The 57671-nt window shown below is 60.3% G+C and carries 54 protein-coding genes and 3 pseudogenes; 34 read left to right on the forward strand and 23 right to left on the reverse strand.

Features of this window, described 5'->3' with window-relative positions:
- Positions 1-12: 12 nt before the first annotated feature.
- Complete coding sequence (locus tag AC628_RS15270) at positions 13-216, forward strand: cold-shock protein (protein ID WP_074127666.1); 204 nt, start codon at positions 13-15, stop codon at positions 214-216.
- Positions 217-1408: 1192 nt separating this feature from the next.
- On the opposite strand, the gene AC628_RS15275 is transcribed toward AC628_RS15270, so the two are convergent.
- Positions 1409-1630 (reverse strand): hypothetical protein, encoded by a 222-nt coding sequence (locus AC628_RS15275; RefSeq protein ID WP_074127616.1) that lies wholly within the window; start codon positions 1628-1630, stop codon positions 1409-1411.
- 198 nt (positions 1631-1828) lie between these two features.
- Entirely contained in the window at positions 1829-2161 is a 333-nt protein-coding gene (locus AC628_RS42105) for a hypothetical protein (protein WP_210190212.1), read from the reverse strand.
- 536 nt (positions 2162-2697) lie between these two features.
- On the opposite strand from AC628_RS42105, the gene AC628_RS15280 reads away from it, so the two are divergent.
- The 3 genes from AC628_RS15280 (at position 2698) to AC628_RS15290 (ending at position 6005) form a co-directional block, all read left to right on the forward strand.
- Positions 2698-4107: a DUF2130 domain-containing protein gene (locus AC628_RS15280; RefSeq protein WP_074127617.1), complete on the forward strand. Its 1410-nt coding sequence runs from the start codon at positions 2698-2700 to the stop codon at positions 4105-4107.
- A gap of 285 nt (positions 4108-4392) precedes the next feature.
- Entirely contained in the window at positions 4393-4581 is a 189-nt protein-coding gene (locus AC628_RS15285; protein ID WP_074127618.1) for a hypothetical protein, read from the forward strand.
- Positions 4582-5360: 779 nt separating this feature from the next.
- Complete coding sequence (locus AC628_RS15290; RefSeq protein WP_245321182.1) at positions 5361-6005, forward strand: Crp/Fnr family transcriptional regulator; 645 nt, start codon at positions 5361-5363, stop codon at positions 6003-6005.
- 1264 nt (positions 6006-7269) lie between these two features.
- Here the strand turns inward: AC628_RS15290 and AC628_RS15300 are convergent.
- From AC628_RS15300 to AC628_RS15310, 3 genes are read right to left on the reverse strand one after another with little or no spacing between them, the layout of a single operon-like run.
- Complete coding sequence (locus AC628_RS15300; protein ID WP_074127620.1) at positions 7270-8076, reverse strand: ABC transporter permease; 807 nt, start codon at positions 8074-8076, stop codon at positions 7270-7272.
- Positions 8073-8669, reverse strand: coding sequence for an ABC transporter ATP-binding protein (locus AC628_RS15305; protein ID WP_074127621.1), 597 nt, complete (start codon positions 8667-8669; stop codon positions 8073-8075). Before AC628_RS15305 ends, AC628_RS15300 begins: the two co-directional genes overlap by 4 nt.
- 3 nt (positions 8670-8672) lie before the next feature.
- A complete protein-coding gene (locus tag AC628_RS15310) occupies positions 8673-9701 on the reverse strand; it encodes a Cj0069 family protein (protein ID WP_074127622.1) in 1029 nt (342 codons plus the stop codon).
- A 365-nt stretch (positions 9702-10066) separates the two neighbouring features.
- Here AC628_RS15310 and AC628_RS15315 point away from each other — a divergent pair.
- From AC628_RS15315 to AC628_RS15355, 9 genes and pseudogenes are all read left to right on the forward strand, one after another.
- Positions 10067-10884: pseudogene (locus AC628_RS15315) on the forward strand (chromate resistance protein ChrB domain-containing protein).
- Positions 10885-10932: 48 nt separating this feature from the next.
- On the forward strand, positions 10933-11166 hold the full coding sequence (locus AC628_RS15320; RefSeq protein WP_074127623.1) for a PepSY domain-containing protein: 234 nt from the start codon (positions 10933-10935) through the stop codon (positions 11164-11166).
- Between the two features lie 88 nt (positions 11167-11254).
- Positions 11255-11512: a hypothetical protein gene (locus tag AC628_RS15325; protein ID WP_245321183.1), complete on the forward strand. Its 258-nt coding sequence runs from the start codon at positions 11255-11257 to the stop codon at positions 11510-11512.
- Between the two features lie 70 nt (positions 11513-11582).
- On the forward strand, positions 11583-12527 hold the full coding sequence (locus AC628_RS15330; protein WP_074127625.1) for a DUF1259 domain-containing protein: 945 nt from the start codon (positions 11583-11585) through the stop codon (positions 12525-12527).
- A gap of 22 nt (positions 12528-12549) precedes the next feature.
- A complete protein-coding gene (locus AC628_RS15335) occupies positions 12550-12729 on the forward strand; it encodes a hypothetical protein (RefSeq protein ID WP_074127626.1) in 180 nt (59 codons plus the stop codon).
- Entirely contained in the window at positions 12705-13115 is a 411-nt protein-coding gene (locus tag AC628_RS15340; RefSeq protein WP_143201615.1) for a hypothetical protein, read from the forward strand. The genes AC628_RS15335 and AC628_RS15340 overlap by 25 nt, the downstream gene beginning before the upstream one ends.
- Before the next feature lie 45 nt (positions 13116-13160).
- Positions 13161-14309, forward strand: coding sequence for a chromate efflux transporter (chrA, locus tag AC628_RS15345; protein ID WP_074127628.1), 1149 nt, complete (start codon positions 13161-13163; stop codon positions 14307-14309).
- Positions 14310-14385: 76 nt separating this feature from the next.
- Entirely contained in the window at positions 14386-15738 is a 1353-nt protein-coding gene (locus AC628_RS15350) for an arsenate reductase/protein-tyrosine-phosphatase family protein (protein ID WP_245321184.1), read from the forward strand.
- A 175-nt stretch (positions 15739-15913) separates the two neighbouring features.
- Positions 15914-16576, forward strand: a complete 663-nt coding sequence (locus AC628_RS15355; protein WP_245321185.1) for a hypothetical protein — start codon at positions 15914-15916, stop codon at positions 16574-16576.
- A 492-nt stretch (positions 16577-17068) separates the two neighbouring features.
- Here AC628_RS15355 and AC628_RS43995 read toward each other — a convergent pair whose 3' ends face one another.
- On the reverse strand, positions 17069-17245 hold the full coding sequence (locus tag AC628_RS43995) for a hypothetical protein (protein WP_168193381.1): 177 nt from the start codon (positions 17243-17245) through the stop codon (positions 17069-17071).
- A 77-nt stretch (positions 17246-17322) separates the two neighbouring features.
- On the opposite strand from AC628_RS43995, the gene AC628_RS46145 reads away from it, so the two are divergent.
- A complete protein-coding gene (locus AC628_RS46145) occupies positions 17323-17541 on the forward strand; it encodes a hypothetical protein (RefSeq protein ID WP_502689735.1) in 219 nt (72 codons plus the stop codon).
- 396 nt (positions 17542-17937) lie between these two features.
- Here AC628_RS46145 and AC628_RS15370 read toward each other — a convergent pair whose 3' ends face one another.
- The gene (locus tag AC628_RS15370; RefSeq protein ID WP_245321186.1) at positions 17938-19446 is read right to left on the reverse strand and encodes an OpgC domain-containing protein; all 1509 of its coding nucleotides are present in this window, start codon (positions 19444-19446) and stop codon (positions 17938-17940) included.
- 368 nt (positions 19447-19814) lie between these two features.
- Between AC628_RS15370 and AC628_RS15375 the strand changes: the two genes are divergently transcribed.
- The gene (locus AC628_RS15375) at positions 19815-20492 is read left to right on the forward strand and encodes a response regulator (RefSeq protein WP_245321187.1); all 678 of its coding nucleotides are present in this window, start codon (positions 19815-19817) and stop codon (positions 20490-20492) included.
- On the opposite strand, the gene AC628_RS15380 is transcribed toward AC628_RS15375, so the two are convergent.
- A complete protein-coding gene (locus tag AC628_RS15380; RefSeq protein ID WP_083632927.1) occupies positions 20487-22607 on the reverse strand; it encodes an MASE1 domain-containing protein in 2121 nt (706 codons plus the stop codon). The two genes, AC628_RS15375 and AC628_RS15380, sit on opposite strands and share 6 nt — an antisense overlap.
- 523 nt (positions 22608-23130) lie before the next feature.
- Between AC628_RS15380 and AC628_RS15385 the strand changes: the two genes are divergently transcribed.
- Complete coding sequence (locus AC628_RS15385) at positions 23131-23292, forward strand: DUF2934 domain-containing protein (RefSeq protein ID WP_074127631.1); 162 nt, start codon at positions 23131-23133, stop codon at positions 23290-23292.
- 1287 nt (positions 23293-24579) lie between these two features.
- Here the strand turns inward: AC628_RS15385 and AC628_RS15390 are convergent.
- Positions 24580-25428: a hypothetical protein gene (locus tag AC628_RS15390; protein WP_074127632.1), complete on the reverse strand. Its 849-nt coding sequence runs from the start codon at positions 25426-25428 to the stop codon at positions 24580-24582.
- Positions 25429-26375: 947 nt separating this feature from the next.
- Between AC628_RS15390 and AC628_RS15395 the strand changes: the two genes are divergently transcribed.
- From AC628_RS15395 to AC628_RS15420, 6 genes are all read left to right on the forward strand, one after another.
- A complete protein-coding gene (locus tag AC628_RS15395) occupies positions 26376-27230 on the forward strand; it encodes an N-acyl homoserine lactonase family protein (RefSeq protein ID WP_074127633.1) in 855 nt (284 codons plus the stop codon).
- 118 nt (positions 27231-27348) lie between these two features.
- Positions 27349-28101 carry an ABC transporter ATP-binding protein gene (locus AC628_RS15400; protein WP_074127634.1) on the forward strand — a complete coding sequence of 251 codons (753 nt, stop codon included), beginning with the start codon at positions 27349-27351 and terminating at the stop codon, positions 28099-28101.
- Positions 28098-28799, forward strand: coding sequence for an ABC transporter permease (locus AC628_RS15405; protein WP_074127635.1), 702 nt, complete (start codon positions 28098-28100; stop codon positions 28797-28799). Before AC628_RS15400 ends, AC628_RS15405 begins: the two co-directional genes overlap by 4 nt.
- On the forward strand, positions 28796-30289 hold the full coding sequence (locus tag AC628_RS15410; RefSeq protein ID WP_074127636.1) for a Gldg family protein: 1494 nt from the start codon (positions 28796-28798) through the stop codon (positions 30287-30289). The genes AC628_RS15405 and AC628_RS15410 overlap by 4 nt, the downstream gene beginning before the upstream one ends.
- Positions 30286-30807, forward strand: coding sequence for a hypothetical protein (locus AC628_RS15415; RefSeq protein WP_143201616.1), 522 nt, complete (start codon positions 30286-30288; stop codon positions 30805-30807). Before AC628_RS15410 ends, AC628_RS15415 begins: the two co-directional genes overlap by 4 nt.
- Positions 30804-31859: a HupE/UreJ family protein gene (locus AC628_RS15420; RefSeq protein ID WP_074127638.1), complete on the forward strand. Its 1056-nt coding sequence runs from the start codon at positions 30804-30806 to the stop codon at positions 31857-31859. Before AC628_RS15415 ends, AC628_RS15420 begins: the two co-directional genes overlap by 4 nt.
- Before the next feature lie 573 nt (positions 31860-32432).
- Here the strand turns inward: AC628_RS15420 and AC628_RS15425 are convergent.
- The 5 genes from AC628_RS15425 to AC628_RS15440 are packed head-to-tail and all read right to left on the reverse strand — an operon-like array spanning position 32433 to position 35823.
- On the reverse strand, positions 32433-33119 hold the full coding sequence (locus AC628_RS15425; RefSeq protein WP_074127639.1) for an MBL fold metallo-hydrolase: 687 nt from the start codon (positions 33117-33119) through the stop codon (positions 32433-32435).
- Positions 33120-33136: 17 nt separating this feature from the next.
- A complete protein-coding gene (locus tag AC628_RS45810) occupies positions 33137-33268 on the reverse strand; it encodes a hypothetical protein (protein ID WP_283806581.1) in 132 nt (43 codons plus the stop codon).
- Positions 33261-33878: a nuclear transport factor 2-like protein gene (locus AC628_RS15430; protein ID WP_143201617.1), complete on the reverse strand. Its 618-nt coding sequence runs from the start codon at positions 33876-33878 to the stop codon at positions 33261-33263. The genes AC628_RS45810 and AC628_RS15430 overlap by 8 nt, the downstream gene beginning before the upstream one ends.
- The gene (locus AC628_RS15435) at positions 33875-34939 is read right to left on the reverse strand and encodes a zinc-binding dehydrogenase (RefSeq protein WP_143201618.1); all 1065 of its coding nucleotides are present in this window, start codon (positions 34937-34939) and stop codon (positions 33875-33877) included. The genes AC628_RS15430 and AC628_RS15435 overlap by 4 nt, the downstream gene beginning before the upstream one ends.
- Complete coding sequence (locus AC628_RS15440) at positions 34936-35823, reverse strand: aldo/keto reductase family oxidoreductase (RefSeq protein ID WP_074127642.1); 888 nt, start codon at positions 35821-35823, stop codon at positions 34936-34938. The genes AC628_RS15435 and AC628_RS15440 overlap by 4 nt, the downstream gene beginning before the upstream one ends.
- A gap of 101 nt (positions 35824-35924) precedes the next feature.
- On the opposite strand from AC628_RS15440, the gene AC628_RS15445 reads away from it, so the two are divergent.
- Entirely contained in the window at positions 35925-36827 is a 903-nt protein-coding gene (locus tag AC628_RS15445; RefSeq protein ID WP_074127643.1) for a LysR family transcriptional regulator, read from the forward strand.
- Positions 36828-37848: 1021 nt separating this feature from the next.
- A complete protein-coding gene (locus AC628_RS45315) occupies positions 37849-38043 on the forward strand; it encodes a hypothetical protein (RefSeq protein ID WP_074127644.1) in 195 nt (64 codons plus the stop codon).
- A gap of 22 nt (positions 38044-38065) precedes the next feature.
- Here the strand turns inward: AC628_RS45315 and AC628_RS45320 are convergent, their stop codons facing one another.
- Positions 38066-38242: a hypothetical protein gene (locus tag AC628_RS45320; RefSeq protein ID WP_168193382.1), complete on the reverse strand. Its 177-nt coding sequence runs from the start codon at positions 38240-38242 to the stop codon at positions 38066-38068.
- 146 nt (positions 38243-38388) lie between these two features.
- Here AC628_RS45320 and AC628_RS15460 point away from each other — a divergent pair.
- A pseudogene (locus tag AC628_RS15460) lies at positions 38389-39500 on the forward strand (IS630 family transposase).
- Between the two features lie 10 nt (positions 39501-39510).
- On the opposite strand, the gene AC628_RS44785 reads toward AC628_RS15460, so the two are convergent.
- Entirely contained in the window at positions 39511-39927 is a 417-nt protein-coding gene (locus AC628_RS44785; RefSeq protein ID WP_210190213.1) for a hypothetical protein, read from the reverse strand.
- A gap of 758 nt (positions 39928-40685) precedes the next feature.
- Here AC628_RS44785 and AC628_RS15465 point away from each other — a divergent pair.
- The 3 genes from AC628_RS15465 to AC628_RS15475 all read left to right on the forward strand — a co-directional run bounded on the left by AC628_RS15465 (position 40686) and on the right by AC628_RS15475 (position 43629).
- Positions 40686-42398: a pyrroloquinoline quinone-dependent dehydrogenase gene (locus tag AC628_RS15465; protein ID WP_074127646.1), complete on the forward strand. Its 1713-nt coding sequence runs from the start codon at positions 40686-40688 to the stop codon at positions 42396-42398.
- Positions 42399-42490: 92 nt separating this feature from the next.
- Positions 42491-42826, forward strand: coding sequence for a c-type cytochrome (locus tag AC628_RS15470; RefSeq protein ID WP_083632928.1), 336 nt, complete (start codon positions 42491-42493; stop codon positions 42824-42826).
- Between the two features lie 35 nt (positions 42827-42861).
- Positions 42862-43629 (forward strand): substrate-binding periplasmic protein, encoded by a 768-nt coding sequence (locus AC628_RS15475; RefSeq protein WP_074127647.1) that lies wholly within the window; start codon positions 42862-42864, stop codon positions 43627-43629.
- Between the two features lie 163 nt (positions 43630-43792).
- On the opposite strand, the gene AC628_RS15480 is transcribed toward AC628_RS15475, so the two are convergent.
- Positions 43793-44908 (reverse strand): SMP-30/gluconolactonase/LRE family protein, encoded by a 1116-nt coding sequence (locus AC628_RS15480; protein ID WP_074127648.1) that lies wholly within the window; start codon positions 44906-44908, stop codon positions 43793-43795.
- A gap of 825 nt (positions 44909-45733) precedes the next feature.
- Here AC628_RS15480 and AC628_RS15490 point away from each other — a divergent pair.
- From AC628_RS15490 to AC628_RS15515, 4 genes are all read left to right on the forward strand, one after another.
- A complete protein-coding gene (locus tag AC628_RS15490) occupies positions 45734-46078 on the forward strand; it encodes a DUF1236 domain-containing protein (protein WP_074127650.1) in 345 nt (114 codons plus the stop codon).
- 1565 nt (positions 46079-47643) lie between these two features.
- Positions 47644-48738 (forward strand): glycosyltransferase family 4 protein, encoded by a 1095-nt coding sequence (locus AC628_RS15505; protein ID WP_074127652.1) that lies wholly within the window; start codon positions 47644-47646, stop codon positions 48736-48738.
- Between the two features lie 322 nt (positions 48739-49060).
- Complete coding sequence (locus tag AC628_RS15510) at positions 49061-49417, forward strand: PRC-barrel domain-containing protein (protein ID WP_074127673.1); 357 nt, start codon at positions 49061-49063, stop codon at positions 49415-49417.
- Between the two features lie 325 nt (positions 49418-49742).
- Positions 49743-50279: an inorganic diphosphatase gene (locus AC628_RS15515; protein WP_074127653.1), complete on the forward strand. Its 537-nt coding sequence runs from the start codon at positions 49743-49745 to the stop codon at positions 50277-50279.
- An 85-nt stretch (positions 50280-50364) separates the two neighbouring features.
- Here AC628_RS15515 and AC628_RS15520 read toward each other — a convergent pair whose 3' ends face one another.
- The 5 genes and pseudogenes from AC628_RS15520 to AC628_RS15540 form a co-directional block, all read right to left on the reverse strand.
- Complete coding sequence (locus tag AC628_RS15520; RefSeq protein ID WP_083632931.1) at positions 50365-51792, reverse strand: TAXI family TRAP transporter solute-binding subunit; 1428 nt, start codon at positions 51790-51792, stop codon at positions 50365-50367.
- 488 nt (positions 51793-52280) lie between these two features.
- Positions 52281-53019 (reverse strand): annotated as a pseudogene (locus AC628_RS15525) (PHP domain-containing protein); the annotation flags it as partial.
- 371 nt (positions 53020-53390) lie between these two features.
- Positions 53391-53753: a hypothetical protein gene (locus AC628_RS15535; protein WP_210190214.1), complete on the reverse strand. Its 363-nt coding sequence runs from the start codon at positions 53751-53753 to the stop codon at positions 53391-53393.
- 141 nt (positions 53754-53894) lie between these two features.
- Complete coding sequence (locus tag AC628_RS44005) at positions 53895-54071, reverse strand: hypothetical protein (protein WP_168193383.1); 177 nt, start codon at positions 54069-54071, stop codon at positions 53895-53897.
- 35 nt (positions 54072-54106) lie between these two features.
- Positions 54107-54586, reverse strand: coding sequence for a hypothetical protein (locus AC628_RS15540; RefSeq protein ID WP_245321188.1), 480 nt, complete (start codon positions 54584-54586; stop codon positions 54107-54109).
- Positions 54587-55093: 507 nt separating this feature from the next.
- On the opposite strand from AC628_RS15540, the gene AC628_RS15545 reads away from it, so the two are divergent.
- Positions 55094-56170: a flavodoxin family protein gene (locus AC628_RS15545; protein ID WP_074127677.1), complete on the forward strand. Its 1077-nt coding sequence runs from the start codon at positions 55094-55096 to the stop codon at positions 56168-56170.
- 66 nt (positions 56171-56236) lie between these two features.
- A complete protein-coding gene (locus tag AC628_RS15550; protein ID WP_074127654.1) occupies positions 56237-57199 on the forward strand; it encodes a cation diffusion facilitator family transporter in 963 nt (320 codons plus the stop codon).
- A 79-nt stretch (positions 57200-57278) separates the two neighbouring features.
- Here AC628_RS15550 and AC628_RS15555 read toward each other — a convergent pair whose 3' ends face one another.
- Positions 57279-57668: a PRC-barrel domain-containing protein gene (locus AC628_RS15555; protein WP_074127655.1), complete on the reverse strand. Its 390-nt coding sequence runs from the start codon at positions 57666-57668 to the stop codon at positions 57279-57281.
- Positions 57669-57671: the final 3 nt, after the last annotated feature.

Genomic DNA, 57671 nt, shown 5'->3' on the forward strand with positions numbered 1-57671 from the left:
GAGATTTGTTCTGTGGCTACAGGTACCGTGAAGTGGTTCAACCCGACCAAGGGTTATGGGTTCATCCAGCCCGACAACGGCGGCAAGGATGTTTTCGTACACATCTCGGCCGTCGAGAAAGCGGGTCTGAGCAGCCTCAACGAGGGTGGTAAGGTGAGCTACGAAGAAACGAACAACCGGGGCAAGACGTCCGCGGAAAACCTCAGAGTAGGCTGAGCTTCGCCTCTGGGAACAAGTGGCAACGCCAGGAGACGTCATTTGGCGTTAGGTTGCTCCCGACCGGGAGCTTAGTGGCGACGCCGGCGCCCCCAGCGCCGGGGTCGCTTTTCGTTTGTCAGGACATCCAGCCTATAGACAACCCGGCTTCAGCCGCATTGACCGCAAGAGATTATCCAGTCCATTTCCGTTGCAGTCGACAGTACGGATCGGCTTTTCGACGTTTGCGGCTTGATAGGGTTTGCTGCTGGCGAGGCGATTTCTCTTTTTCAGTTTCGGACCGGTCGCTTCATGCCGATGTCGAGCGACGACACGAGCGGCAGGAGGCTCCAGGATGGTTTTCGTTTGCGGGGCAGGTGCCGGCGGTACCGGTGCGATTGGTGCTGGCTGTATCGCGGGGCCGCTCGTTGTGGAGCCTATCGTCCCTTGCTCTGGGACGAGCGAAAGCCGATCGGCCTTCTTAGCGCGCTCCGCCACTGGATACTCGACGGACGGTGCCGGCGCCGGATCTCCCGCGAGCGCATTAACTGCACCCATACCGGCAAAGCCAATTATTCCCACCGCCAAAATCCGGACCCACATAATTGATCCCTGGCCAAACGCAGCGAACCTCGCATCCAACTAAGCTACGATGATCAGGTGATGTGAGCCAATAGCTTAGGTTAAGCGGGCCAGGCCATGCAACGAGATGCCTGCCCAGTCCCAGGCATTTGCTTTGGCACCGCGATACCCTAACCGGCGTCGGGCTCTTTGTGATTTGCCACGGCTTCATTGACCGTCCGACGGTCAAGCTGATCTTCTGGGGAAAGTCGGGAAACGGGACGCCAGATCTCTACGGGGATTGCCTGATGATTCTCAGGCGGCCTCTCAGTCCATTCCCACCATATAGCTGGTTTTCCAACGTAGCCCAGACCCTGGTCACTAGGCCAATGTTGCGAATAATAGCATCATGCTCGATCTGAAGACGCCGGAGCATTTCCTTTGTTTTGGGGTCTTCGCGATCCAATGACATGGCGTCATACCCTATGGACAAAGACAAGGAACTAGCGGGCACAAAGAGGCTAATCGATGCGCCAATTGATGCTCGCCGCTATCGCGCTACTGATCGGGACGCGCGAGATACCTGTGGTCGAGGTTTGGATGCCGACGTAGGCGACTTCATCTCTTCGCAGCGAGCTACATGCGTCATCCCCTAGCGGTCGATCAGACCTCGCAGGATAGCTTCCGCGCGCGCAGAGACAGCGGTGTAGTGCTGCGCGGCCTTGATGGACTTTCGCCGCTCCGGGTCATTTTTGGCAATGTCGGGATCAGCTAAGAGGCGTTTCAGCCGCGCCCTGCGCCACGCCTGCACGCGACGGAGGCGCCGCAGGATCACCGTCTCTATCCTATCGACGCGTACAACCTTGCTCGCCATTCTCGCCTCTCGCCCGGGTTGTGAGCCTAACGCAACTCGCCGCGCGGAGGGAAGAGGTTCCCGGCATCTTACGGACTAGTAGCCCAAACATTTGCCTGAGTGCTGAGCTGCGCCAGGCCGTCGACGCCATGCCGAAGACCAACCATGTGACCTTCCTGCGCACCGAGCGCGGCGGCTCGAATGCGCGGGCGTGCTCCATCAATCGGCAGGGGCGGGCCGCGTCAGCACCCCAGCAGCGCTGACTCGACTTATGCTGCGTTGGGACCCTGCTTGTGCTGCGCAATCGGTAAAACGCTTTTCAAGAGTAGCAATGGTTCCCTTGAGATTGTCGCGCCGTCCGTTCAGGGACTTTGCCAAAATCGAATACCTCGCGTCGGATTGGTCGAAAATCCCCGAGCGCCCTTCTTCGGCCGCGATGTCGGATTCGATCAGTTGGCAGGTGCGGACAAGATCGGCCAAAATCTTGCTGATGATTGTCAACTCTCGTAATGAGCTTTCGCGGGCCGTCTCAAAATGATGATGCATATTCATTTGCGTGCTCCGAATGTCTGAGTGCGCACATCGAGAACCGCTCTCGCCGAACAGTTCACACGCGCATCGCAAGTTGTCTGCCAACATGGGCCCGTGAGAATACGGACGAGGGAACCGCACGCGGGATTGCTGGCGAACGCATCATTGGTCGCAGCGGGAAAACGGCCCCAGCGCGGGGGTAGCGCTAAGGCCAAGCAACTCGGTTACTCGATCAATCCTAAACCCCGCCCGGCCGCCGTCATCTGCTCACACGGGGTACCGGAGTGTGCTTTCCGAACGCAAGCTCAGCGAACTCTTCATCCCGCGGCAGACCAGGCTCGGTTAGTACCCCAAGGCGTGGACTATCTCCCCGCCTAAGGGCGCTATTTATGGAAAACCCGGGGATTGACGGCCGAAAATGCGCAAAACCGCTGCTTCCGTCTTGACCCTCCAAAACTGCTTGTTCTAATTTTGTTCTTGTTGGTAGGCGGGGCCGATTCTGCCGGGCCGCAGCCCTCTTTAAATGACAACAGCAGCCGCCCACCCGGCCAGGAAACATGCACGAAATCATCTGTCCCCACTGTGACAAGGCCTTCAAGGTCGATGAATCCGGTTATGCGGAGATCCTGAAGCAGGTTCGTGACGCCGATTTCGTCAGGCAGCTGCACGAGCGGCTGGAATTGGCCGAGCGTGACAAGCAGAGCGCTGTTGAATTGGCCAAGGCCCAGGTGAGTAACGATGTGCAGAAGACCACGGCCGCCAAAGATGCCGAAATCCAGGAGTTGAAGGCCAGGCTTGAGGGGAGTGAGGTCGCCCAGAAGCTCGCCGTTAAAGAAGCGCTCAGTGCCGTGGAAAAGGACCGTGACAGGCTCGCCAACGCGCTTGCCGAGTCCGAGCGCGAAAAGAAAGCAGCCTCGGAGCTTGCTGAAGCGCTTCTGGCCAGTGAGCAGCACAAAATTTCCGCTGCTAAGGAAAAAGAAATCCAGGAGCTGAAGGCCAAGGTCCAGGCCGTCGAGGTTGAGAAGAAGCTCGCGGTCACCGAGGCGGTCGGTGCCATCGAAAAAGAGCGCGATGAGCTGAAGAACGGCATCAAGCAGGTGCAGCTTCAAAAGCAGCTCTCCGAGCAATCGCTCAAGGACAAGTACGAAACGCAGATCAAGGATCGCGATGACACGATCGAGCGTTTGAAGGACATGAAGGCCCGCCTCTCGACCAAGATGGTCGGCGAGACCCTCGAACAGCACTGCGAGACCGAGTTCAACCGGGTGCGGTCGATGGCCTTTCCGCGGGCGTACTTCGAGAAGGACAACGACGCGCGGACCGGCAGCAAGGGCGATTACATCTTCCGGGACTCGGACGATGCCGGCACCGAGGTCGTCTCGATCATGTTCGAGATGAAGAACGAAAGCGACAAAACCGCGACGAAAAGCAAGAACGAGGACTTCCTCAAGGAGCTCGACCGGGACCGGACCGAGAAGGGCTGCGAGTACGCTGTGCTGGTCTCACTGCTCGAGCCTGACAGTGAGCTCTACAACGCGGGAATCGTCGACGTCTTTCACCGTTATCGGAAGATGTACGTGATCCGGCCGCAGTTCTTCCTGCCCATGATCACGCTGCTGCGGAATGCGGCGATCAACTCGTTGAAGTACAAGACAGAGCTGGCGCTCGTCAGGGCCCAGAATATCGACATCACGCAGTTTGAAAGCCAGCTTGAGACGTTCAAGAACGGGTTCGCCAAGAACTACGATCTCGCCTCCAGGCACTTCCAGACGGCGATCAGCGAGATCGACAAGTCCATCGACCATCTGCAGAAGACAAAGGACGCCCTGATTGGCGCAGACCGCAATCTGCGCCTCGCGAATGACAAGGCGCAGGATGTGACGATCAAGAAGTTGACCCGGGGGAATCCCACCATGGCAGCCAAATTCGCGGAGCTAAAAAGCTCCCCTGCTGAAGCCGCAGAGTGAGCCAGCCGAAGGCCAGGCAGAACACATCGTGACGTAAAATCGTGCAACCACATCCAAGCCAATTTCGCGCACAAGCCATGCAAAGGCCATTCGGTAAGTGCAGGCTTTCCACGGAGGCAAACAACTGTGGATGATCGAGGAGGCTCGAAGGCTTGGCTTGCTGTTGTAGATGGCATGTTCCCAATCAGAGCGGGCATGGCGAACCAAACGTTTAGCACCAAAGGGTTTGTGTTCTTGCAATGAAGCTGTGATACAAGCCGCTCCTCATTTAAACGGAGCCATTTCATGGCGAAGAAGGCAACGAAGAAGCGCGTTAAGCGGCGCGAGTGGACTGCGGCAGATATCAGGGAATTGAAGGCCCATTCAAAGGCGCGGACTCCGGTCACCAAAATCTCAAAGCTGACCAAACGTACAGTCGGCGCGCTGCGCCAGAAGGCGTTGCATCTCGGAATCGGGCTAGGTCATCAACGATAGCGGTGGAGGAGGGAAAGGTACCCGCGAGGGTAAGATCGCGGGCGGCAGATGCTACGGTTACGATCCGCGCTACAGCCCGGCGTGCGGGTCGCCGCGCTCTCGCTGAGGATCGCTGCATGACGTTTGACGCGATCGAGTCCCGCGCAATTGCAGCCATCCGGAGCGCTGACCATTTCACCGCGTCCCTGTTTATCGGACGCGGTCAATACCTGATCGAAAGGCGCCACACGGTGCTCGCGGCGATGCAAGCCGCCCGCGAGATCGAAACCGATCCGCGCCTGCACCCGGCGCGCGCTCAATTATGCCGTTGCGGCCGACGGTCATGCGACTTTGCTGACTGCAGAGCTAATCGCCAAACATCTCGCGGCGGCGTACGTCGAGGCATGCACGCCTTGTCACAGCGACAAGCCCGACGTGAAGCGGCATCGCCCAGGGTTGCCGTAACGTTTGCCGCGCGCCGGAAATTGGAACTCATGCGGACGCAAAGCTCTGCATCTTACGCATGCGCGTTATGAAACTGAGGCTCGCGGTCTACTTGCAACTATTTCCCGATCATGCTGAAAGCAAAATCTGGCACTCGGCGGTCGCGAGCATTTGGAGTTTGATGCAAGTGATTAGGATGTTGGTGCGCGTAGCGAACCTCAGATGTTGAGACCTTTCCGCGCCGCTCGGTATCGAGAGGGCGGCGGATTCCTCACAGCGGGTTACCCGCAGTGACACGTCCTGGCGCAATAAGTAACCGTCTTCTAGCAGCCCTGCCGGCGGCGGACTTCGACCTCTTGGCGCCCGAGCTGGCGACGGTCGCGCTCGATCAAGACGCGGTCCTCGCGCAAGCGGGTGACCAGATCGAGCATGTCTTCTTCCCTTATAGCGGCGCTATCTCGCTGATGTTCGAGATGGCAAACGGAGAGACGGTCGCCAGCGCCGCGGTCGGGCGCGAGGGGGCGGTCGGCATTCTTTCCCTGCTCGGGCCATCACCTTCGGCCGTTACAGCGACAGCAGTCGTGCGCGCGACAGGCACCGCCGCCCGCATCCCCGCATCGCGATTTCACGCCGCTTTCACCCGGAGTCCCGCTATCCGGAACGCGGTCCAGATTCACCTCAGGGCGTTGTTGATGCAGTTTCAGATCGGCACGGCTTGCAATGCGCTGCATCCAGTCGAAGCCCGCCTGGCTCGCTGGCTGCTGCATTTTCGCGACCACATCGACCACGACATGCTCCCGATCACGCAGGAGGCGCTGTCGCAAATGCTCGGTGTGCGACGAACGACGGTGACGCTCCTGATGCGCAATCTGCGTGCGTCCGGAGGGATCAGAGCTGATCGACGCGGCCTGATCGAGATCGACCGATCGCGGCTGGCGGCGATGGCGTGCGAATGTCACAGCACGTTGCGCCTCGAACTCGAGGAGATCTTTCTCAAGTAGCACGGCCCGACCGCGTGTTTTGCCCGATGATGCAGTAGGTGATGCCATGTGAGCCGTCCTTTCCATACGGCCGCCTAGGAAAGGTCAAGCGCACGTCCCGATTATTTACGCCATCGCGCCCGACGGTCACGCCACGCTGCTGACCGCCGCGCTCATTGCAAAACTGCTTTCCCTCAAATCGTAAGGAGTCCGAACGGGCTTGCCTATCGACGCAGCGAACTCGATTGGGTCAACGGCGATCAGAAGGGCGTTGTTTTCTTGCGACATCGCGACAAACGAAAGAAGTCCGATCCTAACCCGGCGTCTTTTGACTAAGTCTGTTGTATTCGCGCAACCCTCCTTCCGCTCCGCAGCGATACTCTTTCCTCACCTCACAGGGTGACCCATGTTCGACGTATATCTGAATAACAAACGTGATCTGCTGGTCGTAAGAGAGGGTTTCCCAATACATCTCACAGGTACGTCAGGCCGATGGAGGAGGAAGCGGAAGGCTTCCAGCGTCAGTGACGAGATTAGGTCGGCTGTGGAGAGTCAAGGCTACTACATGCGGAAGCTGTGCGAGTTGAAGGCGAATTAGCGACCTAGTCTGCGGTGAGCGCGGCATGCGCAATCTCTATTCGGATCGCGAAAGCGGCCAAGGTGCCTGAGCTGTTCGCTCGAAAACGATCGCCGCAAGGAGGCCGCTGACTCTACCGTCAGCGCCCCCGGCCCAGGCTCAAATTTCTTCGAGATGAAAGCTCTGCCACCTGGGTCGGCCCGCATCGAGCGCCGCCACCGCAGCTTTGTGGAGTCCAAGGAGCTGGGTGTATCGTTACGACAACGATCGGACGTCGGCGACTAGTAGTGGTGCGCTCACTTCTGGCGCTCCTTGACGCCAACATGTCGAACTAATGGACGTGCGACTTGGGAGCAACCCCACGTTCAACGCGCTTTTCTTCAGGCACTCATTTTGATTATACGACCGTGCTCCCTTCCCGTGGGATCGACCGCGAGATCAAGTCACCTCTTCGAGCGAGATGATTCCGTCCCGTCGTGGCGACCGCACTGCTCCCCTCCGTTGGCTTCGTGCCGATGAGGTTGGCCACGGGGTGGGGGCCGAGATGCAAAAGTCGCTTGCCACCGTGATCACAGGCTGATGATCGCGACGCTGTTGACGGCTGTAGTGTTGCCGGCGCTCTATTCGAGGTTCGCCAGACCGCTAGGAGTCAAGCGAGCCAATGAACGAATCGGCATGCAACGGGCGGCCGAATGGTCGGTAGCCCAGTCATTCTGACCGTTCTGCTGCAATTCGATCGAGGCGTAGCCGATGTCGATGATCGGTCAGCAGGTGTGCGCCACCCAGGACGGCGGCCAGCGTTCCCAACCCGGTCCCGCCGGCAATCAGGAACATGATTAGCAATTGATATTTTACGGCATCGACCGGCTCGACGCCCGCGAGAATCTGGCCAGTCATCATCCCTGGCAATGATACGAGGCCGATCGCCGCCATGCTGTTCATGATCGGCATGAAGCCGCTTCTCAAGGCGTCCCGTATGATCGGCAGCAGGGCTTGGTGTCGGGTGCCGCCGAGTGCAAGGCAAGCTTCTACGGCGGCTCGTTCGCGCACCAGGCTATTTGTCAGCACGTCCAAGCCCAGGCTTATTCCAGTCATGGTGTTGCCCAGGATCATGCCCAGCAAAGGCAGCGCGTAGCGCGGATGATACCAAGGATCGGGGCGTAGTTCCGTCAGAAGGGCGAACATCGTGACGGTACCGGCGGCGAGCAGCGTGCATCCGGCGCCCAGGCCATATTTCCAAACGCCCGGAAGGCGCCGCTTGTGCCTCGCGACGATTTCCCGAGATGCGAAGAGAACCATGATGACGGCTGCAAGGGCTGTCCAAAGGGGCGACACCGCGGCAAACGGGAACATCAGCACGTATCCAACGAGGACGAGCTGAACCACCATGCGCATTGTCGCGATGGCCAGTTGCTTCTCAAGCTTGAGGCGGAGAGCAAGCGAGAGAACGCCGTCCATGACGACGAGGAGCGCGGGGAGGGCCAGATCACCGTACGAAAGCTGGATGTAGGTCACGGCCGGTTTTCCTCGATGCAACCATCGGGGCCCATCACGAATATCCTCGACCCGACGCGGCGGGCTTGAGCGTTGTCGTGCGTGCTCCAGATGACGCTCGTTCCATTCGCAATGCGTTCGGCGATCAGGGATTCCACGGCCGCGGCGGATGCCGAGTCGAGCGCCGAGGTTGGCTCGTCCAGCAGAAGCACCCGCGATCGCAGCATGAGCGCCCGCACAAGCCCCAAACGTTGTCTCTCACCGGTCGAAAGCCTTTGGATCGGCCAAGGTCCGCAGCCGTCCGGAAGCCCCAGGCGCGTGACCAGCGGCAGGGCATCATCCCAGGTCGTGAAGTGCTCGTGCACAGTGTCGGACCACCAGCCGGGCTCGGCGGCGAGATAGGTCACTCGCTTTCGCCAGGCGGGACCGGACATCGCCTCTCTCAGCGTTCCGTCGAGCTTGACCGTTCCTTCGTTGGGATCGAGGTCCGCGATGGAGCGAAGCAGCAGAGTCTTCCCGACCCCAGAAGGCCCTTGCAGGGCGACGCATTCGCCGTCCTGCAAGTCGAAGGACACGGAGATGTGCAAGCGCTTGAGGCCGCTGACCGTCAGCATGCGTCAAAGCTGCAGCCGATCGGCAACGCGCCTGGCGATCTCCGCCGGCGCCTCGTCCGGGTAGGGATGCACCGAGCTGACGTTGATCTCGCCGAGCACGTAGCTGTCGCTCCCGTCGGCCTGGATGGGGCCGAGCAGGAAGTCGGCGTCCCAGATCGCGGGCAGGTCACCTCGCGCAATATCCAGCAGCGAGGTTAGCTGCGGCGTCCACTCATTTTCCATCAACCGACGCAGCCGCTGGAAGCGCGGGTCGGCATTGGACGTATAGAGCCGCGGCCCGGCCTCGGAACGTGCTGCCGGCGAGTCGACGAGAGCTTTGACTTTGTGATGGCCAAAGCCGGCGCAGCGATCGCCTGCCATATAGCAGCGCACGACGCCTTCGGTCAGGCGAGGCTGGAACGGTTGGTCGATCACACTGCCGTTTTCGAAATACTCGGCGCAGCGACGAAGGAAATCATCCAGCGTTAGTTCCTCTGGCGCGTCCTTGGTCGCGTCCAGCACCCTTATCATGGGGGAAGTCGGCAACCTCTCGACCTTCCAGACGCCTTGGCCTCCGTTACCCCGGTTGCGCTTGATCACGCGGGGACCTGTAGCGAGCCGCGGCGGCAACTCCGTGCGCATCGCCTCGGCGGTTTGATATAACGCCGTGTCGCTTCCCCATCCCATCGAGCGGGTACGATAGAGCACCTCCTTGGTGCCCATCTTGAGGATGACATCGGGATGGGCACTCACCCAGGCGCCCCGAGCGGCGACGTCGCGCAGCAGGGCGTCGAGACTGACGCGATTTCGGCCGTCCTGGATTGGATTGACCCAGACGAGGACGCCGTCGACCGCGAGCAATTGCCCGCGGACCTCCTCGGCAAAGCTTTCGTCGTAAATCGCCGGGCGGGCCTCTACGCCAGCCGCGGCAAGTGCTTCGAAGACGCGGACGAAGCGGCTGTTTTGTGGGGTCGTGTCCCGACGCACAGTTGCGTCGCCTCGCGAGAGGATAGCTATGGTGGGTCGGCGAGATGGTTGTCGTTCGGTGTCCATGCGCAAGCTCCACGTGTTGCGTGCTGCGCAGAGCTTGGACCGAAGTCTCACGGGGAGTCTGCTTAATCCCCTCCAAGACATTCTACGGTGATCGTTCTGACGGTTCAAGCTGGCGGCAAATGGTGCTCATTCAATGTCTGCTACCCGGTTCGGAGCGTGTCCCTGCGACCCGCGACCGCTTTCGGGATGGTTCCTAAGAAAGAATAAATTCTTTGTGACGTTCTTTGGATGAGGGCTTGATCGAGCCCGACAATGCCGCGGTTGACAGCCCTGCCGGCAGGGTTTTTATTCGAGTTTCGGGGATTTGCGATCTCCCCGCGAGGCGACATGCCCAAGAATCGCGTCCTGTTCACCAAGGGCGCAGCATGTCTTCTTACACCTCAATTTCGACCGAGAAACTCTCCCGTCTCGTCGGCACGGCCAGCGCGCCGGCGCTCATCGATGTTCGCATCGATGAAGACTTTTCGGCCGATCCACGACTGATACCGGGCGCGGTTCGTCGATCCCATCTCGATGTCCAAAACTGGGCCTCAAGCATGACCGGCCAGTCGGTCGTTGTCGTCTGCAACAGGGGCCAGAAGCTCAGTGAAGGCACGGCTGCCTGGCTCCGGTCCGCGAGCATTGCAGCTGAGGTCCTGGAGGGCGGTCACCGGGGCTGGGCGGCGGCAGAATTACCGACCGTCCCCGCCGATAGGATTCCGAAACGCGACGGTCGGGGCCGCACGGTCTGGGTGACGCGCTCGCGTCCCAAGCTCGATCGCATCGCGTGCCCGTGGCTGATCCGCCGCTTCATCGATCCCACTGCGGTGTTCCTCTATGTCACGGCCTCGGAAGTCCCGGATGTCGCCGAACGCTTCGGCGCCACGCCGTTCGACATCGAGAACGTGTACTGGAGCCATCGTGGTGAACTCTGCACCTTCGATGTGATGGTGAAGGAGTTGTGCCTCTCGACACCGGCGCTGGAGCGGCTGGCTACCATGGCGCGCGCCGCCGACACCGCACGGCCCCATCTCTCTCCGGAAGCGTCCGGCTTGCTCGCAGCCTCGCTCGGATTGTCGCGCATGTTCGACGACGATCTCGAACAGCTGAGTGCCGGCATGCTGCTGTACGACGCATTCTACCGCTGGTGCCGCGACGCGACCAAGGAGACCACAACTGGCCGACCAACAAGGTCAAGGCGTGACCTACGTCGGACACTTCACCTGGGGCAGGGACAACCAGGAGAACGATCATGCGGAAACACGCACTTTTGTCTGCAACGCTGTTGCTCGCCATCGCCAGCGGCAGCCCGCCAGCGCACGCACTCACCCAGGATGAGCTCATCGCCAAAATTCAGGCGGCCGGTTACTCGAAGGTCCGCGACGTCAAGTCGACTGCCGAGGGCACGACTGCAATGGCGGTCAAGGACGGCAAGCAAGTCCACCTCGTGATCGACAGCAGCGGCCAGATCAAGCAGCGGGATTGAGCTCACAATGACGAATCTGAGAACGATTGCCTGGCTGACGTGTCTGCTGCCAGGCGTAGCCCTGTCGGCACCAGCCAACGAAGCGGCCGTGCAGCAGGAGCCGATCGCAGCGCTGACCGTCGGCGCAGTCGCTCGACCGCCCGCGACCGAAACGTTGCGTGGTGTGGTCAATAGCGTCGACCAGAGCCAAAACATCATCGAGATTCGGCTATCCACGGACAGGGAGGAGGGTTTCAAGGTGCAGGACGGCCTGATCTTCGACGCTGTCCGCTTTGGCGATCCCGTCACGATTTCGGTGCAAACCATCTCAGGCGCACGAACCATCGTGCGCCTGTTGAAGGAATAGGAAGGCGGGGGCCTTTCGCCGCCGCGGCGATCGCGCCCCGGCTTCCGAACCACCTGCAAGGAGGAATTCAATGCGAAAAACAATCTCGGCTTTCATTGGCGCCGGCTGCTGCCTGCTTGCCTCGACCGCCATTGGGCAGACCTTCGACTGGAAAATCTTCAGCGAGCCATTCATCGCGTCGGCGCGAGCGCAGAGCGTCGACTGGCAGAAGACTGACGAAACCTTGGGCCGCAAGGCTGCCGTCTCGGACGACGTGCATCGCTATGGATTTGCGCGCACTGACCTCTCGGTGACCCTGGATGGCGTCACCATCAAGCCCGCCTTGGCGCTTGGCGGCTGGGTGGCGTTCAAGCCGGCGCATGGTGGCGTCATGGTGATGGGCGATCTGGTGCTGCTGGAGACCGAGATCAATCCGGTGATGGCCAAGATGATCGCGGGTGGACTCGAGATTACGGCCGTTCACAATCATCTGCTGCGCGCCAGTCCCGCAACCTTCTACATGCACGTCGCTGGCCACGGCGATCCCGCCAAAATCGCCGCGGCGATCCGTGACGGGCTCGCCGAAAGCAGGACACCGCTGACGAGTTCGCCTCCGGCAAGCCCGCCTCCCGCGATCGATCTGGACACGGCGCAGCTCGACCAGATCATCGGTGTTAAGGGGCAGGCCAATGGCGGTGTCTATCAGTTCGGCGTCAAACGGACTGACCCGATCAAGGAAGCCGGCGTGCTGCTCACCCCGGTCGGTCCAATGGGCGTCGCAACCGGGATCAACTTCCAGCCGACCGGCGGCGGCAAGGCCGCGATCACCGGCGACTTCGTGCTGACCGGCGAGGAGGTCAATCCCGTGATCACGGCGCTGCGCACGCATGGCATCGAGGTGACGGCGCTGCACAGCCACATGCTCGATGAGGAGCCGCGGCTGTTCTTCATGCACTTCTGGGCCAATGACGATGCCATCAAGCTCGCCAAGGGTCTGCGCGCTGCGCTGGACAAGACCGCAAGCGCCAAAGGGTGACGCGACAAAGGGGGATCAAGCGATGCGAACGGTCATGATCGTGTTCATGTTTGCAGCCGGATTTCTGGCGAGCATGGACGCTGCTATCGGCGAGTCCAGCTGCAAGGTCTGCGCCGATCAGCAGAAGGCCTGCATGAAGAATTACGCGGGACCGACCTGCAAATCCGAGTATCAGATGTGCATGAAGTCCTGCAAGAAATGACAGCAGCGGTCGCCCGCATCGGGATGCCTCCGATACTGGCCGTTCTTGCCGTGTTGGCCGGCGGTCTAGCGTCGGACTACGCGGCCGCAGCGGACGCGCGGAAGCTCTCTGGCGCACAGATCAAAGCCAGATTTGCGGGAATGCAGCTCACGGATGAGGTGCATTATCGCTTCGTCTACGAGCGGGACGGCACGCTGAGAAGCTATTCGATGGGAACGAAGAAGGTCGGAAAATGGTCCATCGAAAAGGACGAGCTGTACCTTTGGCTCGGCGAGAATGATGACGGCTGTTACGCGGTGACGCTCAGGGGCGAGCGTCTGGAATTGGTGCCATCAGGGCTCGGGGTTGCATTCGACGGAATCGTCGAACCCGCAGATCACAACTAACGGGGCAAGACTGTGACGACGACAACGACAACCGAACGCGGTGGAATGGGCGAACTCGTCCGCTATTTTCTGCGGCTGGGCTTTCTCGGCTTCGGCGGGCCTGTCGCGCTGGTCGGCCAGATGGAGCGCGAGCTGGTCGATGACAAGAAGTGGCTGACCAAGGAGCAGATGCGCGAGGCCATCGCTATCTGCCAGTCGCTCCCAGGGCCGCTCGCGATCCAGGTCGGCATCTTCATTGCGTATCTGCGCTGCGGCTTCTGGGGGGCGTGGGCTGGCGGCTGGGCCTTCATCCTGCCGAACTTCGTCATCGTCGCCGCGCTCGGCGCGCTCTACGTCTACCTGGGAGACCTACAGCCGGTCACCGCCGTCTTCTACGGCGTCAGCCCGGCGGTGATCGCGCTGATCCTGCATTCCTGCTACCGGCTCGCCAAGCTCGGTATGGAGGATTGGCTGCAATGGGCGATTGCCGCGGTTTGCCTGGCCGTGACCGTGATCCTGCAGGCCGAGGTCGCGCTGCTGTTCATCGGGGCCGGGATCGTCGGCATCATCTATTACGGCAACATCAAGCGTCCGCCGGTCGCCCTGCAACTCGCGGTGATTCCGGCCGCGGCGCCCGCGGCTGCCCCGGTTGTGACCGGTTCGACGCTGGGCAAGCTACTGCTGTTTTTCCTCAAGGCGGGCTCGCTCACCTTCGGCAGCGGCCTCGTCATCGTTCCCTTCCTCGAGCAGGGGCTCGTCCAGCAATATGGCTGGCTCAACGAGCGCGAATTCCTGGTGGCCGTTGCGATCGGCATGATGAGCCCCGGGCCGGTCGTGATCACCGCAACCTTTGTCGGCTATCTCGTCGCAGGATTTTGGGGCTCGCTGATCTCCACCATCGGCATCTTCCTGCCGTCCTTCCTGATCGTCCTGATCGTGGCGCCTCTGCTGGCGCGGCACCGGAAGAATCCGAACGTGCAGGGGTTTGTGAGAGGCGCCTATGCGGCGGCGATCGGAACGATTCTTGGCGCGTGCTTCCTTCTCGGCAAGGTCGCGATCGGCGACTGGCTGACCGCGTTCGTCGGAATCCTTTCGCTCGCGGTGTTGTTCCGTTGGAAGGTCAACAACCCCTTGCTCATCGTCGTCACGGCGATGGTCGGGCTAGTTGCCTATCCGATCCTGCAGCCGGCATGGGTGCTGACCGGGCTGAAATGAGGTCATGACGATGCGGACACTGGGAAGGGACGTCTTGATATGGTTGCGCCTTGCAGCCGTTTCCTGTGCGCTCCTGATGTCACTGGTTCCATCCGCGCGGGCGGACGAGGCGAACACGATAGTCTTCGTCTGCCAGCACGGCGTGGTGAACAGCCAGATGGCCGCGGCCTATTTCAACAAGGCGGCGCAGGAGCGCGGTCTGCCATTCAGGGCCGTCTCGCGCGGCATCGACCTCTATCGGTCGGTGCCGGTACGGGTTCAGGACGGCCTCGCGCTCGATGGCCTGGAGGTGGCCAATCCGCCGCAGCAAATGACCATGGACGACGCCGCCGCGGCGGGCCGGGTTGTGGCCTTTGATCAGGTCCCGGCGGAGCAGCGGGGGGAGGCCAACGTAACTTACTGGTCGGGCATTCCACTTGGCATCAACGATTATGAAGCAACCCGCGACCAGATCGTTCAGCGCATCGACGCGCTTATTCCGACACTGACGGCTGCAGCTCAACCGGCAGAAGACAAGGCGCCTCTCCAACTCGAGATAAAAATCTTGCTCGGAGAGGTGCGTGGCCGAATCGATCATTTGGCCGTCGACCTGAAGCGACAGCGATTGTTCGTGGCCGAGCTTGGCAATGACAGCATCGCTATCGTCGATCTCGCCGCCCACAGCCTGTTCCGAACGATTGCCGGTATGGATCAACCCCAGGGCGTCGGCTATGAGCCCTCGAGCGACACCCTGTATGTCGCCAATGCTCGCGACGGATCGGTACGGCTGTTCGAGGGCAACGACTACAAGGCGATCGGCCGGATAGAACTCGGCAGCGACGCGGATAACATCCGGATCGATACGGCGGCCAGGCGCGTGGTGGTCGGTTATGGCGATGGTGGCCTCGCCGTCCTCGATCCGTCGACCCGCGCCCACGTTCGTAACATGCCGCTGCGGGCGCATCCGGAGAGCTTCCAGATAGAGCCGGACAGTGGACGCATCTTTGTCAACCTGCCTGAGGTGCGTGCGGTCGCAGTGGTGGAAGGCGCCTCCGGGAAGCTGCTCGCCAGCTGGCCCTTGGACAAGGGCGGCAATTACGCGATGACCGTCGATCGCAGCCGTGGTCGTGTCCTTCTGGCATACCGCAGTCCCGCTGAATTGGCTGGCTTCTCGATGGACGGAAAACTGGTGGCGCATGCGGAAACATGCGGCGACGTCGACGATCTCTTCGTCGATGCAAAGCGGGAGCGCGTCTATGTGAGCTGCGGCGCCGGATACGTCGATGTCTTTGAAATCGATGGATCGGCCTATCGACGCGCCGCACGCTTGCCAACGGCAACGGGCGCGCGAACGTCGCTCTTCGTGCCGGAGATGGATCGCTTATTTGTGGCAGTCCGTACGGGCCCCGCTGGGCCGGCGGCGATCTGGGTGTTCAAGCCAATGCCTTGAAGTCGATTTCATGGGGAGACGGCGCATGTGCAGATGTGGCCAAAGCCCTGGCAGGTCCCCGGGATACCTTGCGCGGGGCAGCATTGTCGCGTTCGGCCTGCTCGTCCTGTCCGCCCCCGCAGCCGCCTATCGTCCTTTCGACGGGACCGATGCTGCTGTCGCAAAGAAAGGGGAGATGGAGATCGAACTGCAACCCTCGGGACGTTTGCGCGATCAGAGCGGGACTAGCCTGATCGCACCGGCCGCGGTCATCAACTACGGACTGACCGAGGATTGGGAGGCCGTCTTCGAAGGCCAGGAGCAAACGCCTCTCTCGCCGAGCGGTCCGACGACCCTGACGGCCGCCGGCGCATTTCTCAAGCATGTGGTCGTGCCGGGCAGCCTGCAGGACAAGACGGGTCCCAGCATCGCGACAGAATTTGGCGTTCTCCTTCCCGATAGCACCGGCAGCTCAGGTGTCGGCGCCAGCTTCGCCACGATCGTCTCGCAGCGCTGGGATTGGGGCACCGTCCACCTGAATGCCGAGACAGCCGTGACCCGCGACCATCATGGCGACGTCTTCCTGGGCGCGATCATTGAAGGCCCTTCAACGTGGACGGTCCGCCCGGTTGCCGAGCTCTTTTACGAGAACGAGTTTGGTAAGCAGGAGACGGTCTCCGGACTCGTCGGGCTTATCTATCGCGTGCGGGACGATCTCAGCTTCGACGTCGCATTCCGCCACGCGCTCACCGGCGGACACCCGGTGAATGAAGTTCGCGCGGGCCTAACCTTCGGTTTTCCGCTGTCCTTCTTCGAAGGTCATGCAGCGCGGCAGTCGTCGCCGATGCCGTCGAGATAGCTTACTGGCGATCCGGGGTCGTTGGATGGGCTCGCCAATCGCGGCCGAGAAGCGACATGGCTCTAGGGTATCCGCGCTAGATAACGGGCAACGGCTGAGACATTCGTCCAACTCAGATGGCAACTCCGGCCAGCAAGAAAGCGCCGCCAAGCGCGACCATCACAAGTCCAGGCCAATTCGATTTGATGCCGAAGCCGCTAGCCGGCCTTTCAGGCTCCAGCGTGCCACGCCCGGAGCGAAGCCACCTTCCACCGCTCAGTCGGCCTCGCCAGATTGGCTGATATGCCATCTGGAGCACGCCGCCGAAAACAAGGAGCACACCAAGCCATATGAGGGTCATGCTCGCCTCCTGCAGCTGTGAATGCCAACAGGTTGCTCCGCCGGGAACCGTGGTCCGTTCAACGTCTTTCGCCGCTCTCGGAATTAGAACGATCTTCAAAACCGTCGGACGCGCCAGCGGGCCGCACATAGGCTGGGGATCACGCATCCAGCTCAGTCGTCGTCTGGCTCGCGCACGACCGGCGATTCGTCGGTTCTGTTCTCGTCGTCGTCTTGCTCTTCGTCCTCTTCGTCGTCATCCGGATCTCGGGGTGGCATCGTATTGCCCATGATAGCGAAGACATGCCGCTCGATCCTGGTAGAAACTACCTCGGGGAGTTGTTGGGTCATGTTGTTGCTCCTCGGATGCGACCCCGGGGGCACTTTACCCCTTTTTCGGAGGGGCAAACACGGAATTGGCGACCGGGGTGGAAGAGGATCCCGGTCAGACGACCTTTGCTTTGGGGCGGCATACCAATCTGATACCCGCCGTGAACGGCGACTCTTTCGGCTCGGCGCCGCAGGGCGGGAGAGGCCTTCGCTGGAGAGCGGGGCCGCGGCGGGATCTGGAGGAGTATTTCGACGAGATCCAAGACGTCAAAGTCACCGAGGACATGCTCGATCTCGTCAAGTACATCGTCAACTAGAAGTCCGGGCGGTTCGAGCCCGAAAAGTTCGAGAACCAGTACCAAACCGCGCTGATCGACCTCATCAACCAGAAGCGAGCCGGCAAGCCGATCACCCCGAGCGAGCGGTCGCGCGGCGGAAACGTCGTCGATCTAATGGAGGCGCTACGCCGGAGCGTCGGCGCGCTGCGGCCGAGACCAAGCCTCCCAGGAAACCGGCCAAGAAGCGCACAAGGCGGCGGTCAGCCAGAAGGCAATGCTGATGCCCGATCGCGGGCAAGAAGTAGGCGAAGGAGGCAGAAGCCGGGGGCCAAGCCGCCGCGGAGGTTTGCGCAGCGCCTTCGCTCGCGAGCCAGGAACTCGGTGATCTGCGGACTGTTGCCGTGGCGAACGACAGGAGAATTCGCATGCGAACCGCTAAATGCCGATTGGGGCTGTCGCAGTTGCATTCCTGTCCGGTATGGCCGCAGGCTTCGGCGACACCGTGACGATATCCATCTTGAGTCGGACAAATTCGTTGGCGAGGCTCGGCAGGCGCGCGGATTGCCGGTCTGCAAACCGCCAATTGAGGAAGCGGTTCTGGCCGCCCCTCCAGCTGAACTTGCGCAGCTCTCGGTGAAAAGCCTCCAGGAGGCGCCTGCCAAAGTTGCTCCAGCCTTCCTGCTGGGCGCAGATCCCCACAGGCAGCGCAGCAGTCGGGTGCTGCCCGGGTTTGATCTTGATCAAGTTAAGCAGCGTCGCTGCCAAGATCATCGTCAGGACACCGCTAACGCTGAGCGCGATCTGCATCGCCAACCCATCCGAAATGTCGAGCAGCGCCAGAAAGCTGGCTAGCGTAAGCAGAACGCCAAGGCAGTATATTGGCAACGAGCTCTTGCCACACAGAATCGCGCCGCGCATTACTGCTGTCGTCAGTGCGCGCCGATTTGGAGGCACCAGCCGTACAACCAAAATCGCAAGAGCCAAAAAATGCAACAGTCGCAATGGATCGAGATTGGATTTGTCCATAGGGTACAGCAATTTCAGCAGCCCCTGCGGGACCTGTCCGTCCAGCGAGCTGATCCTCCAGCTCAATGCGATGATGAGACTGAACACCAGATAGAAGACGGCAGGTACAAGCGCCGCGCGTGACGTGACCCACGGCCGCACTCTCTCGCCCTCGATCATCCACCAGGCGCCAAGTACAGCAAGCAGCTGCCAAGCCAACGGATTGAACGCCCAGTGGCCGCTGGGCCATGCCGGCATAGTCCAGCCGAACACTTGCACGAAGGCATAAAGCGCTATCGAGACCCCAAGCGTGATGTTCGGCAGTCGCAGTAGTAGCCACAGCAAGGGCGCAAACAAGAGATGAAGAAGCACGAAGATCGGCAACACGTCGGTATTGACTGGACAGTATTGTAGGATCGCGGCGTGCACTAGCGTTGCGCCCGGCTGATCTAACAGAATGCGCGTATTGCTCTCGTCAGCAAGGCGGCCCCCGCCTGCCAGGTACACCAAGATGACGCAGGCGAGCGTGAGCAGCAAAAATGCGGCATAGATATCCCAGCTTCGCCGCAGCGTTCGGCTGATCACGCCGGTCCAGCCGTCGCGGTGTCGTATCTTGCCGTACGCCAGCGCGCAGGTCACACCGGAGACGAACATGAACACTTCCGCAGCATCGCTGAAGCCGTAATTCCGGAGCGTCAGCCAACTTCCGATGTTGTTGGGGACATGGTCCAGAAAGATGCACCAGAGCGCGATGCCGCGGCAGGCATCGATTCGCAGATCACGGCCTGAGGCTGCCAGCTCCGGCAGCGCGCTTGCCAATGGCTTCGGGGTAACAGTTCGATCATGCATCTGCTTGCCCCATCCGGCGTGCAAGCACGCTTCAAGAGGAACGAACAAGGAGGGACTGAAAATGACAAAATCGCCGCCAAACTGCCGCAACGTAACTGTGCCGCAGCAAAGGACTGTTCCGCGCCGAGCCCAGCCTAGCTATTGCGACATTGGCGGCGCCTGGTCAACTTTCTGACGGTGAAGCTGCCGGCGACGAAGCTCTTTCAACCGGCGCAGCATGTAAATCAGCCATAGGTCCACACCGAGAGGTTCGTTGGTCCTACGATCAAGGTATCCTGCATGTAGCGGTGATCTGAGGCGATTTGCAACCATAACACACGGTCGCGATTGGTCTCGACCTTGAGTGCATAACCGCGCATCGCGGGTGGATCAAGGCGAGAATGGCGGCTTCGGTCTCGCTTCTTTGTCGCCAAACACCCGGGGGCGGGTATATTATTTTTTAATTGGATCTCCGTGCGATGGATGACGGAGAGCTCTTTATGAAGGTTCTTATAGTTGACGATCATGCATTGATCCGCGAGGCGTTGCATTCCTTGCTGAAGGAGCTGAAACGAGAAGCCGTCATATTGGAGGCTTCGAATAGCCGTCAGGCAATGCACCTCCTTGAGGAACATGCGGACATCAGTCTCATCTTGCTTGATATCAGTCTGCCTGATCGAGATGGCTTCTCGGTTCTCCGCGAAGTGCGTGAGCGCGATGCGACTATTGCTATTATCATAATCTCGTCTTCAGATGATCAAGACACGGTCAAGCGCGCTTTCAAACTCGGTGCCCTGGGGTTCATCCCGAAAACGACGAAACGGGAGGTTATGCTCAACGCTATGAAGCTCGTCTTCTCCGGCGGTCTCTACATTCCCTCAGAAATCCTAGAGGAATGTCCACGGCCTACAAATAAGCCAGCGACACGCGGCTCTCTTAAAAACCTCGGCCTCACCGATCGGCAGATTGAAGTACTCGCGCTCCTCATGAAAGGAAAAAGCAACAAGGTGATTGCTAAGACGCTCAATATGGCGGTGCCGACGGTGAAGAACCACATCACGGTCGTTCTCAAGGCGCTGAGCGTAACTACCCGCACCGAGGCGATAATAAAGGTAGGAAAAATGGGCTGGGAATTGCCGCCAAGATCTGAACTATAAAGCTGACCCGGTCTCGCTCCTACTGTCGCGATCCCTGAAGAGCTCTTGCATCACAGCGCGGAGCCGCATTGGTTCGACAGGCTTGTGCAGCAAAACGTATCCTCTTTCCTTAGCGTCACGTAATGGTTCAGCTGTCGTATCGCCGCTGACGAGGATAGCTGGAATTGACGAGCCAAACACCGCATTAACCTCTTCGATCACTTGGGTCCCCGTTTTTCCGCCCGCAAGATGATAATCCGAGATTATAAGATCGGGGCGTTGTTGGCGCTCAGCAAGCCGGATCAATGCAGCCTCGTCGGATCCGACGGTAAGGACGCAGTACCCCCATTTGCCGAGCAACCCCCGCGTTCCCTCTTGCACTATTGGAGTATCGGCAATAACCAGTACCGCCTTATCCTTGACCGCAAAGGCTCCAGGGTGGGGTAAGTCAGCTGGCGCTGTAGTCGCGACGCATTCATCGACCATCGGAACCACGATCGCAAATCGTGAGCCTCGACCGAGAGTCGAAGCTAAGTCGATTTGATGATTGAGAAGTAGGCGAAGCCTGTCGACAATGGCAAGGCCAAGCCCCAGGCCACCCGACGGGTTCCGTTCTGGCCCAAGAACTTGAAAAAACTCGCCAAAGATATTCTGCTTCTGATCCTCAGGAATGCCGGGGCCGGTATCCCATATTTCGATACGCAACATCTCGCCACGCCGACGACATCCGACGATGATCCCGCCCCGCAACGTATAGCGCACAGCGTTGGACACCAGATTCAGAAGTATGCGTTCGAGCAGCATGGCGTCGCTCCGCACGCAAGCGTCGGTTCGCCTGACTCTTAGACGTAGGCCCTTCTCTCGTGTTGCCTGATTGAACGTCGTCTCAATTTTTTGTAACAGCCGCGCGATCGGGAATTCGGTAATTTTGGGGGTCAGCATCCCGGCATTGAGCTTGGACATGTCCAAGATCGAATTGAACATTTCATCCATTTCTTCGCGCGTTGCATCGATCTGTTCTATCGCCTTTGTCCTTTCCTCCGATTTAAGCGGCGTGCGCAGTTGTGCAACGAACAGCCCTAACGCATGTAGTGGCTGCCGCAAATCATGACTTGCCATGGCGAGAAAGCGCGATTTTGCTGCGTTGGCGATCTCCAGCTCGTGCGTGCGTTCTGCAACCTTCTGCTCGAGCTCGATGTGCGCGCGGCGCAGACTTTCCTCCACGTTCTTGCGCACCTCGACGTCGGCGCTCAATAGCAAGCTTGGAAGGGTAATGCTAATCAGGAACATCAACAGCAGCAGGAAAGAAGCATTGAGCGCCGCGCTCGTGAAGGGGCCGCCGCCCGTGAGCGTTCCCCAAATGGTTATGCCCGCAAGCACCAGCGCAACTGTTGCGGTGTCGCGTGGACCTCGTCGTAGAGCCGCCCACAACATTGGCAAGATCGCAAGGAAGCCCAGTGGATCGCGGCCTGGCGATTGCTCGATGAGGGGACTGAAAGCAATGAGTCCAACAATCGCCGCAGTCGCGAGAAGGGCGAAGGTCTCGATGAGGTCGTTGCGATTGAAAGCCCGATGGTGGCTTGACGCCCAAAGCACAATAACCGGGGTGATCACGAGCGCGCCGGTCACATCCCCCAGCCACCATGTGACCCAGGCGTCCGCGAAATTTGTCGGTTCGACGTACCCGGCCATCGCCAAGCTGATCAGTCCAATGCTGGCGCTGACCGGTGCCGCGATCACGACGCAAATCAGAGCAAATTGTGCTACGGAGTTTGGGGTTGAAAACGTGTCACATCCGTTCGACCATCGTTTAATGAGATAAGCGCCAACAAGCGCTTCAAGAGAATTGCCAGTTGCAATCGCAATTGCGGTGGCAAGCGAGCCGGCTGTCGTAGCATTAGCGATCATCGCGGCCACGAAAATTGCCGGCCATGTCCGATATCCCCACAACAGCACCGCCGCCAACGCGACGCCGGTCGGTGGCCAAATTGGCGTTGCGCTGGGATGAATAGAAGCGAGAGCAAGGCCGCCTTTTGCGAGGACGAAATAGATCGCTCCAATTACGACTAGACCACCGGCATAGCTGATGCCTCGATAGGACTTTACCTCCGGGGTTAGTGATCGCGGATCAGACATCGGCGACGCCTGGACTACGCAGATTTATTGTCCATCACGAGTAATTTTTTGGTTCCCTTGATAAGGATCAGAAATGATTTTTACAAAGCAGTTGATCCGGCACGAGCCGTGCGGCAATGCAAATACGCTCGGATCGAATTGGCTTCCGCAGTCTGTATGGCAAGCGTTTGCGATGGAGCATCAGGCAGACTTGCTGATCTCCAAGACCAGAATGTACGGCCGTTCGTCCTGCAGATCGCTGTCATTGGCATGGAACATGCCCGCCGTCTCGCGTTCACCCGAGTTTCGGGAGGCCGATCGTACGACGAAGACAAATTCTCGAAAAGGGCGGATTTGGTCTCCGGACCACTCGCGGTTGGCGCCAAACTCCTATCTCTCGTTGGGTTCTTCCTTCACAGACTCCCGAAGGTTGCTGGGGCCGTTTAGGCGGCTGGCGGCCTCCTCCAATTCACCGGCCCATAGCCTCCAAAACTCGGGGAACTATTTCCTGAGCGTGCGCTTGATTCCGCTTTAGAGGGTACACATGACAGAACCGACAGAAGAGCAGATCCGGGCCCGTGCCCATGAGCTCTGGGAAAAAGCTGGGCGACCTGAAGGCCGCGATAAGGAATTCTGGGAGTTGGCCGAACAAGAGATACGGAATGAAGACAAATCTTCTCCGCTCCGGACCCCCGATAACCTTTAAGTGGACAAGATTTTGATCGGTAGAGTCTAGACGGCTTTCACCGCGTCTTCGCCTCCATCACACGTCTCATCGCATGAGATCAAACAGTTCCTTCACTTCGCTCAGCCGCAGCTTGGTGCCGGCGGGCATGTGCTCAAGGAGCATGTGCCTGGTTCCGACTGCGATTAGCTGCGGCTGTGCGCCCCCTCGATTCACTGCCAGGTCCGAGGCCCGGCTAAAGAACCGTGCTCAGTTGGTCAGTGAGGCGGCATCAAATTCCAAAAGAATGCCTCATCTGGATCGCCATGCGCTGGACGGCATCGGTGACAAATTGCTGATCCGCTATGTAAAGAACCACAAGAACGGCTATCGCCGTCAACAATCCTTTCACCGAAACCTCAGCGAGGTGGTTGGGGAAAAGCACATCGCTCGAGACGACACTTTATGCCAAAGGAAATGCACACAACGCCGCCCGCTTAAAATGCGTGCGAGCGGTGCTGGCTCCAGTCAGACTAGGAAGGTCGTGCAAAATCCTAGCCTATATGATTGTGCACCAAAATCCTAAAGAGGTTCAGAACGTTTCGGCCCGTACAACTCCGGTAATCCGAAGGAGCAGAGGAACGTGTCGGGAGGAGGTCTAGGATTAAGAGACTAAGTTGCTCTGGCCTCAGCTTGTACCCCCCTCGCTGGGCCGTTTTTTTGTGCTCGAGCGATACGAGAGCGCATGGTTTGTGGCATCGGCGGACGGCGATGAAGAAGGCGGCCTCAGCACCTCAACACGCTGAGATAACCCGCATCCGGCGAGGTGAGCGCATCGATGCTCGATCCAACCGCAAAAGAGGATCAATATAGCTTTTAGGATTCGCCGCGAGCCAAAACGTTCCTGCGTCCTCAGCTCGATCCGGCACGCGCCGGATGAGCAGCTCGCGGAAAGGTAAAGAGCCGACGAAAGCTGCCCTTCGTCGTGCAGTTCTTGACGAAGAAGATGAGGACGTTCGTTTCGCTGACTGTTTCTCCTGGCGTTCGTGGGGCATCGTCGTAAGCTGCTCGACGCCATCAGCGTCTTGCGCGCTGATCCTCTTTTCGCGCTCTGGTTCTGCTTCTATTCGTGGTTTCACGAAGTTGTTCATCACCCCGGCAAATTTCTACCGGCCTTGATCGCGCTTTCGATGCTTGCGTATATTGGTTACGAATTTATCCGCGCCCCATCTTCGTCAGCGTCGACTGGCCGATGCCGAAGCGTCGGAACCGCCTGAGGACATAGTGTGAGTTCTCTTCGCCCGTTCTTCTGACGGCGACGTGAAGAGATTAGTCGGCGAAATTCAGATCGGAAATCCCCAGCTTATTAAGCCGGATCTTGGCAGGGTCGATCTGTGTCGGGTCATTCGGGAGATCAACCCATCCATCTTCGGACGGCTCAAGGCTGTAGGCAAAGGCGGTGTGGTGGTCCTTGTTGTCCTCGCCGGCTCGATAAATCACGCACCCGACCAAGTACAAAAGGGATTGGGTCCGCAATGTCTTTGGCCAATCCTCTTGATGAACGAAGGTGGGCGGAGACGTTTCGGAGGTCGAGTCGGGGAAGATTGTCGAGCCGACTGCGCCCTTACCTCTTGCGCAGGTGTTTTGTTGGTTCTCTTTCAACTGTTGCGTCTGGTCAGAGGCGTTCGGCACAATCGCGACGAGACCAAGAGCCACCGATTGCGCAGGGACACGACCGATGTTCTTGATCGTTCGGTCGACGTTCGTTGTGTAGTCGAACCGACCGGGATAAGGCGTGCCAACGAGCCGAAACGCAGAGACCTTATTGACGTCGATTGTCAACCAGGCCCGCTGAGCCTCCCTGGCGGCATTGACCTGGTCCCGAGCCGCCCTGAGTTGCTCCTTCGCGTCGAGCCAAGCTGCGAATGCGAAGATTGCCAATGCGAAAGTGAAAATCACGTTGAGCCATACGGGAATATCGACAGGCTCCTGCCTGCGCATGGCAGTTCTCATTCCGAAAGCAAGTACTGCCACACCAAGCACAACGGCGATAAGCGGTTGCCATTCCTTGAGCGTGTCGAGATTGATCGGTCTCCAAAAGCCGAGCCAGGCCGCCAAGATGGCGCAAACCACCAACGCGCCTATCGTCAGCAGTCCGGAAAGGCGAGGTACGGTCATATCCCAACTGTGGCGTGTGGGTTCGGTTTTGTCGAGTCCTCTGAGACTGCGGTGGCGGCGATAAGCACCATCGCACAGATGGCCTTCGTGCCTGAGATCAAGGTTGCAAAGAAAACATCTTACATGTGCGGTTCGGGAGGATCATGTCGTTGTGGCCCATTGCGGACAACCTAGGCCCGAAAATCCATTTCCGAGATTGAACCCTTAACGGACGTGGTTCTTGCTGCGAGGGAGATTACACCGTTCAAGTGGAGCGAGCCGCCTCACGAACGAAAAGAGCACGTATCTGGTGCGGTTTCTGGTGCGGTCGCCGTGCCAGAGGCAACGAGAACCGGGTAAGCTGTTGATCTCACTGGTGGGCCCGGCAGGACTCGAACCTGCAACCAGACCGTTATGAGCGGGAGGATAAAGGACGCGTTCGTTGAATTTGCTACATCTTCGTCCGGGATCAAGCGCATCCGCTGCGCTTTGATGCGGTCGTTCTGGTGCGAAACTGGTGCGGCGGACGGACAAGGTCTGAAGGGCCATGGATTCCCATGCCTGAACGCGTCGCAGGTCCCGGTGCCATTGCGCTGGGCTATCGCGGCCAGGCCGTGGCTGTGGACGGGAAAACAAAGACGGAAAGAACGTGGACTGACTTCTACCCGCATCCGAGATGCCACGAGTGCAGCGCAGCGTGTTGATACCGAGGCTGGCTAGGAAAAACATGGGCCCGCCCTTTGCCAGGGCGTTTTTGCGAACCGCCTGAACCGTATCGTTCTGTCAACTCTGGCCCCGTGGGGAAAAACTTTCCCGTTTTGGCCCGGTCGGCCAACTTGCTTTTGCAAGGGGCCAATCTATTCTCTCTGACTACCCGCCTCGGCCGCGCCAGGCCAGGTAGCCGTGGCTGCAAAGACAGCCAGTAAAACAAAAACAGCCCGTAAAGCGAAGGCTCAGGAGGAGCTGCCATGACGATCAAGCCGGTTGCATTGAGTCTGGCTATCGCGCTCGGCCTTGCGAGCGCTGCCGCCGCGCAGGAAGGCCCCAAGCTATACGTCTTCACGTCGGGTTCGTTGGGAGGCTTCCCGAAGGCAGCCCTGCAGATGGGCGGTCAAGGCAATATCGATTGGGCGCCCGTGAGCTTCTATGTGCTCAAGCATCCCAAGGGCAATGTCATCATCGATACCGGAAACAACGATAAGACGATTACCGATCCCGAAGGCTGGTGGGGACCGCTTGCCAAGGGGTTCGGTCTCAAGATGACAAAGGACGATGCCATTCCCGCACAGCTCGAGAAGATCGGACTGAAGACTGACGACATCAAATATGTCGTGGTCGGTCACCTGCATCTCGACCATGGCGGCAATGTCAGTCAGTTTCCGAATGCGACCCTCGTTGCCCAGAACGATGAACTGAAGGCCGCATGGTGGCCGGATGTCGGCTACTCGCTCTATTATATTCCAGGCGACTTCGCCGACACCAAGAAGATGAACATCATCCGCCTCGAGGGCGACCTCGATCTGTTCGATGACGGTTCGGTGCGCGTGATGCGGGCTCCCGGGCACACCCCCGGCAGCCAGTTCGTAACCGTCAAATTGCCCAAGACGGGTACGGTTATTCTGACCAGCGACGTGGTTTATCTGAAAGAAAACCTCGATAAGAACCTGATCCCGCCGATTCCGGGCACCTACAATCCGAGCGATGCCTATCGCAGCTACCAGCGCGTTCGGCTGGTTCGCGACGCCAACAATGCCCAGATCTTCTACGGGCATGATCCGGAGGTTTTCAAAGCCACCAAGCACGCGCCAGAGTTCTATGATTGAGCCTTAAGCCGGCGCGGGGCGCTCCCTTGAGAGGCCGCGCCGGACCTCAGGGCGAGTCCCGGAGCGGGGCGGTAGACTCACCTTTCCCGCGGACGCACTCGCCTGTTCGGGACGCTGCATGACCATCTCGGCAATCGACGCGGCGCCTAATGATGCGTTGGTCCAGACGGGTATCGCCCCAGCGATCTCTGCGTCCAATGTGAGCAAGCGCTACGGTCCGGTATTGGCGCTGGAGGGGCTCACGCTCGACATTCACGCCGGGGAAGTGTTCGGCTTGCTGGGTCCGAACGGCTCCGGCAAGACCACGTTCATGCGGCTGCTTGCGGGCTATCTCCTGCCATCGGCCGGCCGCTTGATGGTCGCAGGCCACGATGTCGTCGGCGATTCACTCGCGGTGCGGCGGCGCATCGGCTATGTGCCGGAAGCAGCGCCGCTGTACCGGCAGATGCGGGTGAGAGAATTCCTGGCCTTCATGGCACGGCTGCGCGGCGTGCCCGAGGGGAACGTGAAAGGCGCCGTCGAACGCATCGTCGATAGGCTCGTGCTGTCCACTGTCGCCGACAAGCCGACACGGGCCTTGTCCAGGGGCTATCGGCAGCGGACTGCGCTCGCCCAGGCGCTGGTCCACGATCCGGACATCCTTATCCTCGACGAGCCTAGCAATGGGCTTGATCCACGCCAGATCATTGAGATGCGGCAGCTGATCCGCTCGCTCGCCGGGCGCCACACGGTGCTGATAAGCTCCCACATTCTCAGCGAAGTCGAGAAGACCTGTGACCGGGTGGCGGTGCTGCTCAACGGGCGCCTCCTGGGCGTCCGTGCAATGGCAGATACTGCCGACCTCGAAGCCTGGTTCCTGTCGCTCACATGAGAACGCTGCGAATTCTCTTTGCCAAGGAGCTCAACGCGACGCTGACGTCGCCGATTGGCTACACAGTGGCCGCGGTTTTCCTACTCGTGCTCGGCTATACCTTCAGCCTGACGCTGTTTGCGACCAAGGTGGCCAACCTTCAGTACATCTTTCACCAGATGTATGTGCTCTCGATCGTGCTGGTGCCGGTGCTGACCATGCGCAGCTTTGCCGAGGAGCGGCGGTCGGAGACGCTCGAGCTGCTCCTCACTGCGCCGGTGCCGGAGCTTTCGATCGTGCTCGCCAAATATGCCGCCACGTTGACGCTCGTGCTCGGCATCTTTGCGCTCTCGCTCGTTTATGCGGTGATCCTCGATCGTTACGGCGAGCCTGACTGGGGACAAATCTACGCCGGGTATCTGGCGCTCGCGCTGCATGCCTCGCTCCTGGTTGCGGTCGGCCTGCTGATGTCGAGTATCACCGAAAATCAGGTCGTCGCGGCGGCGCTGTCGATCGGCATCTTCCTGATGCTCTGGTTCGCCGATTCCGTGTCCTATCTGTTATCGCCGCCCTTCGACAGCCTCGCCCTCAACCTGTCCCTGATCGGACATTTCAAGCCGATGGTGTCAGGCTCGGTGTTCGTCTCGGACATCGGCTATTTCATCACCTCGAGCATGCTCGCGCTGTTTCTGACCACCTGGGGGCTTGCGCAGCGATGATCCAGGCATCCGAGGCGATCAATCTCGTCTGGTTTTTGGGCGTGGTTGCCGCGCTTGCACTATTGTTTGCGGCGGGCTTGAGACTGCCGGTACGGCTCGGCTATGCCAGCCGTGCCGTCTCCGCTGCCCTAGTGGTCGCCGTCGCCGTCGCTGTCGTGGTCCTCGCCAACGCGGCGCTGTTCCGTCACGACGCGCATCTCGATTTCACGCGCGAGAAGGCCTTCACGCCCTCCGCCGAAGCAGGCGAGGTGGTGCGCAGGCTCGCCGAACCCATCGACGTTACCTATTTCTACCAGAAGCAGAACCCCGGCGCGGTCGCCCTTGGCGCTATGCTGCGGCAGCTCGAACGAGAGAACGGGAATTTTCGTGTCCGCCTGATCGACGCCGACCAGAACCCGGCGCTCGCCTCCAGTTTCGGCGTGCGCACCTACAATTCGGCCGTGCTGCGGTCGGGCGATCGCCGCATCGAAGTCGTGACGACGGACGATCGCGAGATCGCGCTCGGCGTGCTGCGTTTGTTGCGCAAGCGCGAGGTCGTGATCTGCTTTGCCGCCGGTAACGGCGAATACGACATCGACAATTTCGAATTCCATACGCATTTCGAAGGCGCTCACAGCCATAGCCACGACGCTTCGGGGCTGCCGGTCGTGCAGATGGAGCAACACGGGATCGGCCGGTTACGACGCGCGATCGAGAAGCTCGGCCTTGCCGCGCGCAAGATCTCCTTTGCGACCGGCCAGCCGATCCCGGACGATTGCGGCGCTGTCGTCGAAGCCAATCCGCGCACCCGCTATTCTCCCGGCCAGACCGAGCTGATGCGCCGCTATCTGGAGCGGGGCGGCTCGGCGATGTTCCTGATCGAGCCCGACTATGAGCTTGATGACGATCTTGCCGCGCTGCTCGCCTCTGCCGGCATCAAGGTTGGCAATGGCGTGATCGTCGATCCCAAGGAGCACTATTTCACCGACGAACAGATGATTGCCGTGTCACACTATGGTGTCCATCCGATCACGCGCGGCCTGACACTGTCGTTCTATCCGGGGGTACGCCCACTCGAAATAGTACCGACGGCCGGCCTCAAGCTGACGGCACTGGCGGCCAGCAGCTCCGAGGCTTACATCATCGCCGACCGCTTGGATAACGGTTCGACCGCGGCGTCCGCATCGCGCGCATCGAGGATTATCGCTGTCGCCGCCGAAGGCCGATTGAACGAAACGGCCCCCTCGATATTCCGCATGGTCGTGGCTGGTGACGCCGATTTCGTCTCCAACTCATTCTTCCCATACCTGGCCAACTCGGACGTCGTGCTCGCCGCACTCGCCTGGCTTACGCACGAGGAGCGAGCGCCGACCATGAAGCCGCCCGTGGAAGTGCTGCCGACCGTCTCGCTGACGGGCGAGCAGATGCGCGGCATCTTCATCGTCACCGTTCTTTTGATGCCGGGCCTGATCGCCTTTGCCGGCGGCGCGATGTGGTGGTTGCGGCGATGAACCGGTTGATCTGGAGCGCTGCAGCTCTGGGCGCCATCGTCTTTCTGGCGGCACTTGCGTTGACCGGTGGTCGCGGCGGTTCGGGGTTGCTGCCGTTTGTGCCGAAAGGCCTGATGACGATCCGGCTCCAGGATGTTCGCGAGGTCGAATTGGAAACACATGAGGGGCGCTGGCATTTTGTCCGCGCGGAGGATGGCTGGCATGCGGCGGCGGGGGCGACGACGGCAGGCTTCGCGGCGCGGCTTGACGGCGCGCTCAGATTGCTGCGCAATTCGGGACCGGAGCGTGTACTGAGCGCGACCGAGACTGCAGCCGTCGACCCCGCGCAATTCGGATTGGATCCGCCCCGGTTGCGCGTCGTAGTCAACGGCAGCGGCGCTTCGTCCTTCGTCATCTCCTTCGGCGCGACCAATGTGCTCGGACTGTCGCACTATGTCAGGCGCGAGGGGAGCAGTGAGATTGCGCTGCTGCCCGGCTTCGTCGCCGAGGAGTGGGAGCGGGTGGGGAAGATGCCGTGAGCGCGCGTCTCGCACGATGGATTGCATTCTGGCTTGCAATCGCCTGCTGCGCCGATGTCTCGGCCCATGTCACCACCACCGGATTGGTCCGCATCGAGTTGTCGGGCGACCGCCTCTCTTATGCGCTCTCTGTCGCGTTGCCTGAAATACCACAGGCGTCGGCTTCCATGCTGAACGCAGCCGCCAATGGCGATCGCTCGGCGGCAGAAGCGGTAGCGGAAGCGGCGCGCAGGAGCGTCACGGTCGATCTTGGCGGCGCGCGCTGCCGCGCGGGACGCGTGCGCATCGGTGGCGCCGGCGCAAACGAGACCCGTGCGACGATCGAGATCGGGCTTACTTGCGACCCTGGGCATGGCCGCCTCACGGTTACCGAAGACTGGGGCGGCTTTCTTGGCGAACATTATCAGAGCCTCGGCAACATCCGCACGTCGAGCGGCGAGCGGCAGGTGGTCTTCGGTGAGACATCACGAACGGCGGCCATCGACATTGACCGTCCCGTCGCGACCGGCTGGCTGGATTTTGTGAAGCTCGGCGTCGAGCACATTCTCACTGGCTACGACCATTTGCTCTTTCTTCTCGCGCTACTGGCTATCGCGCGCGGCTTCTGGTCGGTGGTGAAGATCGTAACCGCCTTCACGCTCGCCCACAGCGTGACGCTCACGCTGGCAACGCTGGGTTTTATCAGGGTCCCCGAACGCATCGTTGAGCCGCTTATAGCCGCGACCATCATCTGGGTTGCGCTGGAAAACCTGTTCGCGGCGGCGCCGGATCGGCGGCGGTGGATGTGGAGCTTTGGATTCGGCCTTGTGCACGGACTTGCGTTTGCGTCTGCCCTTGGCGAACTCGAACTGAAGGGCGCAGCTTTGCTCCGCGCATTGGTCGGATTTAACGCAGGTGTCGAGACCGGTCAGCTCATCTTCGTGGTGATCGCGCTTCCGTTGCTGACGCTGATGTCGCAAGGTCGGGCCGCGCAGCTGACCCCACGCCTCGCCTCCATCGCCGCCGCGGCGATCGGCACGTATTGGTTGCTCGAGCGAGTTCTTGTCGGCTGAAACTCGTGAGCCAATAAAGCATGATCCGGAAAAGTGTGGAGCGGTTTTCCGAAAAGATCATGCTCAAACAAAGACCTAAAGCGCGATGACGATTCATCCCAATCTCATCGCGCTTTAATATCCCTTGCAAAGGCCTATATAGCCTTGCTCAGTGTCGTGAGAGTTCGCGAGCTCGAAAAGCAAGAGCCGCACAACTAGACTCGTGCTCCCAAAACACAGGAACGGACACAGCACGTATCTGTGGCGATAACTGTGGCGGCGCTTCGTTGGTTCGCGATGTACTTGCTATAAGCCCTTGATCTCATTGGTGGGCCCGCCAGGACTCGAACCTGCAACCAGACCGTTATGAGCGGCAGGGAGAAGATTGCGATCAGGATCGTGGGTTCGACTTCCACTCTCGCGAGAGGGCTAACCTTTGATCTTGCTTGCCTTGGGACGTTTGGTTCGGAGTTTCTTCGCGCCTTGGCTTTCCCTCAGATCAGCAAACTCTTGCCTGAGCAGGTCGACGACGGTCCTGACCTTCGGGAGAAGCTGCGGGGCGCGTTTCTTACCTGCAGCGCAACGTTGAGGATCTCAATCCTGCGTCTTGCGCGACGGCTTGATGAGCGAACGAAGCACGCGAGGGATCGGCGAGGACAGCGTACGAACGACGTTATCGATGTCCGATTGCCACTCGGCTGCCGTCACCTCCTCGAATGGAACGTCGCCGACCGAAGCGCTTGAGAACACGACCGCTGGCCCGAGGTCCCGCAAGAGCATGAGGCTACTCTTAAGGTCGGATTTCGAGCCACCCGCGTATCCGGTGACGCGGGCCTCCCAGGCGCCGTTTTCCTGATAGATCGTGTCGCCCGTGAAGAGATAGGTCTTACCGTGTACCGAACGGACGACAAAGCACACGCTGCCATCGGTGTGGCCCGGTGTCGGTATGACCTCGATGCCGTTCACGACCTCACGCTTGTCGAATTGATTATCGACGCGCGCGAATTTACTAATGGATGGTTCTTCGAGGCGGTGGCACCAGAGCTTTGCGCTGAACTGTTCCTTGATCTCAGCGAGCGCGGGGCCCGCCTCGTCCCTATGGCTTAGATACTGGTGCGCGACACCGCCGAGCTCTTTGATGTGCTGGTACTCTTCACGCAAACCGGAGCTATAGAGAAGGATGTTGCCCGTATCGCGCACCAGAAGGTAAGCGTGCGAAGTCACGCCTGCGAACGGATGCTCCGCCCGCGTTTGCCAGAGATCCGGAAAAATCTGTTTCATTTATGCCTCCATCATAGCTACTCGGAACCATGCGGATTGTCGACGCGAGCCAGCGCTCGTCTGGCTGCGGCCAGAAACGATTCAATTTTTCCTGAATTGTGCTCCTCCTCGAAGTGAGGGTGAGCATCGTGAGGTTTGGTGTCAGCCATGTCCGTCTCCTACGGCAGCGTACACCTTTGCGATATCGAACATGTTGTGGACCGAGACGAACTTTCCCGAAGCCACGTCGATCGTGAAGATTGATGTCGCCGGCAGCGCGATGCGTTTGGCCGCCGCTCCTTGCCCGACCGCGAAGGTCGGAAGGGCGGTTGACACGACCGTCAGCGTCGCATCGGTTCGTGGGGCAGGTAGGTCTGCCGGAACGACATCTCCCATGAGGGGCCGGGACCAAATGTCGACCCGGGTGTGGCGGATGCACGCTACCGCCCCGGCAAAGCCGGTTGAGAACGCTCTTATGGCATCGACCGTGACGATCGGTTCGTCAGCGTTGAACTGCAGGGTCGTCTTAGGCGCGGGCAAATAGGTGCCGGCAATCCGATCCGCGTCGAGCGAATCGACGGAGTCGTAATAATTCTGGACGATGCGGACGACTTCCGCGTCCGTAAGTTTAGGATGGCTATCGATCATGATGGGCACCTGATTGGAAGACGGACGGGGTGAGCGATGCGTAGGCAGGCCACCGCTTATGCAGGTCAAAAGACGCGACCGGCCCAGGGAGGCCACCGCGTCATTGCGCGCAGCCTGCGCTGTATCGCTCATGGGGACACCAGGATCGTCGCACCGCGCCGCGGGCTCGCCTCCGCCGCGGCGATCGCCTCGACCACATCGGCTAGGGCGAACTCGCGATAGCCGGCGAAAAGATGCGGAGCGCGGCGCACCAGGTCGAACAGCGCAGCGAAATCCGCGGCACGCTGTTCCGGCGGCGTGCGCGTCGCCCAACCCATCGCAGAGCAGCCGCGAATGGTCAGCTCGAACGCGGTCACGAAACCAGAGTGGATCGGCGACGGCCGCCCATCGAGCGCCCCATAGGTGACCAGCGTGCCGCCGGGGGTCAGCAACCCGAGCAGCGCGGGCATCATCTCGCCACCGATCGCGTCGATCGCGACGACCGGCGGCTGCCCGGCCGCTGCTTTCACGGCATCGGGCCAGTTCGCGCGGTCGGTGCCAATCACGGGGACCTTGTCGAATTGTTCGGCGAGGCCGGCGGCATCGGCGTCGCGGCGCACCAGGCCGATCACCTCGTGGCCCTTCAAGCGCCCCAGCGCAATTATGCTGCGCGAAACGCCCGAACTGGCGGCCGTGACGAGCAAGGGCGCCTTTCTGCCTTCGGTCTCTTGCTCCGCTGCTCGCAGCAGCATCACGGCGGTGATACCGTTCGTCGCCAGTTGGGTTGCGACGGCATCGTCGATGTCGTCCGGCACGGGCATCAGCGAGGAGGCCGGCACCGCGACGCGCTCGGCCCAGGTCGCGTGGGCGTGATACACGATGACGCGCGTGCCGACCGAGATCTCGCTCGCGGGATCGACATCGGGTCCGATTGCCTCCACCACGCCCACGCCATCGATGCCCGGAATGCCGCCGGGCGCGAAGACATCCGCGGGAAGGAAGCCGCGGATTGTCTGGTAGTCCGCCGGATGGACGGCCCGTTTGCGGATATGGACGACAACGTTGCTGCCGTTCGGAGGCGGCAGTTTATCGATGTCGCTCAGCGTGAGGACGTCGCGCGGTTCGCCGCTGCCTTTCAACTTGACTGCTTTCATGATCGTAACCTTTCGATGGAGTAGTTGGTTTTGGGTTTCTGTAAGAATGCCTTTGCTCAAGGCTTCTTCGCGCCGATCGTGTCGAGATCCGCCACGGCGTCTCTCGGAAGAACCAGCGTCGCGGCTCCGAGATTCTCGCGCAGGTGCGCGACGGAAGAAGTGCCCGGAATGAGCAGGATGTTCGGCGAGCGTTGCAGCAACCAGGCGATCGCCACCTGCATCGGGGTAGCGCCGAGCCGTGCTGCCACGGCGGAAAGGCTCGATGACTGAAGCGGACTGAAGCCGCCCAGCGGGAAGAACGGGACATAGGCGATGTTGTCGGCCGCAAGGCTGTCGATCAGCGTGTCGTCGTTCCGGTGCGCGAGGTTGTATTCGTTCTGCACGCACACGACCGGCGCGATGCCGCGCGCTTCACGGACCTGCGCAGCGGTCGCGTCGCTGAGGCCAAGATGGCGGATCAGCCCTTCGCACTGCATCGTTGCGAGTGCCGCGAAGCTTTTTGCGATCGAGTGGTCGCCGCGCGCCTGGTCGTCGGGATGGATGCGCAAGTTGATGACTTCAAGCCGATCAAGACCGAGGTTGCGCAGATTGTCCTCGACTGCGGCGCGGAGCTGGTCCGGCTCTTGCGCCGGATTCCATGACCCATCCTCGCCACGCACCGCGCCGACTTTGGTGGCGACGACGAGGTCTTGCGGACAGGGCGACAGGGCCTCGCGGATCAGCTTGTTGACGACGTGCGGCCCGTAAAAATCGCTTGTGTCAATGTGGTCGACGCCGGCGGCCACCGCTTCGCGCAACACCGCCAGCGCGGCATCATGGTCGCGCGGCGGCCCAAAGACGCCGGGGCCAGCGAGCTGCATCGCCCCGTAGCCGAGCCGCTTCACCTGGCGGTCACCCAGCAAAAAGTTACCCGCCTTTTCCTTAGGCTGTTCAATGGCCTGCATGGAAAGCTCCGCATTTTTCGTCTTGTGGCCGCTAATCTAGGCGAGTAGGATTATGGTGTTTAGTGGACATTATCCGCACAGGCTGTACGGAAAGCCGAACAATGCGAGCTGATCTCGAAGACCTCAACGCTTTTGTCGCCGTCGCCCGCGCGCGCGGCTTCCGCGACGCCGCGCGGCATACCGATGTCAGCGCTTCCACGTTGAGCGAAGCGGTGCAGCGACTTGAAACGCGGTTGGGCGTCCGCCTGCTTCACCGCACGACGCGCAGCGTTACGCCGACCGAGGCGGGCGCGCTCCTGATGGCGCGTCTCGCGCCGGCGCTGAGCGAAGTCGAAGCCGCGCTCGAAGTGGTCGATGGGTTGCGCGACCGTCCATCGGGCACGCTGCGCCTGAACGTGCCCGTGAGCGCGGCACGGCTGACGCTGCCTTCGATCCTGCCCGGCTTCATGACCGCCTATCCCGATATCCGGGTGGAAATCGATGCTGAGGATCACCTCATCGATGTGTTGGCATCAGGAAACGATGCTGGCATCCGCTACGACGAGCGCCTGGAGCAGGACATGATCGCCGTGCCGATCGGGCCGCGCATCCAACGCTATGCGACCGCCGCCGCGCCGGCATATTTCGATCGGCATGGTCGCCCCGAGCATCCGCGCGACCTGCTCGGGCACGCCTGCATTCTGGGCCGTTTCGTCACCGGCGCATTGGCGAGTCCCTGGGAATTCGAGCGCAAGGGCGACGTGGTCCGCGTCGAACCGCAAAGCCGGCTGGTGGTGCGGGTTGGCGGCGCTTCCGACCTCGGCGTCGATGCCGCGCTCGCGGGCATCGGAATCATCCATCTCTTCGAGGATTGGCTTCGGCCGCACTTCGAGAGCGGCCGACTTGAGCCAGTGCTCGCCGAGTGGTGGCAGCCCTTTACAGGGCCTTTCCTTTATTATTCCGGAAGCCGCCTCGTTCCACCGGCGCTGCGCGCCTTCATCGACTACATCAAGGGGCTGCGTTAAAGCGCGATACGCTTAAGCCAATGCATGGCTGATGGCGAGGTCCGCGCACTGAACATTCCTTCCTAAGCTAGTGCTCTTGGTGTCTCCCCTCGGCGGCGAAAGCACGTTGATCAGCGATCCCGCCATGCTTGAAAAGAGAGAACAAATCTGCCCGTCCTTAAATAGTCTGTTTAGGGTCGGAATGCGATTTAGCGAGGATGGCAGCTCTTTGCGCAAAGCGGACAAAGGACTCGAAGCCAAAACTCCTTTTTCGGTCGTAGCTCAGACGGTGGGTTTTGGTCTAAGGAAGTCAAAAATGCTTGATCTTTCAACAAGGATTGACTGACACTCTCTCCGCCATTTGTGCGATTTTGTACGCCAAACTGCAATCTCGTGCGCTCTTGCTGTTGTGCTTGATGCGGGCCATTGACAAGGGCAACGGCAAGTTTGCCGCAGTCCGCTTTCGCCCCGAAAGCAATGCAGACACCCGCGGTTTAGGGCGCTCCGACTGTTCTTTGAAGATCAATCTGGAACGTAAAGGCAGGGAGCCGCTCCGAGGAGTGCGATGGCACGGATAGCAGCCTGCGCAGGCTCTCCCGGATGGAAGTCGGAAGATGGTCGGTAGGTTGGGATCCGCGTGACAATCCGCCCATCCGCGCGGCTGTGCTTCATATCGGCTTTCGGCGCAGCAGCTCATTCGACCAGCTAGGTCACGGCAGATGGAGCGTTATTGCTTGTCTCCCTTCAACCGGCGTCGAGACGGCGGCTCTTCCTCGGCGTCGCAGTGCTACTGGATCTACGGAGGAAGCGCCAAATGCCAACATGGCGGAGGTAATTCGCCCGTCCAGTTCGCCTGATGCGAGTAATGAGACGCGAAATCGCGGGTTCTAGGGGCGCCGTAAAACGTGAAGCGCGTGCGCGACCGCACTCGCAGATGTCGGAAGCGCAGCAAGACGCGCCGCACCCATCGCCAGCGCTGTGGTGAGCGCTGACCGGCCTGACCGACCCGGCAGCGCGGGCGGAGGCGCTGAATGGCGAGACAGTGAAAGCCTTCACTCGCCTCGCCATGAAGCTGCGGACCTACCTCGCCGGGCTTGCCGAGCGCGATGGCGGAGCCACGTACAATACGGCCGTGCTTGCCGGACCCGAGGGCCTGGTCGGGAGCTATTGCAAGATACATTTGAGCAATGCAGATGTCGGCCTGGGCGACGGCCGGCGACAAGTGGAAGGTCTTTGATCTCGCGTTGGGACGAGTTGGTCTAGCGATCGGGCACGATGCCTGCGATCCTCGACCAGGAGGAGGGCGCGACCGCAACCAGCGACGGCGCGAGATCATCGAGGAAGTACAACAATTGCGCCCGGAATCCTGGGCCGGTCCCGCCGGCGTGATTGAGCGGGATGATCACTTGCGCCGAGGCCTGCCACGTCACGGCCACGTAGGCGATGCCAGGATTTGCGGTCGCTGCCGTCTGTTGACCGCGAGGGCTGTCGAACCTGAATTCGACAGGCGGCACCCATTGGTTCAGGGGCTCCTCCTTCGGAGGTCCGCCATTGAACCGGCTCGCTAGAGAGGAGAGTGCCAGTGGCGAATGCAGGTGTGCGAGGCCGGCCGATCGCGCCGTTAGTGCTTAGCCCGCAGGAGCGGGCGTACTTGGAGAGGCAAGTTCGTCGTCATCGTGTAGCCCGATCGCTATCTGAGCGGTGCCGCGCGATCCTGCGATGTGCAGATGATCTGCCAAGCAAGTCTGTGGCTGCCGAACTTGGCATCCATGAACACATCGTTGGCAAGTGGCGCCGCCGAGTCTTGAAGGATCGCTGTGATGGCCTGCTTGACGAAGCCCGCGCTGGCCGCCCTCGAACCATCGGCGACGATCGGGTTGCTGAGGTAATCGAGCGGACATTGCGTACGACACCGCCCGACGCGACGCACTGGTCGATCCGCTCGATGGCTGCGGAAACTGGCTTTTCTCACACCACGATCCGCCGAATGTGGACGGCGTTCGGCTTGCAGCCGCACCGCAGCCAGACATTTAAACTGTCGAGCGATCCGCTATTCCTCGATAAGGTCCGCGATATTGTCGGGCTTTACCTGTCCCCACCGAACCGAGCCGTTGTCCTCAGCGTCGATGAGAAAAGCCAGATCCAGGCACTCGATCGCGAGCAGCCGGTCTTGCCGATGATGCCTGGGGTGCCGGAACGTCGTACGCACAGCTATGTGCGGCATGGGACGACCACGCTGTTTGCCGCGCTCGACATCGCTTCCGGCTTTGTCATTGGCAAATGCTACAAGCGGCATCGGGCGGTCGAGTTCTTGAAGTTCCTCAAAGAGATCGACGCTCAAATCCCTGAGGGGCTCGCTGTCCATATCGTCATGGACAACTACGCCACCCACAAGACACCCAAGATCAAAGCGTGGCTCGCTCGCCGGCCGCACTATCATGTTCACTTCACGCCGACTTCCGCGTCATGGATCAATCAGATCGAGCGCTGGTTCGCTGAACTCACCAGAAAGCAGATCCAGCGAGGTGTTCACACCTCCGTCAGGCAGCTCGAGGCCGACATCTCCGTACCTTCATCGAACTGCACAATAACAACCCGAAGCCCTTCAAATGGACCAAGTCTGCAGACCAGATCTTAGCTTCCGTCAAACGCTTCTGCCACAAAGCCCAGCAGACTTTATGTGGCGAACTTTAGATTCACCCGACTAGCAATCACCAGGCTTCTTTTCGGAGGGCGCGGGCTGAGCCGCACCCGCAGTCATCTTCTCTGATTGCTCGGAGGGCGCGGGCTGGGTTCGGTCGGGCGTGCCCGTCGTCATCTTCTGTGACTGCCCGGAGGGTGCGGGCTTGGTTTGCTGTAATTGCTCGGCAGCAGTCGGCTGGCCCTGCATCTGGTGTTGGGCATCTTCTGATGATGTTGCGGCACCTTCCGTTGCTTTGTTCATCGCGGTTGTGGGCGGATGCTCCTTCGAGGCTGCCGCTGTTGAACCCGTGGTCTGTTCAGTATAACCGGGTACGTTCCCAGAGCCGGCATCGCGGCTCGCAGTGTTACAGGGACCGCCAATGGCGGAGTTGCTGAAGGCGAGCACCGCGCCAAAAATCGTAAGTCTGGCAGCAATCATGGCCTTTTTCCTTGTGTTAGGCCCCTAGACGATTGAACAAAAGTACGGGGTCCTCTGTTCCGAAGACCGGCACCGGAATCGCGTTCGGGCGCGCAAATCTTATGTCGGGAATGTTTCCTGAGTACCCCGTCCGGCGATGCCTTCAACCGGCAAAACTGGACAACCGCATCTTCGGGATTGCGTCGCAACCGGACGCGCAGCTGCCGTAGTACGTTCATCGGGACAGTCCTCATGAGGACGGCGAATGGCCCGTCCCTTGCGAAGAATGTTCGACTGGTGGCTCATCTCGATTGTTCGCGCCATGCCGCTCTTGGGCCGCTCTCTGTCGAACACCGGACGCCCGGCTATCGACAGAACATCAACAATCTCACCGCAGCCGTTGTTTGCGCATAAACCGTTGGATTTGGTTGGAAGCCAGTCCGTGCGAACAACCAGGGCTTGCCTACACTTTCGCGAAACAGGGGTGGGCACGCCATGGTGCAGCGCGAGATCAGCGTAGGCACTGAGCACTGGGATCGCGACAGTTGTTCAAAGGAAAATCGTCAATGGTAAGCCGGGTTGACCTTCAGCATTAGCGTTGCGCGCACATTCCGTGATTGCACTCTGCGTGATCCGGCGTACTCTATTAGGCGCGAGATGAGCAGTAAACGTAGCTCCTTTGGCGAGTACGAACCGACGCGTACCGGTCAGCAAACACCCCCTCGCAGCGGCGTTTCAAAAAACGAAGTCAACACGCATAAAGGCGGGAGGAAAGGCACATGAAGCGGTGGTGCAATTCTGGTCTATCTCTTGTTTTTGGTGTGACACTCACGGTGTCGTCGGCTTTGGCTCAATCCGTGGATACTGCGCGCATCGAGGCCGCCGGTCAGAACGACTGGCTGACCTATCACGGCTCATACAAATCTTATCATTACAGCCCGCTCGCGCAGATCAACGCGAACAACGTTGCCAATCTGAGCGTTGCCTGGATCCACATTCCCGGACGGTCGACGCGCGGCCTGCAATCGATACCACTAGTGGCCGACGGCGTTCTCTATTACACTGGCTCATACAGTCGGGTGTTTGCGCTCAACGGCGCGACGGGCGAGGTGATCTGGTCCTATTTTCCCGAGCTGGACGAGGCGCTGATTTCTCGCCAGACCCATTCTCCTTATAATCGCGGCGCAGCGCTTGGTGAGGGCAAGGTCTTTGTCGGCACGATGGACGGCCGGCTCATCGCTCTCGAAATGAAGACCGGGAAGGTCGCCTGGGATACTAAGCTGATCGACTCACAGAAACTCACGGTCGGCTTCACCGGGGCGCCGCTTTACGCGAAGGGCACGGTGATCATCGGCGCGCAGGGTGGCGAGTGGCCGGGCCGTGGCCCCATATTCGCTGTCGATGCTGCCACGGGCAAAAAGAAATGGGAGTTTCTGACGGTCGCCGGCACCGATGAAGCCATGAAGACGTGGGGAAGTGATTCCTGGCGCACTGGCGGAGGCGGTGGCTGGATGCCTGGTACTTACGACTCCGAGACCAATACAATCCTGTGGGGCACCGCGAACCCGGCGCCGCTCTACGATTGGTCGGGCAGCGACTACAAGACGCAAGGCGCGCGTCCCGGAGACAATCTCTATACGAGTTCGGTGATCGGTCTCGACATCGATACCGGCAAGCTGAAATTCTATCATCAGGAGCTGCCCCACGACGCCTGGGACTTCGACAGCGCAGTCGGGGAATTCGTCATGCTCGATCGAGACGGTCAGAAGCTCGTGGTGCATCCAAACAAGAGCGGCTACATCTTCGTCTACGATCGCAATCTCGGTTTGAAGAATGTGTGGCGGATCACCGAGAACAGCAATTTCGTCAAGAACATCGACCCCAAGACCGGCGAACTGATCGGGCGGCGCGACTTCAAGGCGGGAAAGGTAGACGAGCCGCTGTGCCCGCATATCTCCGGCGGTGTCAGCTTCAATTCCGGCTCCTACAACCCGAAGACGGGCCTCTACTACAAGCTCGGCCAGGAATGGTGCATGACCCTCGAGGTCGTGAAGACGACACCGGTGACGACCCCGCAAGCACAGCTTAACATCGGGGCCGATTTCAAGATCGCTCCTCCTCCGAACGGAGAGATTTATGGTCATCTTGACGCGCGCGACCCGGTGACTGGCGCCAAGAAGTGGGAAGTCCGCTTCCCCGAGCCGCCGCTCGCGAGCGTCCTGTCGACCGCGGGGAATCTGGTGTTTGTACCTGACTCGCGCGGCACCATTCATGCCTACGATGCTGAAAGCGGGACCGAGCTGTGGAATCACTCGGATGGCACCGGCCATCAGGGCGGGATCATCAGCTACTCCGCCGGCGGCAAGCAGTATATCGCAGTGACCGCGGGCTTTGGCGGCATGGCGTCGGATGATTATGCGCCAACCTTCGGCGGCGTTTACAAGAGCATGCCGCGCGACGACGGCGCGCTGATTGTCTACAGCTTGAAATAGGTTCCAGATTGCCTGTCGGGGAGTGGGAACGCTCCCGCCCCCCGCGCATTTCAATGGGCTGACGCGGCCTTGCGAAAAGGGAGCTGTACCGGTTGAAATGGAATCTGGAAGGCTTAGCGCTGCTGGCTGCGTCGCTGACATGTGCCGCACCGGTCCATGCGCAATCTGCCACGCCCGCGCCGGGCAACGAGACAATCGACGTCGCACAGCTGTTCGCGACGACCTGTGGCTGGTGTCATTCCGATGGGGGGCGCGCGGCCGGCAAGGGGCCGCAGCTCATGAATACGACACGCGACGACGACTATCTTCGCGACCGCATCAAGCATGGCAAGTCTGGCGCGATGCCCGCATTCGGCGAGACCTTCAGCGATGCGCAGATCGACCAGATCATTAAGTATATCCGGCAATTGAAACCGCATGAGGGGTGAGGCGGCGAAATCCAGGCCTGGTCCGAGAACGCGGAATGAAGATAATCCTCCCGCTCATGGTTGGCGCAGTCATGGGGTTGTCGGGGCCGGCGCAGGCGCGAACCCTGGACGCGATCCGCTCGGCCGGCGTGATCGGGCTGTGCGCTCATCCCAACTCGCTTCCCTTCGCGAGCAAGGCCGGCGCCCCTCCCGGATTTCAGGTTGAATTGGGACAGGCGCTCGCACGAGAACTCGGCGTCTCGCTGAGGCTCGACTGGATCATCACCCAGTACCAGATGCGTAGCGCCGGCTGTGACATCCTTCTGGACGTCATTGCCGACCGCGAGGCGCAAGGCGAAACCCGCTTAAGGATCTCGAAGCCCTATTATCGCACTGGCGTCGCATTGGCCGTGCCGTCGTCCAGCACGCTCACGTCGTTCAAGAGCCTCAACGAGCATACCAAGGTGGGGGTACAGGTCGGGTCCGTCGCAGCCATGATCATTGGTCAACGGCACGTACCCACATCGACCTTCGGCTTCGAGAGCGACAGCCTCGAGGCCCTCTCAAACAATGAGATCGACGCCGCCGCGGTCACGCCCACTGTCGCGAGCTATTTCAATCTGACGCACCCGGAAAAGGCAGTCCGCGTCCTGGATCGTGACGAGAGCGAGGCGGACCTCAACTGGAATGTCGCCGTTGGTATGGTTCGTCCGGATAACAATTTGCGCGAAGCCATCGATGCAGCTTTGGAGCGGTTGGGAGCCGAAGGCACAGTCGATCGGATATACAAGCGCTACGGTGTTGTGCTGCAAGCACCGAAGTAGCTGCGCGAACGGGCGCGCTCCTGCGATCTTGCTCGTGCCGCGCTGGGCGCAGCTTCCGCACCGAGGCGGTGCAGGCGTTGGGCTACCCGACGCGTAGCCCATCGCCGCGTCAAGCGCGACCAAAGCCGCTAACTACTAGCTAGAAGATCCTCCTAGCAGCTGGTCAAGGCTTCATCGCACCCTGCACACTCGTGTAGACGGCATAGAGCGACGTCGAGCCACAGATGTAGAGTCTGTTTCGTTGCTGACCTCCGAAGCAGAGATTGGCGACAGTTTCCGGGATGTGGATCTTGCCTAGCAGATCGCCGCTTGATGTGTAGCAGCGCACGCCATCCTCGTTCGGATCACCCCAACCCACGGAGCACCAAACATTCCCGTCCCTGTCACAGCGCAACCCGTCGGTAATGCTGGGTTTGGGCATATCCGCAAAAACCTTGCTGTTCGACGCCTTTCCGGCCGCCACATCGAGGTCGAATACGCGGATATGCGATGGGTTATCGGGCCCGTCCGTGAAGCCGGTGTCGATGACATAGAGCTTCTTTTCGTCAGGCGAGAGCGCAATACCGTTGGGCTCCACGAAGTCGTCGACGACGACCTTGATGTCCCCGGATTTCGGATCAACCCGATAGACGTTGTGCTTCTCCTGCTCGGGCTCGGCCTTGATGCCCTCATAATAGCCCCCGATGCCGTAGACCGGATCGGTGAACCAGATCGCGCCGTCGGAAGTGACAACCGCATCGTTTGGGGAGTTCAGTCTCTTGCCATTGTACTTGTCGGCGATGATGGTGATCGAGCCGTCGAGTTCGGTGCGCGTTACGCGCCGGCCAGAATGTTCGCAAGTAATCAGGCGTCCTTCGCGATCGATGGTGTTGCCGTTCGAATTCATCGAGGGCTGGCGGTATACGCTTAGGTGACCGTCATCCTCCGAGAAGCGCATGATCCGGTTGTTGGGAATGTCGCTGAACAGCACGTAGCGCCCAGCCGGGAAGTAGACCGGACCCTCAGCCCAGCGGAAGCCGGTTGCGACGCGCTCAACTGCCATCGTGCCTGCGAACGCCGGGAACCCGGGGGGGCCGAACGATGGCGGACCCTTCTTGGCGGATTCCAGGTGGGAATCCGGATAGCGGCTGCCGGAAAGCGGCCCCAGGGGCAGCGGCGCGGTTGACCTCGTTGGAGCGCCCGATTGACCCAAGGGCGCTACGGACGCCGCCGAGGCCGCTTTCATAGTCGCGGCTGCCGCGGCAGCCGTCGTAGTCGCCAAGAATGTCCGTCTGTCCATTGTTACCTCCCTAGAAGTGACCAGGAATCCGGTAAACGCTGATCAGAATTCCGAACTCCCCACCAGCTCTGTATTCAAACGCCGGCTCAATATTGAAAACCGGAGTCTGTCATTCGGATGTTGGCAATCCTAGCACGAACAGAACTCGCTAAAGAGACCCTCACTCATTGTTGCGTTGCCGACGCTAGTGCTGCGATGCAACCCTGCATTGCTCTCGAAGTATTGTCGACGCTGGCCCGCGAAGTGATCGAATGACGAGGCGTGTGCATGAGTCCGGAGCTGGCCCCTGTCGGACCCGCCCGACCTCGCCGATGATGTCCGGCCATTGTGATGAAGCGGCACGCAGTACGAGCATTTGATGCTGCCGGTCCGCTGATCTCGCGATCTCTCGCTCCCCAGGTCCATCTGGGTTCTACGAGCGGCCCGGGGCTGATCCGGGGCCGCCAGGTATGGGCTTTCCTCCGGTATGATGTGCCGCGGCCTCGAATATTGACCCCTTTCGGCGTCCAGCCTTGACCCCCGCGCGGCGCTTCAATCTGGAATGGGTTTCGGCACTTACGGCGCATCAAGCGGGTCAACCTTGGACGCCGAATGGGGTCAAAGGCCACGCCGATCCACAGCGCAGTGCCGCGAGAATGTCGGCGAGCCGAATCGGATGATCCATACCCGGGATCTCGAGCAGGGAGGGACACGGTTCGACCGCGAACATATGCCGCCGTCCGGTCCACGACACCAAACCATCCTCTTCGGAAAGGAGCGTAACAAGGAACATTCCTATTCGTTCATTGTTCTCGAAAGTCCGCATGGAGCGGTTAGGAGGACATTATGAAGAAGCTAGCAATGATTTCCGTTGCGACCCTATTGGCATCGACGGGAGCATTCGCCCAGACGACGGTGGTCGGTACAACTGGCGCCGGGCATAATGCTGCGGTTCAGATCGAGCCGGAGTATCGCACCCGAATCCACAGTTACGTGACCGAGCACAAGATTCGTCCCGTCGAAACGCGGGAAAAAATCGTTGTCGGCTCCCCAGTGCCGCGCGACGTCGAGCTTGAAGCCGTGCCGGCCGATTGGGGACCGTCGCTCACGCGGTATCGTTATGTTTACTCGGGCGAGCGGGTGATGTTGGTTGATCCCGAGACCCGGACTGTCGTCCAGGAAGTCGACTGACAAACGCTTTCCGATCGACCTCATGCAATGGGGAGGCGGCCAGTTCGGCGGTCTCCCCCTGACGCCACGGCCATTACCGCGATTAGTGTGATGAAGGTTTTCCTAAGCATCGCACTCTCCCAGCTTTTAGAAAGTCGCCCGATTTGAAAACCTCCCCAGTGTTCGCTTTAGCTGCTGGCTAACGCAACGACAGAACCGTCCCGGCGCTCTCAGCCACGGCCTTAGTCTTGCGGGTACGGTATCTCGACCTTGTCCCGATAGACGCAATTGAGGAGGTCGTCCGAGGAAGGTCTCAAGCCTCCATCGACCCCCCTGGGCTGGCCATCGGCGCCTGGCGCCGACCGTGGCCGGTCCCGTCAACGAGCCAGCGCTCATGGTCCCCCCGGTCGGCCCCGCTCCGGCGTCGGCAGCCGCGTAGGAACCAGCCCTCCAGAGGCCAGTTGCTCCGCTGCGACCATGGGAGGACTGGCATGGATATGAGGGAAGCCTCCGCGATGACCGAGGCCTCCGGCCTCGTGGACGAACTGGAGACCAGGCGCGCTTCCGCGACGACGCCGGGCCGAGAGGCGCAGGTGGATGCTCTCTCGTTGCCCTCGCCTTTGCGACGTTTTTCGGAGCATCTGCGAGAGATAACCCTAAAGGCTCCACTGCAGTCGCTGTTCGTCGCGTTCCTCCTAGGAGTCTGGGTAGCTCGCCGGCGCTAGAAGCGCTACGAACCGCACAAGCTTGTTGCCGGGGAAGCTAGCCGGGCCTCTTGATCTTGCCTATCTCTCCTCCCTCGATGAAGGCGGCTCTGGAGGCATCGTGCGCCGGCAGCGATCTCTGCCCTCAGGGCCGCCGAGTAAACCGACGACCCCATGGCGACGCATAGCGGCAGGATCGAACAAGGCGCAGGCGGTCCTCGACGAGGCCAGACGCGAGTATCAGATGAAAGATGAGTCGAGTCTGGGCGCGCCGCGTTCGACGATCGCAGCGGAGGAGACCCGCAGAAGGCACCAGAAAGGGCGCGACGCAAGGCTCGGGAGCAAATCAGTGAGGGTCGACTGAGCCCAGGTATCGCGATCTCGATCGAAGGCGATGCCGCTGTCATCGCGATATCGAACGTTGCCGAAACGGCGTGCGTTATTCGACCTTCGGGGTACCCGGGAAGAAGTAGCAACTTTCGCCGACGGATCGAGTTGCCACTGCATGATATTTTGCTCATCGGAGCAGAAGATGGTCGATAAGAGCCCGATACGAAAAGCAGTAGATACTGCGTGGTCTATTTATCTGGCTACCCACGCCGGAGTCGATTCTGCGGACGACCGCCGATGCCTGCTCGAGCGCCACCTCCATGAGAAACGGGAAGCGCGTGAAGGCGATGCTGAGGAGCTCGCATGTCTTGGATTGGCTTATCTCGAGCGGCTCCCCGACGACGTATGCTGAGACGAGTTGAAGATCTTGTCCAGCAGGTAACGGCCAGTAGTGCAGGGCCGAACCGGACATTGCTCGCCATTTCGTATCTAATATCCGCAGCGATTGTGCTTGTCCTGCGATCAATTTGCGGGGCCTAGGGATCGGCACCCATGCGCATCGCCCAGCTGGCTCCCTTGGCAGAGAGCGTCCCTCCAAAGCTTTACGGTGGCACCGAGCGTGTGGTCGCGTGGTTGGTGGACGAGCTGGTCGACCTGGGACATGATGTTACGCTGTTTGCGAGCGGTGATTCCCGGACGCGCGGCACACTTCATCCCGTGTGGCCGCATGCACTGCGTCTTGGCCGGAAGGGTGCCGACCCGAGCGCCGCCTGCACCCTGCTGCTGGAAGCGATCGCGAGACGGGCGAGTGACTTCGATGTGATCCACTCTCACATCGACTGGCTGCCACTCCCGCTGCTAAGTCGGCTCGGCGTACCATTTCTGACCACCGTGCATGGCCGGCTCGACCTGCCGGGACTGCACCACGTCATCCGACATTTTCCGAATGCCAGTTTCGTGTCGATTTCCCAACATCAGCGCCGGCCGCTTGCTGACGCGAACTGGAGCGGTACCATCCAGCACGGTCTGCCGGTGAATCTGCTCCGGCCGTCATATGAAGAAGGCTCGTACCTGGCGTTTCTCGGACGCCTTTCAGCGGAGAAGGGTCCAGAAGATGCGATCCGCATCGCACACGCTGCCGGAAGGCCGCTGCGCATCGCGGCCAAGATACCGCGCGCCGAGACTGCATACTACAAGAAGCAACTTCAGCCCCACATCGACGGCGAGAACGTTCGGCTCGTCGGCGAGGTCGATGATGCAAAGAAGCAGCCATTCCTTGCCGGCGCCGCGGCCCTATTGTTTCCGATTGACTGGCCTGAGCCCTTCGGTCTCGTGATGATCGAGGCGATGGCTTGCGCCACGCCCGTCATCGCCTATCGCTCCGGATCAGTGCCGGAGGTTATCGATGATGGCGTCACCGGGTTCATCGTCGACAGCGAGGAGCAGGCTATCAGCGCGGTGAACAAGCTGGGGCGGCTGGACAGACGAAAGGTGCGCGCCCGGTTTGAGGAACGTTTCTTGGCGAGCCGGATGGGGCGCGATTATGAGGGGCAGTACCGCAAGCTGATCGCCGCTGCCCGGGCCAGCAAAGCTGCACTGCAACCATCGGCAACGCGAGAACAGGACCTCGGCCAGAACGCGACCTAGCCTAGGTCGTCCCGTTGCCAACGCGCACGATGAAGTTGATTCTGCAACGACCTGCTTTCCTCGCGACTGCCGCTGGGATCGGCCGGTGACTTGCTTTCAGCTGACGTCGGGCCATGCCTCGTTTGCTTGCTTTCAGGCTTCGTATGGGAGCGTCATCTAGTCGAGCCAACCCGACCGGATCACTGCGGATCACCCGTGGCCATCGCGTTCATGTGCACGGGTGATCGCCGAGATCTTTGTTCGGTGATGCAGGCTTTCTAGACATTAGGAACATTCGGGCAGCCGACCCTGTTTGGCATTGGTCTAACTAATGGAGGATGACATGGCAGCAGAACAACGAGAGACCGGCACGCTGATCGGCAGCGACAAGGTTGAGGGCACCGCCGTTTACGGCGCCGACAACCAGAAGATCGGCTCGATTGAACGGGTGATGATTGACAAGGTAAGCGGCAAGGTTTCTTACGCGGTGCTAGGCTTCGGCGGCTTTCTCGGCATCGGCGACGATCATTATCCTCTGCCGTGGCGGACTCTGAAGTACGATGTCAATTTGGAAGGCTATCGCACCAACGTGACCGAGCAACAGCTCAAGGGCGCGCCGAAGTACGCGAATGAGACCAGCTGGAATTGGGGGGATTCGGCCCGCACCAAGACCGTGAACGACTACTACGCCGGATACTGACCAGCCGGCTTGACGACCAAAGTGCGGCTCGGGGAGACAAGCCTGGTCTGCCTTGGCTAGATGGGCGGACGAGCCGGCTTCAGATGGGCGCGCTATCATGGGTCGTCCGTGCGGCCCAGCAATGTGGAGAATCCAAGCGTGCGGCGACGCCGAGAGCGGGGCGACCAGAACGCACAACCGGCCTAAACGCTACCGGCTGAATGTTCGCCCGAGCGCGACGCAACGCAAGCGCACTCGGGTTTGGTTCGCTAAAAATTCTTGGAGAATTCTTGGAGCTCGCAAGCCATCTTTTTCGGTACTCTGCTTATTAAGAGAGAAGGCCGCCATGCCGAATTTCTTCAACATGCCACCCTTTACGGAAGACGGGGACGTCCATGTGGTTGTAGAAACACCTCGCGGCAGCCGCGCGAAATTCGCCTATGACCCCAAGCTTGAAAGCTTCGCGCTCAGCAAATCGTTGCTGACGGGGCTGACCTATCCCCATGACTGGGGATTTGTGCCCTCTACCAAAGCAGACGACGGTGACCCGCTCGACATCATGGTGATTCATGACGCCGCGACCTTTCCGGGGCTTGTCGTTACGTGTCGCGCTATTGGCGTCCTCCAGATCGAACAGAAGAGCAAAAAGAAATCCGAGCGCAACGACCGTCTCTTTGCTGTGCCGTTGAACTCACACTCGGAGCGGGCTTTGCACGACATTGCTGATCTGACAAAGCCAATCCGGGAGGAGCTGGAGAAGTTCTTCGTGGCGACTGACGAATTGGAGGATAAGAAGCTCAAGATCATCGGGTGGAAGGGGCCGAAGATTGCGGTACAGACCATCAAGGATGCCGCGAAATCCTTCGCGAAGGACGGTAAATAAATTCGGGCGGTTCGGCGCGCTGGCTTTGTGCGTTTGACGCCGCAACTCTGCCTGACCGATCGGTGTCGGTGTTCATTCTAGCCGATCATCCTCGCGGCGTGAGGCTGTGGCGTATCGTCCCGCCGCGAGCCGGCTCCGGGGGGCCGCCCTGCAACTCGGCTCGTCTCTCCACGATGGCATGTCTCAACAATTCGAGTACAAGGCCAAAGGCCGTCAGTTCTTCCTCCTCAATCGCGCCGTCGTCATAACACTCGAGAGTTTCACTGATGATGGCATCGGCGTCTCGCTGTAGAGCCAGCAATTCCTGATTTGATTCCGCGGCCCGAGCCCTGGAGACCATGGCCAGGATGGTATGGCGGTGGCTGGTATTCTCCTCCCTATCGTCCCGATTCAAATAGCGGCGTAACCAAGCGCCGGCCGAACCGATCGCGGAGAGAAGCAGAAGCGCAAACCAGAAATAATCGCCGTACCTGTCGAGGAAGGTGCGTTCGTTGCCGTCGATGACGGCCGCCGCTCCGCGATGTACCGGCAGTTCGGCATCCTTCTCGGTATCGGGCTTGGTGATGTGTGCAGCGCCAGGCACTTGCCTTGCAATTGCCTGACGGACGGCGAATAGCTGTCGGAAAAAAGCTGCCACGGTCGCTTCAGACAAGGTCTTTCGCGCTACGATCAAGTGGTTGACGCTGATTGTCTCAACCTTGTCGCCCGGCCAAGCCGGATCCGCATTGAAGACGCTAGGCGGAATTTCCTCTGATTCATAGCGAGGGTGCTTCAAGGCGATGGCTTCCGAAGCGTCGATCGGGAGAAACCTGGGCTCACCTCGGGCCCGGGCTGTCGCAGCAATGGCATCCGAGGTGATTTTACTGTCGAGCGGACCGACCGCCATGAACGCATCGATGGTCAGGTCGCGCGCCAGCTCATCGATGTGGTCGGTGCTAAAGTGCGAAATCGCGACCTTGCCCGGCTCAACGCCGGAAGCGCTCAGAATGACCCGCAGCAACGCGGCATTTGCCGGTGTTCGGCCGATCACGCCGACCCGGTGCCCTGCGAGGTCGGCGATCTCCTTGATTTTCGGTGGGTGCCGTCTCCTGGGGCTCTGGCGCGCAGGTCCGGAAGGCGACCAGAGCACAACGAAGTTCTTGCGCACTGTGGCAACGGTCTGCGCGTCGGCCGGCATCTCCAGATCACCTCTGCCGACCGCAAGGTCGACCTCGCCGGCACCAAGCAGAGCGAGGGATTCGGCTGCCCCATCCGTTGCGAGCGGAGATAACCTGATAGTTCTGCTTTCGCTGGCGAAGGCTTCTTCCATCGCCTGAATTACTCTGTGATCGTCGCTTCCCCGCGGTCCGACCGCAATCCGGAGAACTTCCGGCTTCAGTGCATAATAGAGCGCGCCCGCTGCGGCGACAAAAACAAGAAATCCAACGGCCAAGACCAGCAGTAGCGAGTTGCTCCTTCTCCGCCATCTGCGGGCCGCGTCACTGGCTTTACTGGTATCGTTGGACGAGGACATTGCCGCCGCCAGTCAGGGATCCAAAGCACCTCGTTCTTCCCAGATACGTCGTCTTTTCGAGAATAACGTCTTAGCGGACGACTTAGTTCATGTTCGTCTCGCGTCTGAGAATTCGACTTGGCGGCCTTGTCATCTTAGTCTTGTAGCCGCGGCTTTTGGATCGGTTCTGCCGAGACTTGCCCGGCTGCGGGTGGCACTCCTGCGGCAGGAAGGGGTGCATCGGCTTGTGCCGAAAAGAGTCGGCCGAGGGAATTCGAAGGGGCAGGGGACGAGAAAAGGCTGGGGGACTGGACGGAATGGAACCGACAGGTTCGGCCGGGCGTCGAAATCTCTGCCACCGGCACCCAGAAGACTCAAACCGAGCGCGATATACCCGATCTTCATGGCCTGATTTGGTAGTGCCGGCGGTTTGCTGAGATGGTGTCCTGGGTCAGACGACGCTCCCGTAATGCTCTCCTCGAGAGCGAGATCTTGCAGTGCCTTCGGGGGGCACGCGCGAAAGAGCGCCGCCGTCTCTGGCGAAGGTAACGCGTGATCTCAGGAAGCGTCATCGCGTTCAGTACCCCGCTCGGCGGGCACGCCGCCTTTGCGGGCCATCTTGACGCCCCAATGCATGTGATCGAGTTCGCGGATCGAGTGGGCGTCGGGATTGATGCTCATCATGCAGCCGAGGTCGAGCGCGGCCTGATGCCAGCGCCAGCCGAGATCAAGCCGCCACGGATGGGCATTGATTTCGACCGCGACATTGTGCTTGGCGCAAGCACGCAGCACTTTCTCGACATCGATTTCGTAACCGGGCCGTCGCTGGAGCTGGCGCCCCGTCATGTGACCGATGATGGTGGTGTGAGGATTGCAAATGGCACGCAACAGGCGGTCTGTCTGTGTCTTACGATCTAATTTGAACCGACCATGGATGCTGGCGACGATGAAATCGAACCGATCCAACACTTCATCCGGATAGTCGAGCGAACCGTCGGCCGGGATGTCGGATTCGATGCCCTTCAGGATCCGGAAGTCGTTGCCGAACCGCTTGTTCAGCAAGTCCGCTTCGCGGTGCTGCTCGACGATCTGCTCCACCGAGAGGCCGCCGGCATAGTGGGCGGACTTGGAATGGTCGGCGACGCCGAAATATGCGAAACCATGTTGACGCGTGGCTTTGGCCATCGTTTCCAAGGTCTCGGTGCCATCGGAGGCCTCGGTGTGGCAGTGAAGGATTCCGCGCAGGTCGGGTGCTCATCCCTCAATAATGAGGCGAGCCAGGAACGCATTGCAGGCCCGTTCGGCTTCAGCGAACGTGCTGAAGGGCGATCCGGACACTTGAGCCGCCGGCATATTCAAAAAGTCAGGGCGATATGACGCAACAAAGCCCGGCTCCCCCAAGCAGCCCAGGTCCACTTCGGCTCTCGTTGCAAATGACGAATGAATAGTCGTCGCTACTTGCAATCCATATCTCCAGATCGCCAGTCTCAGCGCGGCTGAAGTGCAGGGCCATTTCACCCTCCACATCGGTAGTCATGACCACCCCCTAGATCAGCGGGAGGCGCGCTCCGCCGCTAGGATCGTCGTGGTTCATCTTAGCGGGGCCGTCGGCTTCGCTGCTAATAGCAAGCATACGCATTCTGGCTGGCTGTTGCGACGCAGTAGCCATAACTCGCTCGGTACGGGTAGCCGTAGCCATAGGGGTAACCATAGTCGTAACCATATCCGTACGCGGGGTAGCCATATCCGTAAGGGTAAGCATAGGCACCGGCCAAGCCGAGCCCTATCCCAAGTCCAAGAGCGGCGGCGCCAAATCCGCCTCCGCGCCAACCGCCACCACGCCAGCCGCCGCCACCAAATCCGCCGTGGAAGCCGCCGCCATGAAAGCCACCGCCGCCGAAGCCACCACGCGCAGAAGCAGCGGTCGGCGCAAACGCCGCGGTCATAACCGCGATGAGTATGATTAGGATTTTCCTAGGCATCGGACTCTCCAAGCTTTAGAAAGTCGCCCAATCTGCAAAACGCCTCACGTCCGTTTTGGTTGCTGACTACGGCCTCCGATCTCGACCAACCGCGTGACGGGGCCAACGAAATTTCGCGATATTCCAACCAGCGGATCGCCGCTAATAGGTCAGCGCCAGTAGCCGTTGCACGATCGCGCCGAGACACACTAGCACTACCAGAAGCTTCAGGAGCTGTGCTAGGCGACCGTCAGGCGCGAACCTGTCCATCACCCAAAAGCAGATCGCTCCCACAACCACGATGATCAAAACACCGATGAGAAGTGAAATAGCAGTCATTTATCATCCCTCGATCTCTGATGGCTTCGCTCAGCTCATTTCCGGCGGTCGCGCCGCACCTTCTGGAATTCCTCTGGTCCCTTGACGAGTTGGCGCTTGCGGTCGGCTTGTTCGTCCGCGCTAACGGCGCTGTCCGCCAACTTATCGATAGCTTCACTGGCCATATCGCGAGCTCGTTGGCGTCGGCTTTCACTTTTGAAGCCCGGCGAGATTGGCAAGGCCAGCGCGATCTCAACCAACCTGCGGACGGCTGTAGCAAGCTTAGGCTTGTCCGGCTGATGCTGTGCCCAAGTTCGGATTCCGACTTGCAATGATTCCGGCATTCGAACGCCGACAAGTGGCGCTGTGCCGGTGGCTGGCCTGCCGCGTGATATTTTACGATTATCTTTTGTTGGCTTTGCCATGAATAAAAGATTATCATAAAAGCAAGGCGAGGGGAAGATTGCAGTTTCCACCAACCCAGGCCACGAAGAAGTAGAATCCAAATGACCCAGGCTGATCGCGTGCTTAGCCATGAACAAACGCGTCCGCAATTCTGCAGGGGCCATTCGGCGCCCATGGCGCCGTTAGATTGTCCCCGGTGTCTCGGCTGGCGCATACATGGCCTGTTTGCGTTCGGTCCAAGCGCGCTGATCACTCCGGCCTGAAAGTCTGTCTCGGTTCGTGTTGGCAGCAGCCATGCCCATGGGCTTTCAAACGCTGCTCCGGCCTTCGAACGTGTCGGCCAAGCGGCTGACGGACTGTCCGGGATCGCAGCCGGATAGAACCGCATTTCGAGCCCACCGATCGACGTGGTTCGGCACGCATGCCCGATCGAGCCGACACAGACATCGTCATATAGATATCCCATCTCTCATGGGCTGCGTTTCGGTTGCGGCGGGTGACGCTTCAGTCCGGTGCGAGTTCCTATCATGGTGTCGATTGACGTTGCGGGTCCCACCAAGCGCCATCGCCCCGCCGCCCAGGAACTGGAGACGAGAACATCGGTTGGTCAAACTACGCCGATGTATCAAGGAGACAGCATGACGGAACCTAATGTCCGCAAAGGGATGCCGCCCGTCAAGCTGCCGCGTGAAGAGTTCGAGCGCCGCTACAGGAGCCAATTCGTCGATCCGGCTTTCGCGCAGCTTCAGCACCAGCTCGATGCCATCGTCGGCGCCGCCTGGGATGCCTATAGCCACTCGCGCAAATCGCCGGCGACGCGGAAGGCGGGCGCGGGCTTTGCCGATCCCGATTACGATCTCGCTGTCGACTGGCTCGCCGCGCGCGCCGCCGTCATCGAAGCGCGGCGGCGCCATGACGATGCTGGTGCGGTGCCGCGCATCCTCATCATCAACGGCTCGGCCCGCAGCGAGCACACCTGTCCCGGCGAGATGTCCAAGAGCTGGCGCATGGTCAAGCTCGCCGAACCTGTTTTCGTCGAGATGGGACTTGCCGTGGACATTCTCGATCTGTCCCGGCTCGCCTCGGAGTTCGGCAAGAACATTCGTCCCTGCAAGTCCTGCGTCGCCACTGCCATGCCGCTGTGCCACTGGCCCTGTAGCTGCTATCCGAACTACTCGCTTGGCCAGACCGACGACTGGATGAACGAGATCTATCCACTCTGGGTCGCCGCCCATGGCATCCTAATCGTAACACCGGTGAACTGGTATCACGTGCCGGGCGGCCTCAAGGCGATGATGGATCGCCTGGTCTGCGCCGACGGCGGCAATCCGGATCCGACCTCGACTCACGGCAAGAAAGCCGATGAAGCCAAGGCCCTCGAACTAAAGGGCTGGTCGTATCCACGCCATCTCGCCGGCCGGCATTTCGGCCTGATCGTTCACGGCGACAGCGTCGGCGCCGAGGGCGTGCGCCGAACCCTGTCCGATTGGTTGACCGACATGCACTTGATTTCGGCGGGCCGCTTCGGCGAGCTGGACGGGTATGTCGGCTACATGGAGCAGTATGCCATGTCCCATCGCGAGCTGGATAAAGACCGCGAATTTCAGCAGGAGGTGCTGAACACGGCGCGCGCGTTGGCCCGCGCCGTGAAGCTTGCCCGACATGGGCGGCTTGAGGATCCCGGGGCGGGGATATCTGATCCGGTTCCGAAATGAGGGCTTCCGGGCCGATCGATTTGCGACAGCCGCGGATTGGCCTCACGTTCGAAGATTCGGAGGAGCATGGCGACGGAAGGATCATCGAAGACCATCGTCTATGCCGCGCTTGCCGGCAACGTTCTCGTTGCGGCTACCAAGATCGGAGCCGCAGCCTGGACAGGAAGCTCGGCGATGATGAGCGAAGCCGTGCATTCTGTGGTCGATAGCACCAATGAGGTGCTGCTACTCTATGGCTACCATCGCGCGAGCCGTCCGCCCGACGAATCCCACCCGCTCGGCTATGGGCGCGAGCTGTATTTCTGGAGCTTCATCGTCGCGCTGCTGATTTTCTCGCTCGGCGCCGGCGTCTCGCTTTATCAGGGCGTCATCCATGTTACCGCACCCGAGCCAATCGAGGATCCTGTTGTCAGCTTCGTCGTGCTCGGACTGTCGTTCCTTTTCGAAGCCGCCTCGTGGCTTTTTGCTCTGCGCCGCTTCCGGTCGGAGCATGCGCGGTTCGGCTGGTACGAGGCCTTCGTCCGCAGCAAGGACCCTCCCGCCTTCATGGTGCTGCTGGAAGACACCGCCGCGTTGATAGGCATCGTGATTGCAGCTGCCACGACTGCGGCGGCGGTGCTGGTGGCACAGCCGGTCTGGGACGGCGTCGGCTCGATCCTGATCGGGATTTTGCTCGGCGTCGCGTCCATCGGGCTCGCCAGGGAGAGCAAGAGCCTCCTGATTGGTGAGCCCGCCCATTCCGAGTTGTCATGCTCCATCCTCGACATCGCGCGCCAGTCGCCCGGCGTGCTTCGGGTCAACGGGCTCCTGACCACGCAATTATCGCCGGCCGAGGTTGTCGCGGCGCTGAGCGTCGAGTTCGCGAACGACAAGCGTGCCGACGATATCGAGCACTGCGTCGTTTCGATCGAAAATGAGATCCGCAGACAACATCCGAGCGTCGCGGCTTTGTTCATTAAACCCCAGACCAGCGCGAGGTATCATGCCGTTCGGGCGAAGCGGCGGAAGCGGCGCACGGCGAGGGCCTAAATTTCTTCTCGGGAGGGGTGGACGCGGAAGCTCCTGCCGACGCCCGTCTCCTCGTCAGCGAGGAGACGGGATTTCAGTGTTACTTGCTTTCGGGCTTCCAGGTCGTGCTCGCCCGATCGTATTTGAAACCTGGCGCAGCCTTTAGGCTGTCCTTGGTCTCGTCGAGCGTGAGCCACCATTTGTCGTCCTTCTTTTGGGATTTGACCGCCGTGTACGGCACGATCACGTCCTTCTCACCGGCGCCAAGAAAGCCGCCGACGCCGATGACCAAGCCGGTCACTTTGCCGGACTTGTCGACAAGCACGTCGTCGATCGTCCCGATCTTGGATTCCTTCGGGTCATAGACATTCTGCTTGTAATAGTTGCTTATAGTCCAGCTCTCCGTCGGAGCGGAGGGCATAGTGTTGGCGGCATGCGCGGCGGAGGCAATCGCCGCAGCCATAATGCAGCCGATAGCAAACTTCTTCATGAA

Origin of the sequence: Bradyrhizobium sp. NAS96.2 (assembly GCF_001908235.1) — a bacterium.
Taxonomy (GTDB): Bacteria; Pseudomonadota; Alphaproteobacteria; order Rhizobiales; family Xanthobacteraceae; genus Bradyrhizobium.

Coding starts and splice junctions, on each gene's coding strand:
- AC628_RS15375 (WP_245321187.1), top strand. CDS start 19,815: ATGGATGACGGAGAGCTCTTTATGAAGGTTCTTATAGTTGACGATCAT.
- AC628_RS44005 (WP_168193383.1), bottom strand. CDS start 54,071: ATGACTGCTATTTCACTTCTCATCGGTGTTTTGATCATCGTGGTTGTG.
- AC628_RS15540 (WP_245321188.1), bottom strand. CDS start 54,586: ATGGCTAAGCACGCGATCAGCCTGGGTCATTTGGATTCTACTTCTTCG.
- AC628_RS15425 (WP_074127639.1), bottom strand. CDS start 33,119: ATGAAACAGATTTTTCCGGATCTCTGGCAAACGCGGGCGGAGCATCCG.
- AC628_RS15415 (WP_143201616.1), top strand. CDS start 30,286: ATGAACCGGTTGATCTGGAGCGCTGCAGCTCTGGGCGCCATCGTCTTT.
- AC628_RS15395 (WP_074127633.1), top strand. CDS start 26,376: ATGACGATCAAGCCGGTTGCATTGAGTCTGGCTATCGCGCTCGGCCTT.
- AC628_RS15330 (WP_074127625.1), top strand. CDS start 11,583: ATGCGAAAAACAATCTCGGCTTTCATTGGCGCCGGCTGCTGCCTGCTT.
- AC628_RS15385 (WP_074127631.1), top strand. CDS start 23,131: ATGACAGAACCGACAGAAGAGCAGATCCGGGCCCGTGCCCATGAGCTC.
- AC628_RS15505 (WP_074127652.1), top strand. CDS start 47,644: ATGCGCATCGCCCAGCTGGCTCCCTTGGCAGAGAGCGTCCCTCCAAAG.
- AC628_RS15285 (WP_074127618.1), top strand. CDS start 4,393: ATGGCGAAGAAGGCAACGAAGAAGCGCGTTAAGCGGCGCGAGTGGACT.
- AC628_RS15280 (WP_074127617.1), top strand. CDS start 2,698: ATGCACGAAATCATCTGTCCCCACTGTGACAAGGCCTTCAAGGTCGAT.
- AC628_RS15400 (WP_074127634.1), top strand. CDS start 27,349: ATGACCATCTCGGCAATCGACGCGGCGCCTAATGATGCGTTGGTCCAG.
- AC628_RS42105 (WP_210190212.1), bottom strand. CDS start 2,161: ATGAATATGCATCATCATTTTGAGACGGCCCGCGAAAGCTCATTACGA.
- AC628_RS15310 (WP_074127622.1), bottom strand. CDS start 9,701: ATGGACACCGAACGACAACCATCTCGCCGACCCACCATAGCTATCCTC.
- AC628_RS15275 (WP_074127616.1), bottom strand. CDS start 1,630: ATGGCGAGCAAGGTTGTACGCGTCGATAGGATAGAGACGGTGATCCTG.
- AC628_RS15440 (WP_074127642.1), bottom strand. CDS start 35,823: ATGCAGGCCATTGAACAGCCTAAGGAAAAGGCGGGTAACTTTTTGCTG.
- AC628_RS15480 (WP_074127648.1), bottom strand. CDS start 44,908: ATGGACAGACGGACATTCTTGGCGACTACGACGGCTGCCGCGGCAGCC.
- AC628_RS15520 (WP_083632931.1), bottom strand. CDS start 51,792: ATGTCCTCGTCCAACGATACCAGTAAAGCCAGTGACGCGGCCCGCAGA.
- AC628_RS15430 (WP_143201617.1), bottom strand. CDS start 33,878: ATGAGCGATACAGCGCAGGCTGCGCGCAATGACGCGGTGGCCTCCCTG.
- AC628_RS15445 (WP_074127643.1), top strand. CDS start 35,925: ATGCGAGCTGATCTCGAAGACCTCAACGCTTTTGTCGCCGTCGCCCGC.
- AC628_RS44785 (WP_210190213.1), bottom strand. CDS start 39,927: ATGATTGCTGCCAGACTTACGATTTTTGGCGCGGTGCTCGCCTTCAGC.
- AC628_RS15510 (WP_074127673.1), top strand. CDS start 49,061: ATGGCAGCAGAACAACGAGAGACCGGCACGCTGATCGGCAGCGACAAG.
- AC628_RS15405 (WP_074127635.1), top strand. CDS start 28,098: ATGAGAACGCTGCGAATTCTCTTTGCCAAGGAGCTCAACGCGACGCTG.
- AC628_RS43995 (WP_168193381.1), bottom strand. CDS start 17,245: ATGACCCAACAACTCCCCGAGGTAGTTTCTACCAGGATCGAGCGGCAT.
- AC628_RS15535 (WP_210190214.1), bottom strand. CDS start 53,753: ATGCCTAGGAAAATCCTAATCATACTCATCGCGGTTATGACCGCGGCG.
- AC628_RS15355 (WP_245321185.1), top strand. CDS start 15,914: ATGGAGATCGAACTGCAACCCTCGGGACGTTTGCGCGATCAGAGCGGG.
- AC628_RS15380 (WP_083632927.1), bottom strand. CDS start 22,607: ATGTCTGATCCGCGATCACTAACCCCGGAGGTAAAGTCCTATCGAGGC.
- AC628_RS15410 (WP_074127636.1), top strand. CDS start 28,796: ATGATCCAGGCATCCGAGGCGATCAATCTCGTCTGGTTTTTGGGCGTG.
- AC628_RS15390 (WP_074127632.1), bottom strand. CDS start 25,428: ATGACCGTACCTCGCCTTTCCGGACTGCTGACGATAGGCGCGTTGGTG.
- AC628_RS15335 (WP_074127626.1), top strand. CDS start 12,550: ATGCGAACGGTCATGATCGTGTTCATGTTTGCAGCCGGATTTCTGGCG.
- AC628_RS45810 (WP_283806581.1), bottom strand. CDS start 33,268: ATGGCTGACACCAAACCTCACGATGCTCACCCTCACTTCGAGGAGGAG.
- AC628_RS15320 (WP_074127623.1), top strand. CDS start 10,933: ATGCGGAAACACGCACTTTTGTCTGCAACGCTGTTGCTCGCCATCGCC.
- AC628_RS15465 (WP_074127646.1), top strand. CDS start 40,686: ATGAAGCGGTGGTGCAATTCTGGTCTATCTCTTGTTTTTGGTGTGACA.
- AC628_RS15555 (WP_074127655.1), bottom strand. CDS start 57,668: ATGAAGAAGTTTGCTATCGGCTGCATTATGGCTGCGGCGATTGCCTCC.
- AC628_RS15515 (WP_074127653.1), top strand. CDS start 49,743: ATGCCGAATTTCTTCAACATGCCACCCTTTACGGAAGACGGGGACGTC.
- chrA (WP_074127628.1), top strand. CDS start 13,161: ATGGGCGAACTCGTCCGCTATTTTCTGCGGCTGGGCTTTCTCGGCTTC.
- AC628_RS15475 (WP_074127647.1), top strand. CDS start 42,862: ATGAAGATAATCCTCCCGCTCATGGTTGGCGCAGTCATGGGGTTGTCG.
- AC628_RS15490 (WP_074127650.1), top strand. CDS start 45,734: ATGAAGAAGCTAGCAATGATTTCCGTTGCGACCCTATTGGCATCGACG.
- AC628_RS15550 (WP_074127654.1), top strand. CDS start 56,237: ATGGCGACGGAAGGATCATCGAAGACCATCGTCTATGCCGCGCTTGCC.
- AC628_RS15305 (WP_074127621.1), bottom strand. CDS start 8,669: ATGCTGACGGTCAGCGGCCTCAAGCGCTTGCACATCTCCGTGTCCTTC.
- AC628_RS15350 (WP_245321184.1), top strand. CDS start 14,386: ATGTCACTGGTTCCATCCGCGCGGGCGGACGAGGCGAACACGATAGTC.
- AC628_RS15545 (WP_074127677.1), top strand. CDS start 55,094: ATGACGGAACCTAATGTCCGCAAAGGGATGCCGCCCGTCAAGCTGCCG.